General features: G+C 58.8%; 54 protein-coding genes (2 of these 54 only partly in view). 22 read left to right on the top strand and 32 right to left on the bottom strand.

The annotated features are described in order from the left end of the window. A protein-coding gene (locus DNK50_RS11835) for a hypothetical protein (protein ID WP_112194162.1) crosses the window boundary here: on the top strand, positions 1–768 show its 3' portion. The gene continues 594 nt to the left of window position 1, outside the view; 768 of the gene's 1362 nt are visible here — the last part of the coding sequence; its start codon lies off the left edge, out of view; its stop codon occupies positions 766–768. Positions 769–852: 84 nt separating this feature from the next. Here DNK50_RS11835 and DNK50_RS11830 read toward each other — a convergent pair whose 3' ends face one another. The 12 genes from DNK50_RS11830 to mtnA all read right to left on the bottom strand — a co-directional run bounded on the left by DNK50_RS11830 (position 853) and on the right by mtnA (position 16060). Beyond that, positions 853–2229, bottom strand: coding sequence for a Wzz/FepE/Etk N-terminal domain-containing protein (locus tag DNK50_RS11830; protein ID WP_112194160.1), 1377 nt, complete (start codon positions 2227–2229; stop codon positions 853–855). A gap of 419 nt (positions 2230–2648) precedes the next feature. After that, on the bottom strand, positions 2649–2867 hold the full coding sequence (locus DNK50_RS11825; protein WP_112194158.1) for a lipopolysaccharide assembly protein LapA domain-containing protein: 219 nt from the start codon (positions 2865–2867) through the stop codon (positions 2649–2651). Between the two features lie 21 nt (positions 2868–2888). After that, a complete protein-coding gene (gene ihfB, locus DNK50_RS11820; protein WP_003218804.1) occupies positions 2889–3185 on the bottom strand; it encodes an integration host factor subunit beta in 297 nt (98 codons plus the stop codon). Positions 3186–3317: 132 nt separating this feature from the next. Continuing rightward, on the bottom strand, positions 3318–3602 hold the full coding sequence (locus DNK50_RS11815; protein WP_112194156.1) for a hypothetical protein: 285 nt from the start codon (positions 3600–3602) through the stop codon (positions 3318–3320). 158 nt (positions 3603–3760) lie between these two features. Then, on the bottom strand, positions 3761–5446 hold the full coding sequence (rpsA, locus tag DNK50_RS11810) for a 30S ribosomal protein S1 (protein WP_027604177.1): 1686 nt from the start codon (positions 5444–5446) through the stop codon (positions 3761–3763). Between the two features lie 120 nt (positions 5447–5566). Beyond that, positions 5567–6256 (bottom strand): (d)CMP kinase, encoded by a 690-nt coding sequence (cmk, locus tag DNK50_RS11805; protein WP_099587334.1) that lies wholly within the window; start codon positions 6254–6256, stop codon positions 5567–5569. Beyond that, positions 6253–8463 (bottom strand): bifunctional prephenate dehydrogenase/3-phosphoshikimate 1-carboxyvinyltransferase, encoded by a 2211-nt coding sequence (locus DNK50_RS11800; protein WP_256595616.1) that lies wholly within the window; start codon positions 8461–8463, stop codon positions 6253–6255. Before DNK50_RS11800 ends, cmk begins: the two co-directional genes overlap by 4 nt. A 28-nt stretch (positions 8464–8491) precedes the next feature. Then, positions 8492–9604: a histidinol-phosphate transaminase gene (gene hisC / locus DNK50_RS11795; protein ID WP_112194152.1), complete on the bottom strand. Its 1113-nt coding sequence runs from the start codon at positions 9602–9604 to the stop codon at positions 8492–8494. 9 nt (positions 9605–9613) lie between these two features. Further along, complete coding sequence (pheA, locus tag DNK50_RS11790) at positions 9614–10708, bottom strand: prephenate dehydratase (RefSeq protein ID WP_003172650.1); 1095 nt, start codon at positions 10706–10708, stop codon at positions 9614–9616. After that, positions 10708–11793 (bottom strand): 3-phosphoserine/phosphohydroxythreonine transaminase, encoded by a 1086-nt coding sequence (gene serC / locus DNK50_RS11785; protein ID WP_099587337.1) that lies wholly within the window; start codon positions 11791–11793, stop codon positions 10708–10710. The genes pheA and serC overlap by 1 nt, the downstream gene beginning before the upstream one ends. Positions 11794–11904: 111 nt before the next feature. Beyond that, a complete protein-coding gene (gene gyrA, locus DNK50_RS11780; RefSeq protein WP_099587338.1) occupies positions 11905–14565 on the bottom strand; it encodes a DNA gyrase subunit A in 2661 nt (886 codons plus the stop codon). A 424-nt stretch (positions 14566–14989) separates the two neighbouring features. Beyond that, positions 14990–16060 carry an S-methyl-5-thioribose-1-phosphate isomerase gene (mtnA, locus tag DNK50_RS11775; protein WP_112194150.1) on the bottom strand — a complete coding sequence of 357 codons (1071 nt, stop codon included), beginning with the start codon at positions 16058–16060 and terminating at the stop codon, positions 14990–14992. 109 nt (positions 16061–16169) lie between these two features. On the opposite strand from mtnA, the gene DNK50_RS11770 reads away from it, so the two are divergent. The 4 genes from DNK50_RS11770 to DNK50_RS11755 all read left to right on the top strand — a co-directional run bounded on the left by DNK50_RS11770 (position 16170) and on the right by DNK50_RS11755 (position 19860). Further along, positions 16170–17501 (top strand): TRZ/ATZ family hydrolase, encoded by a 1332-nt coding sequence (locus tag DNK50_RS11770; protein ID WP_112194148.1) that lies wholly within the window; start codon positions 16170–16172, stop codon positions 17499–17501. Between the two features lie 64 nt (positions 17502–17565). Next, positions 17566–18264 carry a bifunctional 2-polyprenyl-6-hydroxyphenol methylase/3-demethylubiquinol 3-O-methyltransferase UbiG gene (gene ubiG, locus DNK50_RS11765; RefSeq protein WP_112194146.1) on the top strand — a complete coding sequence of 233 codons (699 nt, stop codon included), beginning with the start codon at positions 17566–17568 and terminating at the stop codon, positions 18262–18264. 4 nt (positions 18265–18268) lie between these two features. After that, on the top strand, positions 18269–18940 hold the full coding sequence (gene mupP / locus DNK50_RS11760; protein ID WP_112194144.1) for an N-acetylmuramic acid 6-phosphate phosphatase MupP: 672 nt from the start codon (positions 18269–18271) through the stop codon (positions 18938–18940). Between the two features lie 179 nt (positions 18941–19119). Next, a complete protein-coding gene (locus DNK50_RS11755) occupies positions 19120–19860 on the top strand; it encodes a YciK family oxidoreductase (RefSeq protein ID WP_112194142.1) in 741 nt (246 codons plus the stop codon). A gap of 71 nt (positions 19861–19931) precedes the next feature. Here the strand turns inward: DNK50_RS11755 and DNK50_RS11750 are convergent, their stop codons facing one another. Genes DNK50_RS11750 through DNK50_RS11725 form a run of 6 tightly spaced genes read right to left on the bottom strand, consistent with a single transcriptional unit; the run spans position 19932 to position 26095 of the window. Further along, positions 19932–21446, bottom strand: coding sequence for an ABC transporter substrate-binding protein (locus DNK50_RS11750; RefSeq protein ID WP_112194140.1), 1515 nt, complete (start codon positions 21444–21446; stop codon positions 19932–19934). 35 nt (positions 21447–21481) lie between these two features. Then, positions 21482–22453, bottom strand: a complete 972-nt coding sequence (locus tag DNK50_RS11745) for an ABC transporter ATP-binding protein (protein ID WP_112194138.1) — start codon at positions 22451–22453, stop codon at positions 21482–21484. Beyond that, a complete protein-coding gene (locus DNK50_RS11740; protein ID WP_112194136.1) occupies positions 22450–23406 on the bottom strand; it encodes an ABC transporter ATP-binding protein in 957 nt (318 codons plus the stop codon). Before DNK50_RS11740 ends, DNK50_RS11745 begins: the two co-directional genes overlap by 4 nt. Then, complete coding sequence (locus DNK50_RS11735) at positions 23403–24260, bottom strand: ABC transporter permease (RefSeq protein ID WP_099587347.1); 858 nt, start codon at positions 24258–24260, stop codon at positions 23403–23405. Before DNK50_RS11735 ends, DNK50_RS11740 begins: the two co-directional genes overlap by 4 nt. Beyond that, on the bottom strand, positions 24257–25204 hold the full coding sequence (locus tag DNK50_RS11730; RefSeq protein ID WP_032888892.1) for an ABC transporter permease: 948 nt from the start codon (positions 25202–25204) through the stop codon (positions 24257–24259). The genes DNK50_RS11735 and DNK50_RS11730 overlap by 4 nt, the downstream gene beginning before the upstream one ends. Positions 25205–25207: 3 nt before the next feature. After that, positions 25208–26095, bottom strand: coding sequence for a proline iminopeptidase-family hydrolase (locus DNK50_RS11725; RefSeq protein WP_099587349.1), 888 nt, complete (start codon positions 26093–26095; stop codon positions 25208–25210). A 183-nt stretch (positions 26096–26278) separates the two neighbouring features. On the opposite strand from DNK50_RS11725, the gene DNK50_RS11720 reads away from it, so the two are divergent. Next, the gene (locus tag DNK50_RS11720; protein WP_112194134.1) at positions 26279–27043 is read left to right on the top strand and encodes a LuxR family transcriptional regulator; all 765 of its coding nucleotides are present in this window, start codon (positions 26279–26281) and stop codon (positions 27041–27043) included. Positions 27044–27136: 93 nt separating this feature from the next. Beyond that, entirely contained in the window at positions 27137–28063 is a 927-nt protein-coding gene (locus DNK50_RS11715) for a proline iminopeptidase-family hydrolase (protein ID WP_112194132.1), read from the top strand. A gap of 185 nt (positions 28064–28248) precedes the next feature. Here DNK50_RS11715 and DNK50_RS11710 read toward each other — a convergent pair whose 3' ends face one another. Then, the gene (locus DNK50_RS11710; RefSeq protein WP_112194130.1) at positions 28249–29751 is read right to left on the bottom strand and encodes a nucleobase:cation symporter-2 family protein; all 1503 of its coding nucleotides are present in this window, start codon (positions 29749–29751) and stop codon (positions 28249–28251) included. 157 nt (positions 29752–29908) lie between these two features. Between DNK50_RS11710 and DNK50_RS11705 the strand changes: the two genes are divergently transcribed. Further along, positions 29909–30742 carry a nucleoside-binding protein gene (locus DNK50_RS11705; RefSeq protein WP_112194128.1) on the top strand — a complete coding sequence of 278 codons (834 nt, stop codon included), beginning with the start codon at positions 29909–29911 and terminating at the stop codon, positions 30740–30742. On the opposite strand, the gene punC is transcribed toward DNK50_RS11705, so the two are convergent. Next, positions 30739–31917, bottom strand: a complete 1179-nt coding sequence (gene punC, locus DNK50_RS11700) for a purine nucleoside transporter PunC (protein WP_112194126.1) — start codon at positions 31915–31917, stop codon at positions 30739–30741. The two genes, DNK50_RS11705 and punC, sit on opposite strands and share 4 nt — an antisense overlap. Positions 31918–32039: 122 nt before the next feature. Between punC and punR the strand changes: the two genes are divergently transcribed. Continuing rightward, entirely contained in the window at positions 32040–32963 is a 924-nt protein-coding gene (gene punR, locus DNK50_RS11695; RefSeq protein WP_112194124.1) for a DNA-binding transcriptional activator PunR, read from the top strand. Here punR and DNK50_RS11690 read toward each other — a convergent pair. Continuing rightward, positions 32935–34113, bottom strand: coding sequence for an acetylornithine transaminase (locus DNK50_RS11690; RefSeq protein WP_112194122.1), 1179 nt, complete (start codon positions 34111–34113; stop codon positions 32935–32937). The two genes, punR and DNK50_RS11690, sit on opposite strands and share 29 nt — an antisense overlap. Before the next feature lie 96 nt (positions 34114–34209). Between DNK50_RS11690 and DNK50_RS11685 the strand changes: the two genes are divergently transcribed. Next, on the top strand, positions 34210–35115 hold the full coding sequence (locus DNK50_RS11685) for a LysR family transcriptional regulator (protein ID WP_112194120.1): 906 nt from the start codon (positions 34210–34212) through the stop codon (positions 35113–35115). Here DNK50_RS11685 and DNK50_RS11680 read toward each other — a convergent pair. Then, on the bottom strand, positions 35112–35735 hold the full coding sequence (locus DNK50_RS11680) for an HAD family phosphatase (RefSeq protein ID WP_112194118.1): 624 nt from the start codon (positions 35733–35735) through the stop codon (positions 35112–35114). The genes DNK50_RS11685 and DNK50_RS11680 overlap by 4 nt on opposite strands. Positions 35736–35890: 155 nt before the next feature. Continuing rightward, on the bottom strand, positions 35891–37087 hold the full coding sequence (gene fabV, locus DNK50_RS11675) for an enoyl-ACP reductase FabV (protein ID WP_112196924.1): 1197 nt from the start codon (positions 37085–37087) through the stop codon (positions 35891–35893). 310 nt (positions 37088–37397) lie between these two features. Here fabV and DNK50_RS11670 point away from each other — a divergent pair, with 310 nt between their 5' ends. The 4 genes from DNK50_RS11670 to DNK50_RS11655 all read left to right on the top strand — a co-directional run bounded on the left by DNK50_RS11670 (position 37398) and on the right by DNK50_RS11655 (position 40573). Further along, positions 37398–38222: an aspartyl/asparaginyl beta-hydroxylase domain-containing protein gene (locus tag DNK50_RS11670; protein WP_099587359.1), complete on the top strand. Its 825-nt coding sequence runs from the start codon at positions 37398–37400 to the stop codon at positions 38220–38222. A 148-nt stretch (positions 38223–38370) separates the two neighbouring features. Then, positions 38371–39744: a nucleotide 5'-monophosphate nucleosidase PpnN gene (gene ppnN, locus DNK50_RS11665; RefSeq protein WP_099587360.1), complete on the top strand. Its 1374-nt coding sequence runs from the start codon at positions 38371–38373 to the stop codon at positions 39742–39744. 122 nt (positions 39745–39866) lie between these two features. Then, positions 39867–40181 carry an AbrB/MazE/SpoVT family DNA-binding domain-containing protein gene (locus tag DNK50_RS11660; RefSeq protein WP_177411514.1) on the top strand — a complete coding sequence of 105 codons (315 nt, stop codon included), beginning with the start codon at positions 39867–39869 and terminating at the stop codon, positions 40179–40181. Next, positions 40178–40573 carry a PIN domain-containing protein gene (locus DNK50_RS11655; RefSeq protein WP_112194116.1) on the top strand — a complete coding sequence of 132 codons (396 nt, stop codon included), beginning with the start codon at positions 40178–40180 and terminating at the stop codon, positions 40571–40573. The genes DNK50_RS11660 and DNK50_RS11655 overlap by 4 nt, the downstream gene beginning before the upstream one ends. A gap of 43 nt (positions 40574–40616) precedes the next feature. Here DNK50_RS11655 and DNK50_RS11650 read toward each other — a convergent pair whose 3' ends face one another. Together DNK50_RS11650 and mqo are read right to left on the bottom strand one after the other, a co-directional pair. Continuing rightward, the gene (locus DNK50_RS11650) at positions 40617–40946 is read right to left on the bottom strand and encodes a YXWGXW repeat-containing protein (RefSeq protein WP_099587362.1); all 330 of its coding nucleotides are present in this window, start codon (positions 40944–40946) and stop codon (positions 40617–40619) included. 442 nt (positions 40947–41388) lie between these two features. Then, complete coding sequence (mqo, locus tag DNK50_RS11645; protein WP_099587363.1) at positions 41389–43035, bottom strand: malate dehydrogenase (quinone); 1647 nt, start codon at positions 43033–43035, stop codon at positions 41389–41391. 481 nt (positions 43036–43516) lie between these two features. Between mqo and DNK50_RS11640 the strand changes: the two genes are divergently transcribed. After that, positions 43517–44704, top strand: a complete 1188-nt coding sequence (locus DNK50_RS11640) for an MFS transporter (protein WP_112194114.1) — start codon at positions 43517–43519, stop codon at positions 44702–44704. A 95-nt stretch (positions 44705–44799) separates the two neighbouring features. Here DNK50_RS11640 and DNK50_RS29130 read toward each other — a convergent pair whose 3' ends face one another. Further along, a complete protein-coding gene (locus DNK50_RS29130) occupies positions 44800–45018 on the bottom strand; it encodes a hypothetical protein (protein WP_112194112.1) in 219 nt (72 codons plus the stop codon). A gap of 198 nt (positions 45019–45216) precedes the next feature. Between DNK50_RS29130 and DNK50_RS11630 the strand changes: the two genes are divergently transcribed. Beyond that, on the top strand, positions 45217–45966 hold the full coding sequence (locus tag DNK50_RS11630) for a metallophosphoesterase (RefSeq protein ID WP_112194110.1): 750 nt from the start codon (positions 45217–45219) through the stop codon (positions 45964–45966). 233 nt (positions 45967–46199) lie between these two features. On the opposite strand, the gene DNK50_RS11625 is transcribed toward DNK50_RS11630, so the two are convergent. Continuing rightward, complete coding sequence (locus DNK50_RS11625) at positions 46200–46565, bottom strand: DUF6124 family protein (protein WP_112194108.1); 366 nt, start codon at positions 46563–46565, stop codon at positions 46200–46202. A gap of 467 nt (positions 46566–47032) precedes the next feature. On the opposite strand from DNK50_RS11625, the gene DNK50_RS11620 reads away from it, so the two are divergent. The 3 genes from DNK50_RS11620 to tal all read left to right on the top strand — a co-directional run bounded on the left by DNK50_RS11620 (position 47033) and on the right by tal (position 51146). Further along, complete coding sequence (locus tag DNK50_RS11620; protein WP_112194106.1) at positions 47033–48763, top strand: tetratricopeptide repeat protein; 1731 nt, start codon at positions 47033–47035, stop codon at positions 48761–48763. A 184-nt stretch (positions 48764–48947) separates the two neighbouring features. Continuing rightward, positions 48948–49934 (top strand): tRNA dihydrouridine(20/20a) synthase DusA, encoded by a 987-nt coding sequence (gene dusA / locus DNK50_RS11615; protein ID WP_112194104.1) that lies wholly within the window; start codon positions 48948–48950, stop codon positions 49932–49934. Positions 49935–50219: 285 nt separating this feature from the next. Then, complete coding sequence (gene tal / locus DNK50_RS11610; RefSeq protein ID WP_099587410.1) at positions 50220–51146, top strand: transaldolase; 927 nt, start codon at positions 50220–50222, stop codon at positions 51144–51146. A gap of 191 nt (positions 51147–51337) precedes the next feature. Here the strand turns inward: tal and rssC are convergent, their stop codons facing one another. Both rssC and rssB read right to left on the bottom strand, forming a co-directional pair. Continuing rightward, positions 51338–51820 (bottom strand): anti-sigma factor antagonist RssC, encoded by a 483-nt coding sequence (rssC, locus tag DNK50_RS11605; RefSeq protein ID WP_003172602.1) that lies wholly within the window; start codon positions 51818–51820, stop codon positions 51338–51340. Next, positions 51820–53001: a two-component system response regulator RssB gene (gene rssB, locus DNK50_RS11600; protein WP_099587411.1), complete on the bottom strand. Its 1182-nt coding sequence runs from the start codon at positions 52999–53001 to the stop codon at positions 51820–51822. The genes rssC and rssB overlap by 1 nt, the downstream gene beginning before the upstream one ends. 277 nt (positions 53002–53278) lie before the next feature. Between rssB and DNK50_RS11595 the strand changes: the two genes are divergently transcribed. Next, positions 53279–53575, top strand: coding sequence for a PilZ domain-containing protein (locus DNK50_RS11595; RefSeq protein ID WP_112194102.1), 297 nt, complete (start codon positions 53279–53281; stop codon positions 53573–53575). Between the two features lie 63 nt (positions 53576–53638). On the opposite strand, the gene DNK50_RS11590 is transcribed toward DNK50_RS11595, so the two are convergent. After that, positions 53639–54328, bottom strand: a complete 690-nt coding sequence (locus tag DNK50_RS11590; protein ID WP_099587413.1) for a VacJ family lipoprotein — start codon at positions 54326–54328, stop codon at positions 53639–53641. 195 nt (positions 54329–54523) lie between these two features. Here DNK50_RS11590 and DNK50_RS11585 point away from each other — a divergent pair, with 195 nt between their 5' ends. Together DNK50_RS11585 and DNK50_RS11580 are read left to right on the top strand one after the other, a co-directional pair. After that, entirely contained in the window at positions 54524–55132 is a 609-nt protein-coding gene (locus DNK50_RS11585) for a phosphatase (protein ID WP_099587414.1), read from the top strand. Positions 55133–55242: 110 nt separating this feature from the next. After that, complete coding sequence (locus tag DNK50_RS11580; protein WP_099587415.1) at positions 55243–55509, top strand: DUF4404 family protein; 267 nt, start codon at positions 55243–55245, stop codon at positions 55507–55509. Between the two features lie 59 nt (positions 55510–55568). Here the strand turns inward: DNK50_RS11580 and queF are convergent, their stop codons facing one another. Continuing rightward, positions 55569–56399, bottom strand: a complete 831-nt coding sequence (gene queF, locus DNK50_RS11575) for an NADPH-dependent 7-cyano-7-deazaguanine reductase QueF (protein ID WP_112194100.1) — start codon at positions 56397–56399, stop codon at positions 55569–55571. A gap of 125 nt (positions 56400–56524) precedes the next feature. After that, on the bottom strand, positions 56525–56920 hold the 3' portion of the coding sequence (locus DNK50_RS11570; protein WP_099587417.1) for a plastocyanin/azurin family copper-binding protein. Its footprint extends 117 nt past the window's final position; the window shows 396 of its 513 coding nt (coding positions 118–513); its start codon lies off the right edge, out of view; it ends in the stop codon at positions 56525–56527.

Raw genomic sequence — 56920 nt, 5'->3', positions numbered from 1 at the left:
GTATCCAAAAATGATTTGGTGACCCAAAAACCTATCGGGCGATTCGTGCCTAGATACTTTAAGTTGGCCTACGCACATTCCCGGCAAAAAAACAGCATTCACTATTGGTCATCAACACTTCAAAAAAACGAAAATACACTCTATCGCGCGATGAGGAGCACCATTGAAAACGGACTGAAATTTCCACCAAGCGTCATCGACGACGCGTTGGCACTAGTTGAATTGAGCGAATACTCGCCACACATAGAAACATTAATGATAGACAACCTATCAGACAATGTACTGCACGAATACCTGAGCAAACTCCAGCAAACACAAATATTATTCACTGGAGGCGGGATAGTACCAAAAAAACTTCTGGAAATTCCTACTCTGAAGTTTATTCACATTCATCCGGGCCACTTACCTGAAGTACGTGGCGCCGATTGCGTGTTATGGTCAAACCTTATGATGGGACGCACCTCAGCGACATGTTTTTACATGGCGCCGGGCATCGATGATGGCGATGTAATCCTGGCGAGCTATTTACCGCCCCTGACGCCTAGGTTGCACATAGCCCAACGAGACATTAAAACTCTTTACAGGGCTACTTATGCGTTCTTTGACCCTTGGGTGCGCGGATTTGTATTAAGACAAGCACTGATTGAGACGGACGGATTTACGCGCATTAGCGCCACACCACAAGTCGAAGCCACCAGCGTGACTTATCACTTTATGCATGCACAAATTCAACACGCCGTATTTTCAAAACTTTTCGCAGACATATAAACAAATACTCTGGAGAGCCCCGTTAACCTTAGGGATCCAGGAGACCTGGATGCAGAAATTGCGCATTCAGGCATCCTTCAGTCTTCAGTTGCTGAGGGACCGCCCAGCATGAGCAGTGTCGGACACAGCATCACCCTGCCCTCGAGGCTGCAACAGCGGCACTGAAGAGGCTGTTGCCCTAATCTTTGCGTGGGTACTGCCTGCACCAAAAATGAGTCTGCTGAGCGCAATGCAAATCCCCAGAACCAACCCCGCAAACAGGCCAAGCGCTATGACCAGTATACGATTGGGACTAACTGGCGCTAGCGGCTCAAGAGCTTGCTGGTCAACCGTCACCAACTTCAGCCCCGTCATATCAGTGTTCAAGTTACTCAAACGAGCTAGCTCTGCGCGCAATGGCTGAACGCCCGCGAGAAAAACATCCTCATTTTTCCGTGCATTCAGCACTTCAACTTCTCGATTGGAGGCTAGTAACTGGAGCTCCTTGGCAATCTGGCTGACGCGTGGATCAGTAAAGTCATCCGACCGACGCTGGTCCAATGCAACAAGCTCAGCCTTAAGTGCGTCTACCCCCATAAAATACAGAGGGACTTGTTGGTTAGTGACTTCGGTACGGATCACGCTGCCACCACCAGCATTAACCGATTCGCCAAAAGAAGATGGTGTTGTCGGCTTTTGTATACCCAACGACTTGGCAATTCCAATCGCTTCCTTCAACTGATCGATACGATCGTTGCGCAATGCTTTCAATTGAGTACGCAGAGCTTTTAACTCATCTTGCAATTGCGCGCGCTTCAATGAGTCAACTTCACGCAACGTAGCAATTTTGGCTTCTTTATCAACATTGTAGTTAAAACGAGCCGAGTCAAATTTACCTTTTATCTCATTGAGTCGGTTTTTAACAATAACATTCACATCTGCGGCTATTTGCTCTCGCTCATTACTTATAGCGTAATCAACAAAGCCATTCATAATAGCAACACCATCAATACCCTTTGGATAAGTCATGTGAAGCTTTACGTAAGCATTCAATGAAGTCTTTTTATCCGAGTCGGGCATAGTCAAATTAATTGAGTCGCGGTTGAACGCCTCAAAGCTCTGCTCAAGAGTCTGTCCAGGCCGTACAAATTTCTCGAATAAATTTTGATTGGCTCTAAAAAAGGCCAAGCGGGTATCGTATGATTCCAGCGAAGCGCCAACTTTGAGAAGCGCATCACCAGGTGACAGCTGGTAAACCTCAGATCGATTCAGCGCATCCAGTTCATTGATAGCCGCAGGGCGCAACACTGCACTAATCTCATACTTCGGAGTTGCCAGAAACGCGTAGGAGGCCGCAATAAGCCCACCTGCCAACGTTATTAGAAGCAGTAATTTTTTTTGAGGCCAAAGGGACTTAAAAAATACAACGAGATCTATTTCATCCGAAGATCGAATAGGTGGCGCCCGAAAGTTGCTACTCACAACAAAAACCTGCCTTTAAAGAGAAACTGCGGGCTCGCTATCCAGACAAAATTTTTTGTGTGTACGTTAAAAATGGATGCACGCCGAATCTAGCGCACCTGCCAAATCACACACATGAAATGCCCATACTCGAGAACAATTAGCATTTTGCCATTTATCTGGCATTTTACAAGCACCGACTGGTTTGCGCGCGGCATCAGAGCTACCTGACGACAACCCTCTCAAAATCGGCCCACTGATAAAGAAACGAAAAGCATCAGGAAAACAATATAGCGCCCAATGAAACCTCCAGGCCCACTACTGGTAGATCCGCAGCATCAAAAGATTGGGCGACCACTGGGTTGCTACTTGGAGGACAACATTTGAGAGATAGCAGCTGTGCTCACCTAACCACAGAGCCGCCAGGCCCCATAGTCAATCTACGACCGACGCAAACGAATCACAGCGCCAAGTACCGGCCCCACCAACATCCCCAGAATCAGCGCCACCACCAGGTATACCGATACCGGCAGTTGCTCAGTCGACAAACCTAGGAACGAAAGGGAAACACCTTGTTGATTTTCCAGCACAAACGCTAACACCACCAGCACAACCACTAGCGTTGAAAACACAGCAACAACACGCTTAATCCCACGCATACTCTTCTCCCCCAAAAAACGTCAGACGCCCTCTTCTTCGTCTTCGTTCACTCGATCCCGCAACTCCTTGCCTGGCTTGAAGTGAGGCACGAACTTACCATCAAGACTCACAGACTGCCCGGTCTTGGGATTTCGCCCAACCCGCGGCGCGCGATAGTGAAGGGAGAAGCTCCCAAACCCGCGAATCTCAATCCGATCGCCGGTAGCCAGACATTGGGACATTTGTTCAAGCATGGTCTTGATAGCCAGCTCCACATCCTTGGATGAAAGCAGCCCTTGATGGGTGACAATTCGTTCGATCAACTCCGACTTCGTCATATTTTTCCCTTCTTTTTCAAGCAGCTAGGAAAAGCGCTTCGAAGGTTTTAGCATGACTTGATGAATTTGAACAGCCCATGCATCAACTTATCTGCTGGCTGAATAAGCACTCGTGGCGAACACGTAACGCGCTTAATTGCAGATCACAAGCATCGTGCGAGTAACTGCCCCAGCCGGGTTCCAGCCGAACAGGTAGTCGCCCTCCTCATCCTTGGCCTCGCTTGACCTGGTGATGACCTTGTAGCCTTGCATCTTGCATTCGCGGGCGGCGCGCTGCTCGCATCTCTCCCAATGATTGCCAAGTCCCGAGCAGTCGACTTCAATCCCGCTGACGCCGCGCCTGGCGTGAGTTTTGGCGCTGGTGGCGGAGCAGCCTGCAAGCATTACCACTAAGAACACTACGATAAGCTTGTTCATTGGGAACCTTATTAAAACAGCAACAGGAGAGTGCTTTTATCAAGACTATAGTCAGCTCTGACACTGAGCTGTAGGCCTTGGTTCTCACTTGTTGATTCAACGAATTTCAGGCACAAAAAAGGGCGACCGAAGTCGCCCTTTTTACAGCTTTACAGAACTTAGTTCTGCTTAGCCATTGCTTCGCGCAGCAGGGAGGCCATGGTGGTCTCGCCAGTTGCAGCTTCCGGAGCGGATTTCAGGCTCTGGATAGCTTCTTTCTCTTCAACTTCATCTTTCGACTTGATGGAGAGTTGGATCACGCGGCTCTTGCGGTCAACGCTGATGATCTTGGCTTCTACTTCCTGGCCTTCCTTCAGAACGTTGCGCGCGTCTTCAACGCGGTCACGGCTGATTTCGGAGGCTTTCAGAGTCGCTTCGATATCGTCGGCCAGAACGATGATGGCGCCTTTGGCGTCAACTTCTTTCACAGTGCCTTTAACGATGGCGCCTTTGTCGTTCTCTTGAACGTACTCGGAGAACGGATCGCTTTCCAGTTGCTTGATACCCAGGGAGATGCGCTCGCGCTCTGGGTCAACCGACAGGATAACGGTGTCCAGCTCGTCGCCCTTCTTGAAACGACGAACAGCTTCTTCGCCAACTTCGTTCCAGGAGATGTCGGACAGGTGAACCAGGCCGTCGATGCCGCCGTCCAGACCAATGAAGATACCGAAATCGGTGATCGACTTGATGGTGCCGGAGATTTTATCGCCCTTGTTGAACTGGCCAGAGAAATCTTCCCATGGGTTAGATTTGCACTGCTTGATGCCCAGGGAGATACGACGACGCTCTTCGTCGATGTCCAGAACCATAACTTCCACTTCGTCGCCGACTTGTACGACTTTCGAAGGATGGATGTTCTTGTTGGTCCAGTCCATTTCGGAAACGTGCACCAGGCCTTCCACGCCTTCTTCCAGCTCAGCGAAGCAGCCGTAGTCGGTCAGGTTGGTAACACGAGCGGTTACGCGGGTGCTTTCTGGGTAACGAGCTTTGATAGCAACCCATGGATCTTCGCCCAGCTGCTTCAAGCCCAGGGAAACGCGGTTACGCTCACGATCGTACTTCAGAACCTTGACATCGATCTCATCGCCAACGTTGACGATTTCGGAAGGATGCTTGATACGCTTCCAAGCCATGTCGGTAATGTGCAGCAGGCCATCGACGCCACCCAGATCGACGAATGCGCCGTAATCGGTGAGGTTCTTGACGATACCTTTGACTTGTTGGCCTTCCTGCAGGGATTCCAGCAGAGCTTCACGCTCGGCGGAGTTCTCTGCTTCCAGGACGCTGCGACGGGAAACGACAACGTTGTTGCGCTTCTGGTCGAGTTTGATGACCTTGAATTCGAGTTCTTTGCCTTCCAGGTGCGTGGTGTCGCGCACAGGACGAACGTCGACCAAAGAACCTGGCAGGAACGCACGGATGCCGTTAACGTCGACAGTGAAGCCGCCTTTAACCTTACCGTTGATAACGCCCTTGACCACTTCTTCAGCTGCGAAGGCTGCTTCGAGAACAATCCAGCATTCAGCGCGCTTGGCTTTTTCACGGGACAGCTTGGTTTCACCGAAACCGTCTTCAACCGAGTCCAGAGCAACGTGAACTTCGTCACCGACATTGATTGTCAGATCGCCAGCATCGTTGTAGAACTGTTCCAGCGGGATCAGAGCTTCAGACTTCAGACCAGCGTGAACGGTTACCCAGCGAGCTTGGTAATCGATATCAACGATAACACCGGTGATGATGGAGCCTGCCTGAAGGTTCAGGGTTTTTAGGCTTTCTTCAAAGAGTTCCGCAAAGCTTTCGCTCATTTTAATTCCTGTTGATAAGGGCGAAGAATACGCCCATCTCCACACCCCAGACGGTGTGGGTCAGTTTCAGTTAAAAGAAGCCACCGCAGGACTATGACTGGTCCCCTGCGGCCTTCTTGATCACCCGGCGATATCGCGAATGGCGATTTCACTCATGATGCGTTCCAGCACCTGCTCGATGGACAACTCCGTGGAATCCAGCTGTATGGCATCAGCCGCCGGCTTTAGCGGGGCTACTGCGCGCTGGGTATCACGCTCATCGCGTGCACGGATCTCATCTAGCAGACTCGACAGACTAACACCATCGACTTTGCCCTTCAACTGCAAGTAGCGGCGGCGCGCCCGCTCCTCAGCGCTGGCGGTGAGGAAAATCTTCAGCGGCGCCTCGGGAAACACCACCGTGCCCATGTCACGACCATCTGCCACAAGGCCCGGTGGCTCCTGAAAAGCCCGCTGACGCTGCAGCAACGCGTCGCGCACCGCCGGCAGCGCGGCGATTTGGGAGGCCCAGGAACCCACTTGTTCGTTACGCAGATCATCGGTCACATCATCCCCTTCCAGGATAATGCGCTGAGGATGACCTTCCGTCGCCCCGACGAACTGCACATCAAGGTGCGCCGCCAGGAGTTTCAAGGATTCTTCGTTGGTCAGGTCCACGCCATGGTTGCGTGCGGCAAATGCCAGCAGGCGATACAGCGCGCCGGAATCCAGCAGGCACCAGCCCAGGCGCTTGGCCAGGATGCCGGCGATCGTGCCTTTGCCCGAGCCACTTGGCCCGTCGATGGTAATCACCGGTGATTTGATATTCACAATTGAGCCTCTTGGGCAACACGGATGCCGACTTGGGCACACAGTGTAAGAAAATTCGGAAAAGACGTAGCAACATTGGCGCAGTCACGGATACGAATCGGCGCAGTCGCCCTGAGGGACGCTACGCTGAACGCCATGGCAATCCGGTGATCACCCTGGGCATGAACTTCACCCCCGCCCATCAGGCCGCCGTCAATGATAATCCCATCGGAGGTGGCTTCACACTTCACGCCCAGCGCGAGCAGACCGTCGGCCATCACCTGGATACGGTCAGACTCCTTTACGCGCAGCTCCTCAGCCCCACGCAAAATGGTCCGACCCTCTGCGCAGGCCGCCGCAATAAACAACACTGGAAATTCATCGATGGCCAATGGCACAAGGGCTTCTGGAATCTCGATACCCTTCAGCGACGCAGCACGCACATGCAGGTCTGCGACAGGCTCACCACCGACTTCGCGCTGGTTTTCCAGGGTGATATCTGCGCCCATCAGCCGCAGGATATCGATTACCCCGGTGCGAGTAGGGTTGATGCCGACATGCTCCAGCAGCAACTCGGAACCCTCGGCAATCGACGCCGCCACCAGGAAAAACGCAGCAGAGGAAATATCCCCTGGCACTTCAATATGGGTAGCCGTCAGTGCATGTCCCGATTCAACCGACGCAGTAGCGCCCTCCACCAGCACCGGATAGCCAAAACCGCGCAACATGCGCTCGGTATGATCGCGGGTCGGTGCAGGCTCGGTCACTGCAGTTTTGCCGTCGGCATACAACCCGGCCAGCAACAAGCAGGATTTGACCTGGGCGCTGGCCATCGGCAACGCGTAGTCCAAGCCTTTAAGCGACTGCCCGCCACGAATGGTCAGCGGCGGACGCCCTTGCGGCGCGGTCTCGATCACTGCGCCCATTTCCCGCAGCGGCTTGGCCACCCGGCTCATCGGCCGCTTGGACAACGACGCATCGCCTGTCAGCACGCTGTCAAAGCGTTGCGCCGCCAGCAACCCGGACAACAGCCGCATGGACGTGCCCGAGTTCCCCAGATAAATCGGCCCCGGCGCTGGCTTCAAGCCATGCAAGCCCACGCCATGAATGATCACGCGCCCATGGTGCGGGCCCTCAATGACCACACCCATGTCGCGAAACGCCTGCAAGGTCGCCAGGGCATCTTCGCCCTCAAGAAAACCTTCAACCTCGGTCACGCCATCAGCCAATGAGCCCAACATGATCGACCGATGGGAGATCGACTTGTCACCCGGCACCCGGATACGCCCGCTCAAGCGGCCGCCCGGATTGGCGAGAAAGGCCAGCTCATCGACGTTCACAGCGGTTTCCATATAGGCACGCCGCGCCAGGATCTTGCTGAAATGCTCACGCGCCACCCGCGCACGGGTGAACACGCCCAACAACTGATGACCATCACCCGCATCGACCGCGTCGCGCAGCGCATCGAGATCACTGCGGAAGGTGTCCAGGGTGCGCAACACCGCTTCGCGGTTGGCGAGGAAGATGTCGTGCCACATCACCGGGTCGCTGCCGGCAATCCGCGTGAAATCGCGGAAGCCACCGGCGGCGTAGCGGAAAATGTCCAGGTTTTCGTTGCGCTTGGCCAGGGAATCCACCAGACCGAATGCCAGCAAATGCGGCAAATGGCTGGTCGCCGCCAGCACTTCGTCGTGGCGTTCGACTTGCATGTGTTCGACGTCCGCTCCCAGCGCGCGCCAGAGACGATCCACCACGGCCAACGCAGCCGGGTCGGTTTGTTCAAGCGGCGTCAGGATCACCTTATGCCGACGGAACAGCTGCGCATTGGACGCCTCCACCCCGCTCTGCTCGGAACCAGCAATCGGGTGGCCCGGCACGAAGCGCGCAGGCATACCGCCAAAAGCCAGTTGCGCCGCGCGCACCACATTGCCTTTGGCACTGCCGACGTCCGTAAGAATCGCCTGACCCAAGTCCATGCCAGCCAGCACTGCCAGCAACTTCTCCATCGCCAGGATCGGCACCGCGAGTTGGATCACATCAGCCCCCTGGCACGCGAGCGCCAGGTCTGCTTCACAGCGATCCACCACGCCCAGCTCAACCGCGAGCTTGCGCGACTGCGGGTCCAGGTCGACGCCGACCACTTCGCCACACAGCCCGCTTTCACGCAGGCCTTTGGCGAAAGAGCCGCCGATCAACCCCAGCCCGACCACCACCAGGCGACCGATCATAGGCACAGCAGGTTGCAATGCAGTGACATCAACCACGAGCCAGAACCTTGGCCAGCGCCTCCAGGAAACGATTGTTTTCAGCCGGCAAACCGATAGTGATACGCAGGTGGTTCGGCATGCCGTAGTTGGCCACCGGACGCACAATCACGCCTTCGCGCAACAGGCCCTGGAACACAGGCGCAGCCACTTGGCCGAGGTCGACGCAAATGAAGTTGCCCTTGGACGGAATCCAGCCCAGGCCCAACTCACGCAAGCCTGCCTGCAACTGCAGCATGCCGCTTTCGTTGATCCGGCGACCCTCTTCCAGGTACTCGGCATCCTTCACCGCCGCACAGGCCGCCGCCAGGGCCAGGCTGTTGACGTTGAACGGTTGGCGCACGCGGTTCAGCACATCAGCCACGACCGCCGTGGACAGGCCATAGCCAACCCGCAGCGAGGCCAGGCCGTAAGCCTTGGAGAAGGTGCGCGACACCAGCAGGTTCGGGTACGCCGCCAGGAAGTCCAGGCCATCCGGCAGGTCGCCGCCTTCGGCGTATTCGATGTAGGCCTCGTCCAACACCACCAGCACGTGCCCTGGCACATCCTGCAAAAACTCGTTCAGCGCCTGCTCATCGAACCAGGTGCCGGTCGGATTGTTCGGGTTGGCGATAAACACCACGCGGGTCTGGGCATCGATGGCCGCCAGCATCGCTGGCAGGTCATGGCCCCAATCCTTGGCAGGAATCACACGCGCGTCAGCACCGACGGCCTGAGTGACGATCGGGTAGACCGCAAACGCGTGCTCACTGAACACCGCATTCAGGCCCGGCGCCAGGTAGGCACGACCGACCAGCTCAAGGATGTCGTTGGAGCCGTTGCCCAGCGTCACCTGGCTCAGCTCGACCCGACATTTTTCCGCCAGCAACGACTTGAGGGCAAAGCCGTTGCCATCGGGATAACGGGTCAGCTCGGCCAGCTCTTCACGAATCGCCGCCAACACTTTGGGGCTCGGGCCCAGCGGGTTTTCGTTACTCGCAAGCTTGACGATTTTGGACGGGTCCAGGTTCAACTCACGCGCCAGCTCGTCCACAGGCTTGCCCGGGACGTAAGGCGACAGTTGTTGCACGCCCGGCTGAGCCAGGGCGAGGAAGTTGCCACTCATGTTAACGCCTCACAAAACCGCTTTCGGGTAAGAGCCCAGCACCTTGAGTGCCACGGCCTCTTGACTGATTTTCTCGAGCACACCTTTGACCAGCGGGTCGCGGTGATGGCCGATGAAGTCGATAAAGAACACGTAGGTCCATTTACCGCTGCGCGAAGGACGAGTCTCAATGCGCGTCAGGTCAATCCCGTTGTCATGGAACGGCACCAGCAGCTCATGCAGCGCGCCGGGCTTGTTGCTCATGGAGACGATGATCGAGGTCTTGTCGTCGCCGGTCGGCGGCACTTCCTGGCTGCCGATCATCAGGAAGCGCGTGGAGTTATCCGGGCGATCCTCGATTTTCTCGGCCAGGCGCGTCAGGCCGTACAGGCCTGCGGCCATATCGCCGGCAATCGCCGCCGAGTTCCACTCCCCCTTGACCCGCTTGGCCGCTTCGGCGTTGCTGGACACCGCCACGCGCTCGACATTCGGGTAATGGGCATCCAGCCACTTGCGGCACTGGGCCAGGGACTGGGCGTGGGAGTAGATGCGGCTGATGCTGTCGGTCTTGGTGTTCTCGCCCACCAGCAGGTGGTGGTGGATACGCAGCTCGACTTCGCCGCAGATCACCATGTCATGCTCAAGGAAGCTGTCCAGGGTGTGGTTGACCGCGCCCTCGGTGGAGTTTTCCACCGGCACCACGCCAAAGTTCACCGCACCGGCCGCGACTTCACGGAACACTTCGTCGATGGCCGCCATCGGCTTGCTGATCACCGCGTGGCCGAAGTGCTTCATGGCTGCCGCCTGGGTAAACGTACCTTCAGGACCGAGGTAAGCCACCTTCAGCGGCTGCTCCAGCGCGAGGCACGACGACATGATTTCACGGAACAACCGCGCCATCTCTTCGTTGCCCAGCGGCCCCTTGTTGCGCTCCATCACGCGCTTGAGCACCTGAGCCTCACGCTCGGGACGGTAGAACACCGGCACTTCGCCTTCAGCCAGGGACGCCATCTTCACCCGTGCCACTTCCTGGGCGCATCGCGCACGCTCACTGATCAGTTCCAGGACTTTCTCGTCCAGGCTGTCGATGCGTACACGCAGGGCCTTGAGCTCTTGTTCAGACATTAGCCGTGTTCCTTTTCGAACTCTGCCATGTAGGCCACCAGCGCGTTGATCGCGTGGATGTCGACAGCGTTATAGATGGAGGCGCGCATGCCGCCGACTGAACGATGGCCTTTGAGGTTCAGCAGGCCACGCTCGTCGGCACCGGCCAGGAATGGCTTGTCCAGACGGTCGTCAGCCAGGCGGAACGGCACGTTCATCCACGAGCGGTCGGTCAGGTTGATCGGGTTGCTGTACAGGCCGCTGGCGTCGATGAAGTCGTACAGGGTGCGCTTCTTCTCTTCGTTGAGCTTGCCCATGGCGGCGACACCGCCCTGCTCTTTCAGCCACTCGAACACGAGGCCGGACAGGTACCAGGAAAACGCCGGCGGGGTGTTGTACATCGAGCCATTGTCGGCCGCGACCTTGTAGTTGAGCATGGTCGGGCACAGCGAACGCGCACGCCCCAACAGGTCTTCGCGGACGATGTTGACCAGGATGCCACTTGGGCCGATGTTCTTCTGCGCACCGGCGTAGATCATGCCGTACTTGGACACGTCGATCGGGCGCGAAAGGATGTCCGAAGACATGTCGCACACCAATGGCACATCGCCAACTTCCGGCACCCAGTCAAATTCCAGGCCGCCGATGGTTTCGTTCTGCACGTAGTGCACGTAGGCGGCGTCCTTCGACAACTTCCATTCGTTCTGACCAGGAATGGCGAAGTAGTCGTAGGGCTTGGCGGTGCCGGCCACATTGACGTGACCGTAGCGCGAGGCCTCTTCAATAGCCTTCTGACCCCAGATGCCGGTGTCGATGTAGTCGGCCGTGCCGTCTTCCGGCAGCAGGTTCAGCGGGATCTGAGCGAACTGCTGGCTCGCGCCGCCTTGCAGGAACAGCACTTTGTAATGGGAGGGGATGTCCAGCAAGTCGCGCAGATCCTGCTCGGCCTTGGTCGCAATGGACACGAACTCATCACTGCGATGGCTCATTTCCATCACGGAGAGGCCTTTTCCATGCCAGTCGAGGAGTTCACCCTGCGCACGCTGCAGGACTGCTTCAGGAAGCGCCGCGGGACCGGCACAGAAGTTATAGGCTCTCTTGCTCACATCCAATCTCACTCTGATCTGGTGGGGTGGTGCAATAAACGGGTATTTCAATACTTTCATAAGGGACAAACAACAAGGGGGCGAATCTTCATCCGCCCCCTGTGTGTCCGCTTATTCCTGCGGTTCTTCTTCGTCTGCGGCAGCGTCGAGGGTTGGCTCGTCGACGATATCATCGCCGCTTGCCATTACCTCACGTGCGAACTCGGCATCGGCCTCGTCCAGCTCTTCACCTTCCACTTCCGATGGTTCCTGGACACGCTCCAGGCCAACCAGTGTCTCGTCGCTGGCCAGCTTGATCAGCGTCACGCCCTGGGTGTTACGGCCCAGGCTCGACACTTCAGCCACACGGGTACGCACCAGGGTGCCCTGGTCGGAAATCAGCATGATCTCCTCGCCGTCGAGCACCTGGACCGCGCCGACCAGACGGCCGTTGCGATCGTTGCTGACCATGGCGATAACGCCCTGACCGCCACGCTTGTACTCCGGGAACTCGCCGATGGCCGTACGCTTGCCATAGCCACGCGCCGAAGCGGTCAGGATCTGGCTGCCTTCTTCCGGGATCAGCATCGAAATCAGCTTCTGCCCTTCCGGCAGACGCATGCCGCGCACACCGCGGGCGGTACGGCCCATGGCACGCACGTCGGATTCCTTGAAGCGCGTGACCTTGCCGCCGTCGGAGAACAGCATGACTTCACGCTCGCCGTCGGTGATGGCGGCGGAGATCAGCACGTCGCCTTCGTCCAGCTCCAGGGCGATCAGGCCCACGCTGCGCTGGCGGCTGAAGGATTCCAGCGGGGTCTTCTTCACGGTGCCTTTGGCAGTCGCCATGAAGATGAAGTGACCTTCGGTGTATTCATCTACCGGCAGCATGGTGGTGATGTATTCATCACTGTCCAGCGGCAGCAGGTTGACCAGCGGACGACCACGGGCGGCGCGGGAGGCTTCCGGGATTTCGTAGGTTTTGAGCCAGTACACCTTGCCTTTGCTGGAGAACAGCAGCAGCGTGGTATGGCTGTTGGCGACCAGCAGGTGAGCGATGTAGTCCTCATCCTTCACGCCAGTAGCCGATTTACCTTTACCGCCACGACGCTGGGCCTGGTACGCAGCCAATGGCTGGGTCTTGGCATAGCCGCCGTGGGAGATGGTCACCACGCGCTCTTCTTCCGGGATCATGTCGCCCAGGGTCAGGTCGAGGCGGGCATCGAGAATTTCGGTGCGACGCACATCGCCGTATTCGGCGCGGATCACTTCCAGCTCTTCGCGGATCACTTCCATCAGGCGCACGGCGCTGTTGAGGATGCGGATCAGCTCGCCGATCTGGTTGAGGATCTCCTGGTACTCGGCCAGAAGTTTCTCGTGTTCCAGGCCGGTCAGACGGTGCAGACGCAGTTCCAGAATGGCCTGGGCCTGTTCCGGCGACAGGAAATACTTGCCTTCGCGCAGACCGTATTGCGGGTCCAGCGTCTCCGGACGGCACGAGTCGGCACCGGCACGTTCAACCATGGCCACTACGGCGCTGGATTCCCACGGCATCTTGATCAGTGCTTCTTTTGCTTCCGACGGGGTCGGGGAAGCTTTGATCAGGGCGATAACCGGGTCGATGTTCGACAGTGCAACCGCCTGGCCTTCCAGGATGTGGCCGCGTTCGCGGGCCTTGCGCAGTTCGAACACGGTACGGCGGGTGACCACTTCGCGGCGGTGACGCACGAAGGCTTCCAGCAGGTCCTTGAGGTTCAGGATGCGCGGGCGGCCATCGATCAGGGCAACTACGTTGATACCAAACACACTTTGCAGCTGGGTCTGGGCATAGAGGTTGTTGAGGATCACCTCAGGCACTTCACCACGACGCAGCTCGATCACCACGCGCATACCGTCTTTGTCGGACTCGTCGCGCAGTTCGGTGATGCCTTCCAGCTTCTTCTCTTTGACCAGCTCGGCGATCTTCTCGATCAGGCGCGCCTTGTTGAGCTGGTACGGGAGTTCGGTGATGACGATCTGCTGGCGGCCACCGACCTTGTCGATGTCTTCGATCATCGAGCGGGCACGCATGTAAATGCGGCCACGGCCGGTGCGGTAGGCTTCGATGATGCCGGCGCGACCGTTGATGATCGCGGCAGTCGGGAAATCCGGACCCGGGATGTACTGCATCAGCTCATCGACGGTCAGCTCGGGGTTGTCGATGAGGGCCAGGCAACCGTCGATGACTTCACCGAGGTTGTGCGGCGGGATGTTGGTCGCCATGCCCACGGCGATACCGCTGGAACCGTTGACCAGCAGGTTGGGAATACGGGTCGGCATGACAGCCGGGATCATTTCGGTGCCGTCGTAGTTCGGCACCCAGTCCACGGTTTCTTTATGCAGGTCGGCCAGCAGCTCGTGCGCCAGCTTGGTCATGCGCACTTCGGTGTATCGCATGGCCGCGGCGTTGTCGCCGTCGACGGAACCGAAGTTACCCTGGCCGTCTACCAGCAGGTAGCGCAGGGAAAACGGCTGGGCCATCCGAACGATGGTGTCGTACACCGCAGTGTCGCCGTGAGGGTGATACTTACCGATCACGTCACCGACAACACGGGCAGATTTCTTGTACGGCTTGTTCCAGTCGTTACCCAGCTCGCTCATCGCGAACAGCACACGCCGGTGCACGGGCTTCAAGCCATCGCGCGCATCAGGCAGTGCCCGACCGACAATTACGCTCATCGCGTAGTCGAGGTAGGACTGTTTCAGCTCGTCTTCGATATTGACCGGGAGGATTTCTTTGGCCAGTTCGCCCATGAGAAGCCTGATTCCTTTTTCGGGTGAAACCTCGTCACATCCATATGGGACGAACGAAGCTCGCCGCTGCCGGCAGAGTGCCTGACAACGACTTACGACAAATCAACGAGTTATGACACGGATCTGCACGTTATAGGCAACCCCTCGGGGCGGCCCTGGAAACCGCCGGATGTTATCACAATCGCCGCCACGCACCTATCCCCCTGATGCGCATGGAGACTAGTAATTTGACGGATGACAGGCGTGAGGGAGACGAGAGGGGCTCAGAGGCGCGGTGGTGCCATTTTTTGAGATCGGATCCGAGGGTTTTGTTGACTTTATAGACCCATCGGGGGCAAGCCCCCTCCCACATTTTGACTGTGCTCACAATCCAAGTGTGGGAGGGGGCTTGCCCCCGATAGCATTTTCACAGACGCCAAGACCCTCAATGCAACCGCTTACGGCACATCAGCTTGGCCAGTTTGGCTGTATCCGGCCGCTCGACAACCCCCTTCTCGGTCACGATCACATCAATAAGATCAGCCGGGGTCACATCAAATACCGGATTAAAAGCAGCCACTTCCAGGCGCTGACCCTTCACGTCCAGCAACTCGCCGGGATCACGTTCTTCCAACGCAACATCATCGCCAGTGGCCATCATCAGATCCAGAGTCGAACTCGGCGCCACCACCATAAAGCGCACGCCGTGATGCATGGCGCACACCGCCAACTGGTACGTGCCGATCGGGCCGATCACATCGCCATTGGCCGCAATGCAGTCAGCCCCGACGATTACCCAGGTCACGCCTTTGGTCTTGAGGATATGTGCGCCCGCAGAATCAGCATTCACCGAAACCGGGATGCCCTCGCCCGCCAACTCCCAGGCCGTCAGCCGCGAACCTTGCAGCCAGGGCCGGGTTTCATTGGCATAGACGTGCTCGACCAACCCCTCAAGAAAGGCGGCACGCACCACCCCGAGGGCCGTGCCGACACCCCCCGTCGCCAATGCGCCGGCGTTGCCATGGGTCAGGATCGCCTGGGCGTTGCCTTGGTGCTTGCGAATCCGCTCGACGCCCAGTTGGGCCATCACCAGATTGGCTTCGCGATCACTTTCATGGATTGCAATGGCCTCTGCTTCCAGGACAGCCAGCGGGTCAGCGTGTGTCTTGACGCGATCCAGGCGGTCACGCATGCGTTTGAGGGCCCAGAACAGGTTCGCCGCAGTGGGACGCGTATCGGCCAACAGCGCGTAGTCTTCCTCCCACGCGGCCTGCCAGTCACCGCCCTCGGCAACGCGATCACGGGCGGCCAGCACCAGGCCATAGGCCGCACTGATACCGATGGCCGGCGCACCGCGCACGACCATGGCGCGAATGGCGGCAGCGACGTCATCGACGGTGGAGCAGGCCACCCAGGTTTCCTGGGAGGGCAAGGCACGTTGATCGAGCAGGTACAGCGTGCCATCACGCCAATCGATGGCCTTCACTTTCTCCGCTGCCAACAGTCGATCGCGCATCCCTTACTCCGCACTCATGAACAAAAGCCGCCGATTATAGCGATCCGCCAGCCAGGACGCTCGGGTATACTTCGCGCTTCTTTTATAGCTGCCCGGGAAGAAGCCTGCGATGACCTCCACTGCCGCCCCGCTCGACTTACTGCTACTGCCAACCTGGCTGGTACCTGTCGAACCTGCTGGCGTGGTGCTCAAGGAACATGGCGTGGGCATCCGCGATGGGCGCATTGCCTTTATCGGGCCACGGGCCGCGGCGTTGAAGCTGGCGGCCAGCGAAGTGCGCGAACTGCCGGGCATGCTGCTCAGCCCCGGCTTGATCAACGCCCACGGCCACGCGGCGATGAGCCTGTTTCGCGGCCTCGCCGATGACCTGCCCCTGATGACCTGGCTGGAAAAACACATCTGGCCCGCCGAGGCCAAGTGGGTCGATGAAGCCTTCGTTCGTGATGGCACCGACCTGGCCATCGCCGAACAGCTGAAGGGCGGCATCACCTGCTTCTCTGACATGTACTTCTACCCCAAAGTCGCCAGCGATTGCGTGCACAACAGCGGCATACGTGCACAGATCGCAATTCCGATCCTCGACTTCCCGATTCCCGGCGCCAGCAGCGCCGATGAGGCGATCCGTCAGGGCATCGAGCTGTTCGGCGACCTCAAGCACCACCCGCGCATCAAGATCACGTTCGGCCCCCACGCGCCCTATACCGTGTGCGATGCCAACCTTGAAAAGGTCCGGGTAATTGCCGAAGAGCTGGACGCCGCAATCCATATGCATGTGCACGAGACCGCCTTCGAGGTGCAGCAAGCCGTCGAACAGACCGGCGAACGCCCGCTGGCACGCCTGGGCCGCCTCGGGCTGCTCGGTCCGCGCTTCCAGGCCGTTCATATGACCCAAATAAGCGAGGACGACCTGGCTTTACTGGTAGAAAGCAACACCAGCGTCATCCATTGCCCGGAATCCAACCTTAAACTGGCCAGCGGCTTTTGCCCGGTGGAGCGTCTGTGGCAGGCTGGGGTCAATGTGGCCATCGGCACCGATGGCGCCGCCAGCAATAATGACCTGGATTTGTTGGGTGAAACCCGCACCGCTGCGATGCTGGCCAAGGCGGTCGCCGGCTCGGCGACTGCCCTGGACGCGCACCGTGCACTGCGCATGGCTACGCTCAACGGTGCGCGAGCCATGGGCCTGGAAAGCGAGATTGGCTCACTGGAAGTGGGCAAGGCAGCGGATATCGTCGCGTTCGACCTGTCAGGACTGGCGCAACAACCGATCTACGATCCGGTCTCGCAGCTTATATATGCCACCGGACGCGATTGCGTGAAACACGTTTGGGTCGCCGGCAAGCAGTTGCTCGACGACCGGCAATTGACCCGCATGGATGAACACCAGTTGACCGCCACGGCCATTGCCTGGGGCAAACGCATCAGCGGGCACACCGAATAACGCCGGCCCTGGACCCGCGTGTCCAGGACCGACAAACCGATTTATCAGATTTAGAGGATGCACCATGAGCAACGTCGACCACGCCGAAATCGCCAAGTTTGAAGCCCTGGCCCACCGCTGGTGGGACCGCGAAAGCGAGTTCAAGCCCCTGCACGACATCAACCCGCTGCGGGTCAACTGGATTGACGAACGCATCAACCTGGCCGGCAAGAAGGTGCTGGACGTCGGCTGCGGCGGCGGCATTCTCAGCGAAGCCATGGCCCAGCGCGGCGCCACAGTAATGGGCATCGACATGGGTGAAGCGCCGCTGGCCGTGGCCCAGTTGCACCAGTTGGAGTCCGGCGTGAGCGTGGAATACCGCCAGATCACCGCCGAAGACCTGGCTGAAGAGATGCCCGAGCAGTTCGACGTGGTCACCTGCCTTGAGATGCTTGAGCACGTGCCGGACCCGTCCTCGGTGATCCGCGCCTGTTTCCGCATGGTCAAGCCCGGCGGCCAGGTGTTCTTCTCCACCATCAACCGCAACCCCAAGGCTTACCTGTTCGCGATCATCGGCGCCGAATACATCATGAAGCTGCTGCCGCGCGGCACCCATGACTTCAAGAAATTCATCCGCCCGTCCGAGCTGGGCGCGTGGAGCCGCCAGGCCGGCCTGACCGTCAAGGACATCATCGGCCTGACCTACAACCCGCTGACCAAGCACTACAAGCTGGCCAACGACGTTGACGTCAACTACATGATCCAGACCCTGCGCGAGGAGTAAGCCTGTGAAGTTGCGAGCGGTTCTCTTCGACATGGACGGTACCCTGCTGGACACCGCGCCGGACTTTATCGCCATCTGCCAGGCCATGCGCGCCGACCGTGGCCTGCCACCGATCAACGACCAGCACATCCGCGATGAAATCTCCGGCGGTGCGCGGGCGATGGTCGCCGTGACCTTCTCGATGGACCCGGAGTCGCCGGGTTTTGAGGAACTGCGCCAGGAATTCCTGGAGCGCTACCTGAAGGACTGCGCGGTGCACAGCAAGCTGTTCGACGGCATGGCCGAGCTGCTGGCAGACATCGAGAAGGCCAAGCTGGTCTGGGGCGTAGTCACCAACAAGCCACTGCGCTTCGCCGAACCGATCATGCAGCAGTTGGGCCTGGCCGAGCGCTCGGCCTTGCTGATCTGTCCGGACCACGTGACAAACAGCAAGCCGGACCCGGAGCCGATGATCCTGGCGTGCAAGATGCTCGGCCTGGACCCGGCCAGCGTGTTGTTCGTGGGCGATGACCTGCGTGACATCGAGTCCGGCCGCGATGCCGGCACACGCACGGCGGCGGTGACCTATGGCTACATCCACCCGGACGACAACCCGCGCCATTGGGGAGCGGATGTGGTGGTGGATCACCCGCTGGAACTGCGCAAGGTGCTGGATAACGCGCTGTGCAGTTGCTGACTATTCAACGCCCCCTATGAAGATGCAATGTGGGAGGGGGCTTGCCCCCGATAGCGGTGTGCCAGCCCGCACCTCTATTACTGACAGGCCCTCATCGGGGGCAAGCCCCCTCCCACAGGGGATCTTCAGTGTTTTCAGATTTGGGGTTCATAAGCTGCTGAATTCTGTCGAGGCTATTTATGTTTGATTACTCCGCACACCCAGAACTGCTCAAAGGCCGGGTGATCCTGGTGACCGGCGCCGGTCGCGGAATCGGCGCGGCGGCGGCGAAAACCTACGCCGCCCATGGCGCCACCGTGCTGTTGCTGGGCAAGACCGAAGCCAACCTGGCCCAGGTGTACGACGAGATCGAAGCCGCCGGCCAGCCGCAGCCAGTGGTGATCCCATTCAACCTGGAGACCGCCCTGCCCCATCAGTACGATGAGCTGGCAGCGATGATCGAAAAGGAGTTCGGCCACCTCGACGGCCTGTTGCACAACGCCTCGATCATTGGCCCACGCACGCCCATCGAGCAGTTGTCCGGTGAGAACTTCATGCGGGTGATGCACATCAACGTCAACGCGATGTTCATGCTCACCAGCACCTTGTTGCCGCTGCTCAAGCTGTCCCAGGATGCGTCGGTGGTGTTCACCTCCAGCAGCGTCGGGCGCAAGGGCCGGGCGTACTGGGGCGCTTACGGGGTGTCGAAGTTTGCCACTGAAGGCTTGATGCAGACCTTGGCGGATGAGCTTGAAGATGTGGCGGCGGTGCGGGCCAACAGCATCAACCCCGGCGGCACACGTACCAGCATGCGGGCCCAGGCGTATCCGGGGGAGAACCCGATGGAAAGGCCGGCGCCGGAAGAGATCATGCCGGTGTACCTGTACCTGATGGGGCCGGACAGTACCGGCATCAACGGGCAGGCGTTTGACGCGCAGTAACATCTGACACGCCCTGGATTTGAATGTGGGAGGGGGCCCCCTCCCACATTGGTATTGCAGTTCTCTAGAACTTAGTTCTTCACCACTTCTTCAAGCGTGAAACGCCCCAGCGGGTTCTGCAGGAAGTTGCTCACGTTCTTGCGAGAGATGTTGATGTAGGGGCTGTAGTACAGGTCGATCCAGTTCACATCCTGTTTCGCCAGTTTCTGCAGCTCAACATACATCTGCTCACGCTTGGCCGGGTCGGCCTCGATACGCGCTGCGGCCACGAGGTCCTTGACCTTGTCGTTCTTGTAGCGGGTCATGTAGTTCTGGTTGGTGTCGTGGCCCAGCACGAAGGTGGTTTTCTGGTCCGGGTCGAGAATGTCGTTGGTCCAGTACATCACCGAAATATCGTACTCACCGTCCACCAGCATCTGCCAGCTTTGGGTCGGGTCGACCTTCTGCAGGTTGGCCGTCACACCCACCTTGGCCAGTTGGTCCTTGATGATCACCGCAATCTGCTCGTCAGCCTCATTGCCCGCGTTGACCACGTAGTTCAGCTTCAAATCCTTGGCACCGGCAGCGGCCAGCAGTTTCTTGGCTTCGGTCGGGTCGTACGGGCGTTGCAGATTGTTGGCGTAGTGGTACAGCGAGCCTTTTGGAATGTAGGAATAAGCCACGGTGCCCTGACCGTAGGTGGCGGTCTTGACCAGCGATTGTTTGTCGATGGCCATGTCCAGCGCCTGACGCACTTCGGGCTTGGCCAGCAGGCCGTGGGCGTGGTTGATCAACAGGTGATCTTCACGGGTGGACGGGTCGGCGTGGATCACCACGTTCTGGTCTTTCTTGAGCTCTTCAACACGGGAGAACGGCACGAAGATCGCCGTGTCCAGTTCGTTGTTCTGCACCATGCGCATGCGCGTGTTGTCGTCGGTCACCGAGACCCATTCCACACCATCCAGGCTGACGTTCTTGGCCTGCCAGAAGTTCGGGTTCTTCTTCAGAATCACCCGATCACCCTTGCGCCACTCTTCCACGGTAAACGCGCCGGACGTCACCGGGTTTTCCGAGTAGGCGTCTTCGCCCATTTTGGTCATGGCTTTTTCCGACAGGACCGAGACCGTCGGCGAAGCCAGTTGCGAGAGGAAAGCCACGGCCGGCGTCTTCAGGGTGACGACCAGGGTTTTCGCGTCGGCGGCCTTGGCCGTGTTGATCAGGTTGAACGGATCGGCCCACAACGAGGCTTTGTTATCGCGGATGCGCAACAGGCTGAACGCCGCGTCTTCAGCGGTGATCGCCGAGCCATCGGAGAATTTCGCATCGCGCAGTTTGAAGGTGTAAGTCAGGCCATCCTTGGAGATGTCCCAGCTTTCGGCGAGGCCCGGTTCCATTTTGGTGCCCAGGTTATCCACGCGCACCAGGGTGTCGTAGACGTTGGCGAACACCCAGGTGTCGCGGTTTTGTGCACTTTTGATCGGGTCGAAGGTGGTGCTGTCTTCACGGCAGCCGATGGTGAGCACGCCAGCGGCCTGAGCCAAACCAGCGGTCAGTGACCAAGCCGTAAGCGTAGCGGCGGCGAGCAACTTCAAGTGACGGGATTGCATGTCATAACTCCTTGTTCATGAATGGCAGGGAAAGGTCAAAGCAAAGGTGCTTCAAGCACGCAACTGTATCGATGCTCGTGCAGGAAATGAGTAGGCGGCAACACCACGGAACACATCGCGCGCGCATACCGGCAACGTGGGTGAAAGGCACAGCCGGTGGGTAAACTCAGTGGGCTCGGCGGCTCACCGGGCAAAGGTTCTGCAGGCAACGGTCGATGGGGATCGATCTCCGGGATCGCCTGGATCAACGCCGCGGTGTACGGATGGCGCGGTGCGCTGAACACCGCCTCCACCGGCCCTTCCTCGACGATCTTGCCCAGGTACATCACCGCCACGCGGTCGCACAGGCGCCGCACGATGGCCAGGTCATGGGCGATAAACAGGATGGCCAGGTTCATGCGCTGTTGCAGTTCCAGCAGCAGGTTGATGATCTGCCCCTGGATCGACACATCCAGCGCCGCCACACACTCATCGGCGATGATCAACCGCGGCTCTACCGCCAGGGCGCGAGCAATGCCCACCCGCTGGCATTGGCCGCCGCTGAGGGAACCGGGCTTGCGATTGGCCAGTTCGGGGCGCAAGCCGACCAGATCAAGCAGTTCGTTGACACGCGCCGGGATGCGCTCGGCGGGAACCTTGCGCTGTACCCGCAGCACTTCAGCGATGGTTTCGCCGATAGTGTGGCGCGGGTTCAACGCCGCATAGGGGTCCTGGAAGATCATCGCCGTTTCATGGCGCAGGCGGGCGATGTCGATGGCACTGCCATGGGCCATGTCGACGCCATCGAACAACACCTGCCCGGCGCTGATCGGGTTGAGGTGCAGGATCGCCCGGCCGAGGGTGCTTTTACCGCTGCCGGACTCGCCCACCAACCCCAGGGTTTCGCCCGCCGCCAGGTTCAGCGATACACCGTTCACCGCCCTCACCCACTGCTTGTTCAGGCCAAACAAACCGCTGCCGGACGCCGCGAAGCGCACCTCCAGATCCTTGATCTGCAACAGGCTCATGGACGCTCTCCCAGCGGATAGTGACAGGCTACGCGCGCGCCTTCGGGCAGCAACTCGGTACATAAGGCGCCGACCTGCGGACAGCGCGGGTTGAACCGGCAGCCATCGGGCAACGCATCCAGCAACGGCGGCTGGCCGGGGATGGTGCGCAACAAGGCGTGGCCGCTGCTGTGGGCCGGCTGGCAGTCGATCAGGCCAGCGGTGTAGGGATGTTGCGGATGGGCCAGCAGGTCGTACTTGCTGCCGTGCTCGCACAGGCGCCCGGCGTACATCACCGCGATGGAATCACAGGTTTGCGCCACCACGCCCAGGTCGTGGGTGATCATGATGATCGACAGGCCACGCTGGTCGCGCAGGTCCAGCAGCAGGCGCAGGATTTGCGCCTGCACGGTCACATCCAGGGCGGTAGTCGGCTCGTCGGCGATCAGCACCTTGGGGTTGCAGCCCAAGGCCACGGCGATCATGGCGCGCTGGCGCATGCCGCCGGAAAACTCGTGAGGATAATTGTCGACCCGCGCCAAGGGATCGGGAATGCCCACTTGGCGCAGCACGTCGATGGCCAGTCGCCGGGCGTCTTTTTTCGACGCGCCCTGATGCAGGCGAATACCCTCGGCGATCTGCTCGCCGATGCGCATCAACGGGTCGAGGTGGCTGCTGGGGTTCTGGAAAATCATGCCCAGTTGCCCGCCGCGTATGGCACGCATGCCCGCGTCATCCAGTTGCAACAGATCCTGGCCGGCAAGGCGCACCGCACCGCCCTGCACCCGCAGGCTGGGCGACGGCAGCAAGCGCATCAGGCCGCGACAGGCCATGGTTTTGCCAGAGCCGCTTTCGCCCACCAGACCCAGGATTTCGCCTTCGGCGAGGTCGAAAGACACACGATCGACCAGTGTCACATCACGCCCGGCATTGTTGGCGATAACACTGAGGTCGCGCACTTGCAGCAGACTCATGCGCGATCCCCCAGCACTTGGGCAACGCCATCGGCCAGCAGGCTGAAGCCCATGGCCAGGGTCACGATGGCCAGCCCAGGAAAGGTGCAGATCCACCAGGCCGTGGTGATAAAGGCCTGGCCCTCGGCGACCATCGTGCCCCACTCCGCCGTCGGCGGCTGCACGCCCAGGCCCAGGTAGCTCACGGCGGCGCCGTTAAGCAGCACCAGCACCGCATCGGACATGGAAAACACAATCGAGCCAAACATCGCGTTGGGCAGCAAATGCCGGAACAGAATGCGCCCGTGACCAAAGCCCAGGCTCTTGCCCGCCAGGGCGAAGTCGCTTTCCTTGAGTACCAGGATCTGCGAACGGATCAGCCGCGCATACGAAACCCACCCCACCAGCGCCATGGCGATATAAAAGCTCTTCAAGCCAGGGCCGAGGATGGCCATGATCGCCAGCATCAGCACCAGGAAGGGGAACGCGAGGATCACATCAATCACTCGCATGCAAACACTGTCGAAACGCCCGCCGATATAACCCGAGACTGCGCCCACAAAGGTGCCAATCATGAACGGGAAAATCACCCCGATGATCGCCAGTTGCAGGTCGATGCGTGCGCCCCAAATCACCCTCGAAAGAATGTCACGACCGTAGTTATCAGTGCCAAATGGATGGGCCAGGCTGGGACCGATCAAGCTGATATCGGTGTTCTGCGCAATCGGATCAAACGGCGCGATCCACGGCGCGAACAGCGCCAGGGCCAACCATATCAACAGGATCAACAGCCCCCACGCGGCCGTCAGCCGGCCATTGCGAAAACCAAAACGCAGGCGCAAGCGCCATGGGGCGATCATCGGGCGGCTGCTCATTGCATCTTCACCCGTGGGTCGAGGGCCACTGTCGCCACATCCGCGATGAAGTTGACCACCACCGTGGCGCAGGCCAACACCATAGCCACGCCCTGCACCACCATGTAATCGCGGGTAAAGATGCCGCGCACCAACAACTGGCCGATACCGGGAATGGCGAACAGGCTTTCGATCACCACCGTGCCGCTGATCAGCCAGCCGATGTTCACCGCCAGCAGATTGACCGCCGGCACCAGGGAGTTGGGCAGCACATGGCGGCGAAACACCGCGGCTTCCGACAGCCCGCGCGCACGGGCGGCGGTGACGTGGTCCGCCTGCAACTCCATCAACATGCTCGCCCGCAGGTTGCGCACCAGCACCGCCGACAGCGCCAGCGCGATGGTCAGGCACGGCAGGACCATATGGTGCGCCTTGTCCAGCCAGGTGCGACCGTAGCCGGACACGGGGAACAGGCCCCATTTCACACTCAGCAGCAGGATCAGCATCAAGCCCAGCCAAAACGCCGGCATGCCCAGGCCCACCGTGGTGAACACGCGAATCAGGTTGTCCGCCCAACCGCCTTTATTGCGCGCCGCCCAGGTCGCCAGCGGCACCGCGATCAGCAGCGCCAGCACCACGCTGCCGAGTACCAGCACCAAGGTCGGCTCGATACGGGTGACGATCAGCTTCAGCGCGTCGACTTTGTACAGCAGCGATTGCCCGAGGTCGCCCTTGAGCAGGTTCTTGAGAAAGTAGAAATATTGCAGCCACAACGGCTGATCAAGGCCGTACTGGGCGCGGATCTTCAGCAACGCGTCCGGTGTGCTGCGCGAGCCGAGCAAGGCTCGCGCGGGGTCGCCGGGAATGGAGCGCACCAGCACAAAGGTAATCAGGCTGATGCCAAACAGCACCGGCAGCAATTGCAGCGGCCGGGACAGCACAAAACGGTAGCGCGCCAGGTTCATCCGTCAGCCTCGGTGGCGAGCGAGAAAGTCCAGCAGCACCGGGAAATATGCCTGGGGTTCTTCGTAGAACGGCATATGGCTGCTGTTGGGGAATACGTGCAGTTCGGCGTGCTTGGCCGCCATCTTCATGCGCATGGCGCAGGCCGGGGTGAGCTCATCGTGCTGGCCGGTGGTGATCAGGATCGGCATCGTGAAATCGGCCATCTCGGGGATGCGGTTCCAGTCCTTGAGGTTGCCGACGTAGAGGAATTCGTTGGGGCCTTGCATGGTTTCGTAGGGGCCCATGTTCCAGTCGCCGAGGGAACGTTTGACCGGCTCCGGCCATTCGTCCAGGCGGCACACATGGCGATAGTTGAGCAACGTGATCGCGGCCTGGTACTGCGGGTGGTCGAGGGTGCCCATGGCTTCATGGCGTTGCATCATGGCCACGGTTTCGCTGCCAAGGGCACCGCGCAGGCGCTCCAGTTCCTGGGACAGGTGCGGAATGTCGCCGACGGTGTTTTCCAGGATCAGGCTTTTCAGCGCGTCGGGGTAATGGATGGCGTATTCAATGCCCAGCCAGCCGCCCCAGGAATGCCCGAGCAAATGCACGCGGCCCAGGCCCAGTGCCTGGCGCACGGTTTCGACTTCTTCGACATAACGGCGGATTTCCCACAGCCCAACATCGGTCGGTCTGGCTGATGCGCCCGTACCAAGCTGGTCGAATGCAACCACTCGCAGGTTATGCGCCTTGAGCCAGCCATGGGCGTCGCGCAAGTAGTCACACGGCAGGCCCGGCCCGCCGTTGAGGCACAACAGCACCTCATCGCCTTCGCCAAAGCTGTAGACCACGAGGTTATAGCCGTCGACTTGCACGTTGTACTGCTGGTCGGGGGCAATTTCACGCCACATGCATACATTCCTTGTGTTGTATCGGCCTGGCGGGTAGCGGCCGTTTGCCAGGCCAACACTACCGAGGATGCCGCGCGTCCATAACCTAGTAGTTCTTATAGGTTTGGCCTGGCAGTCCTTCGCCGGGGCGTGGCATTCTACTTGCAGCAAGTCGAGATTCAAATGAATTCAGGAGCAGAACGGATGCTGGCCAAGCTGACTGCCTTCAACAAACGTCTGATGCCGGGCAGGAGCCTGGACGAGCAGATGGACAACGCCTTTATCCTCGCTCAACAGCTGGGTTTCGATGCGCTGGTCTACGACTACTCGCCCGTGCCGATCGACCAGGACGGCGCCTTGATCACCCCCTCGGTGCTGGAACTGCGCAATACCCCGCCCGACTGGCACGCGTTATGGTGCAGCAAAGGGTTTTACCAGATCGATCCGGTGCAACATCTGGCCCTGAGCACGGTGTCGCCGTTCGTGTGGTCCTACGAAGCCAAGACCGATACCCCGCTGCAAAAAATCATCGATCCGTGCCACGCCCCGGTTTCATCCTACCTGCATGACCAGCAACTGACCTGCGGCGTCAGCGTACCGATCCACCTGCCCCGTGGCGGTTTTGCTTCGCTGACCGGCCTGCGCATCGGTAGCGCCGGCACCGTGCTGCAGGAGGCACAGCAGACCCTGTCGGACTTCAGTGTGATTTCCCATGCATTGCAGGAAGCGGCCTACCCGCTGTTCAGCAAGGAACTGCGCACCTACCCCCATATCCACCTGACCAAACGCGAGCGCGAGTGCCTGAAATGGGCCGCCGACGGCCTGACGGCGGCCGAGATCGCCACTCAGTTGAGCCGCTCGCTGGCGGTGGTCACCCTGCATCTGGCCTCGGCAATGCATAAGCTGGGGGCAAAGAACCGCGTCCAGGCGGTGGTTCGTGCCACCCATTACCGCCTGCTGGAAGATTGATCCATCGGCAAAACCTAGCTGTTTTGCTAGTTACCTAAATTTCATGTGCAGACTATCGTGTCCCTGATCCTTTTTTTCAGAGCAGGGTACGAAATGGAATTCATCGAACAAATCCGCGAAGGGTATGCCGCGTTTGGCGACTACCAGACCTGGTACCGCGTAACGGGCGACCTGGCCAGTGGCCGTACACCGCTGGTCGTCATCCACGGCGGCCCCGGCTGCACCCATGATTATGTTGACGCCTTCAAGGACGTCGCGGCCAGCGGCCACGCCGTCATCCACTACGACCAACTGGGCAACGGCCGCTCCACGCATTTGCCTGAAAAAGACCCGTCCTTCTGGACTGTCGATCTGTTCCTCAAAGAACTGGATAACCTGCTGGACCACCTGCAGATCAGCGACAACTACGCGATCCTCGGCCAATCCTGGGGCGGCATGCTCGGCAGTGAACATGCGATCCTGCAACCCAAGGGCCTGCGCGCGTTTATCCCGGCCAACTCACCGACCTGCATGCGCACCTGGGTCAGCGAAGCCAATCGCCTGCGCCAATTGCTGCCGCAAGGCGTGCACGAAACCCTGCTCAAGCACGAAGCCGCCGGCACCTATCAGGATCCGGAATACCTCGCCGCGTCGCGGGTGTTCTATGACCAGCACGTGTGCCGCGTGAACCCTTGGCCGGAAGAAGTGGCGCGCACCTTCGCCCAGGTCGACTCAGACCCCACGGTGTATCACGCCATGAGCGGCCCGACCGAGTTCCATGTGATCGGCAGTTTGAAGGACTGGAAATCCATTGGCCGCCTGTCCGCGATCAACGTGCCGACCCTGGTAATCTCCGGCCGACATGACGAGGCGACGCCACTGGCGGTCAAGCCGTTTCTGGATGAGATCGCGGATGTGCGCTGGGCGCTGTTCGAAGACTCCAGCCACATGCCCCATGTGGAAGAACGCCAGGCGTGCATGGGGACGGTGGTGAAGTTTCTGGATGAGGCGTGTTCGAATAAAGTGCTTAAAATTGCGTAGATACCGTCTTGACGCTCACCGGGCAAGCGCCCGTTTCGCCCGGTAGCAGCTGTCGAGCGCAAGCGAGGCTGCGTTGGGCGCCCCGCAGATCGCGGAGTGTCAATACGCCCGCTACGCAGCCTCGCCAAGGCTCGGCAGCTGCTACGGATGCCAAGGACTCCCGTCGTCGCGTAGCAGCTACCGGGTCAGGCCTGGCTGACCTCAGTTTTTACCGCTTTCTTCGGCACCTGCGCCACTAATGGAATCTCCTTGCCCTCGGCATCAAACAACTTGCCGCCCCTGAAGTAATCCCCGTCCCGCAGGCCTGCAACGTCGTGGAAACACAAACTGCGCTCAGTCCCTGCCACGAACACCGACTGCTGGTCCGAGTTACCCGCCGTGAAGTGGTTGAACGCCAGATTCAGCAGGATCGCCATGATCGCCGACGAGCTGATGCCCGAGTGAAATATAGTCGCGAACCAGCTGGGGAATTGATCGTAGAAACTCGGCGCCGCGATGGGGATCATGCCAAAACCGATGGAGGTGGCGACGATGATCAGGTTCATGTTGTTGCGGTAATCCACCTTCGACAACGTGCGAATACCACTGGCCGCCACCGTGCCGAACAGCACAATCCCGGCACCGCCGAGCACCGAGGTCGGCACCGCCGCGATGACCCGGCCCATAAACGGCAGCAGGCCGAGGATCACCAGGAACAGGCCACCGGTGGCCACCACGAAGCGACTCTTCACCCCGGTCACCGCCACCAGGCCGACGTTCTGGGCGAATGCACTCTGAGTGAATGAACCGAAGATCGGCGCGAACATGCTCGACAGCATGTCGGCGCGCAGGCCGTTACCCAGGCGTTTGGAGTCAACTTTGGTGTCGATGATTTCGCCCACGGCCAGGATGTCCGCCGAGGTTTCCACCAGGGTCACCATCACCACGATGCACATGGAAATGATCGCCGCGATGTGGAAGGTCGGCATGCCGAAATGGAAGGGCGTCGGGAAACCAAACATCGGGCCCTGGGTTACGCCGGAAAAGTCCGCCATGCCAAGGAACACCGCGATCACCGTGCCGATCACCATCGCCAGCAGGATCGACAGGCGCGAGATGGTCGCGCTGCCAATCTTGCTCAATAGCAGCACCAGCACCAGGGTCAACGCCGCCAGGCCGATATTGGACATGCTGCCGAAATCCGCCGCACGGCTGTTACCGCCCATGGCCCAGCGCGCTGCCACGGGCATCAAGGTCAGGCCGATGGTGGTGATCACAATGCCGGTCACCAAGGGTGGGAAGAACTTGGTGATCCGCGAGAACACCGGCGTGATCAGCAGCCCGATAAACGACGCGGCCATCACCGCCCCGAGAATCGCCGGCACCCCGCCAGCACCGTCGCTGCCGACAATCGCCACCATGGTGGCCACACCGGCAAACGACACGCCTTGCACCAGCGGCAACTGACAACCAAAAAACGGCAGGCCAAGGGTTTGCAACAGGGTCGCCAGGCCACCGGCAAACAGCGAGGCGGCGATCAACAGACCAATATCGGCAGGTGACAACCCGGCCGCCTGGCCGACGATCAAGGGTACCGCGACGATGCCGCCGTACATGGTGAGCACATGCTGCAGGCCGTAAGCCATGTTGGCGGCGACGCCGAGATTCTCATCTTCTGGCCGCTGCGGTGACGCCTTCGGGATAGTCATGGTGAGGGGTTCTCTGTTTTTGTTGTGCGGCCACTGTATGCAATGTTAGGACTAGATGTCCATAGAGTTGTATACAATCAATCGAACAAGATACCCTCCTTCGGCGTTACAAAAACAATCCGGCCGTGATGAGCCAGAACGCCAAAGGACCACAACCATGAAAAAGGTATTACAAGGCGCCACCGTTGCACTCACCCTCCTCGGCGGCGGGGAGGCTGTCGCGGTGGAATGGATGAACAACAGCCTAGGCTTTCGCTATGGCCAGCAGTTCACCAACCCGAACAATCCCGACGACTTCAGCAAACGCATCTACAGCTTCACCCACGCCAGCGGCTACCAATACGGCAGCAATTTCCTGAATCTGGATGTGTTCCTGTCCGACAGCAGCGACCCACGCAAGGGCACCGATCACGGTGGCAGCGAGGTGTATGCCGTATACCGGCATCAGTTGTACGCCTCACGTGTATTGGATGTGCCGCTGGGCACCGGGCTGATCAAGGATTACGCGCTGACCCTGGGCTTTGATGCCAACCGCAACAACAACTTTGCCTCGGCGAAAAAACGCGCGCTGGTGATTGGCCCGACCTTGAAGTTCAACACCGTGGGCGTACTGGACCTGAGCCTGATGTACTACAAGGAAAAGAACCACACCGGCATCCCCGGCGCGCAGGAATCGAACCACACCTTCGACGACACCTACCTGCTTAACCTGACCTGGATGCGTCCATTCGAGATCGCCAGCCACGCGGCGAAATTCCAGGGGTTTATCAATTACGTCGGGGAAAAAGGTGAGGACTACCATGGCCGCGACACGGCGCCGGAGGCCTTGATGCGCACAGCGTTGATGGTGGCGGTACGGCCGGGTAAAAGCGTGAAGCCGAACCTGTACCTCGGGGTGGGTTACGAGTACTGGCATAACAAGTTCGGTGTAGACGGCGGCCGGGGCAGCCGCACGTCGACGCCGACGGTGAATATGGAAATAACGTTCTAGGCAGCGGCCAACTCGGAGTCGTCCGCCTTCGGCCGCGCCAGCCAGTAGCCCAACACCGCCAGTGGCGCAGTCGCCAGCATCACGATCACGGTAATCAGCAGCGGTTGCTCGATCATCGACGACACCAGCAGGCTGCTGAGGAAACACAGGCCCAGTTGCAAGGTGTTTTGCAGCGCCGCCGCCTTGCCGGAGTTTTCCGCAAACGGCATCAGCGCATTCGCTACCACAATCGGATAACTCGCACCGTTGACCAACGCCATCAGGCAGAACGGAATCAGCAACGTGGTGAGGGTCGGCACGCTCAAGGTCGCAACCAGGTACAGCGCCAGCATGCTGATGCAATAGGCCACCAACAACCAGGGCAGCAGCGTCTTGCCCTGGAAACGCTGCAGGGCACTGCGGCAACTGTAGCCACCCACCAGAAACGCCAGTGTCGGCAGTACGTAGCTCAGGCCGATGTCATTCGGGCTGTAGCCCATGTCGCCAAGGATGAAGGGCGAAGCGGTCAGCCAGGCAAAGAAACTGGCGGAGCAGGCAGCGAAGATCATTACGTTGCCGGTGAACACCCGAGACGTCAGCAACTGCATATAACCCAGGCGCGATGGTGCTTCAGTCCGCAGCTTCGGCACGTTGCGCAGGAACAACGTCGGCAGCAGCAACAGCAGCGAAACGCCCAGCAGCACCCCGAAGATCGCCTGCCAGCCAAAGTGATTCAGCACCATCGCGCCCAGCAGCGGCGCCAGGGCCGGCGACAGCGACATCAACGGCATGATGCTGGCGAACACCCGGTGAGCCTTGTCGGCCGGATAGCGATCAATCACCAGCGCCTGCCAGCTCACGGCAGCCGAGCACACGCCAATCGCCTGCATAAAACGCAAGGCCAGCAGTTGCGGTGCTGTCTCGACCCAGAACATCCCGGCGCAGCCCAGCACAAACAGGTTCAAGCCTGCGAGCAGAATGGGCTTGCGGCCCAGGCGGTCGGACAACGGCCCCCACAACAACTGTCCCAGGGCAAAGCCGGCGAGGAAAATGCTCAAGCTGGCACCCACCGCGCCCGCGCCAATCTGCAACTGTTCGCCCATGGCGCCGAACGCCGGCAAGTACATGTCCATGGCCAGATAACCGAGCATGCTCAGCCCCGCCAGATACCAAGTGAAACCAAAAGAATTTTTCATTGAAGCCTTGTCGATCCTGCCATCAAACTATTTGCTGACTGGCGCCCATTATGAAGCTGACAGATTGCCTGTGAAGCGATAATAATTGGACGCTCCTATCAATAATTTTGAAGACAAGCATTATGTGGTCTGAATACTCCCTGGATGTCGTCGATGCAGTGGCACGCCACGGCAGCTTCAGCGCCGCCGCTCAAGAATTGCACCGCGTCCCATCGGCTATCAGCTACACGGTGCGCCAGCTTGAAGAATGGCTGGCGGTGCCGCTGTTTGTGCGGCGCCATCGCGACGTCGAGCTGACCCCCGCAGGCCGTCTGTTTATAGACGAAGCCCGAGGCGTGATGAAAAAAATGCTCGGCACGCGGCGATTGTGCCAGCAGGTGGCGAACGGTTGGAGCGGCCAGTTGAAGGTGGCCGTGGACTCCATCGTCAAACCTCAGCGCTGCCGGCAATTGGTGCTGGATTTCTATCGACAGTTTCCCGAGGTGGAATTGTTGCTGGAGTACGAGGTGTACAACGGCGTGTGGGATGCCCTGGCCGATGAGCGCACCGACATTGTGATCGGCGCCACCAGCGCGGTGCCGGTGGCCAGTCACTTCACTTTCCGCGACATGGGCTTGTTGAACTGGCTGTGCGTGGTCAGCGCCAGGCATCCATTGGCGGCCGTGCAAGGCCTGCTCAGTGATGACCAACTGCGCCCGTTCGCCTCGCTGTGCATGACCGACACCTCACGTAACCTGCCCAAGCGTGATACCTGGACGCTGGATAACCAACGGCGGCTGGTGGTGCCGAACTGGGCATCCGCCATCGATTGCCTGCGCGATGGCCTGTGCGTCGGCATGGCGCCGGCGCATCAGGTGTTGCCATGGATCGAACGCGGTGAACTGGTGGCGCTGCAATTGACCCGGCCCTTCCCTGCCAGCCCATCGTGCGTGGCCTGGGCACAGAACAAACTGTCCCCGGCCATGGCGTGGTTGCTCGAATACCTGGGCGATAAAGAAACCATGAACCAGGAATGGCTCAATGGACCTGATCCAATAACCGGGTGATGGCCCGCACGATCATCTCGACCTCTTTGGCATCCAGGGTCAGCGGCGGCAACAGGCGAATGACCTTGCCCCGCGTCACGTTGATCAATAGCCCATGTTCCTGGGCGGCGCGCTGGGCAAGGTCGCGGCAGGGGCTGGCCAATTCGATACCGATCATCAAGCCCTGGCCGCGAATTGCCAGCACCTGCGGGTGCTCGTCCAATTCCATGCGTAACCGCGCCAGCAAGCGTTCGCCTTGTTGCGCAGCGTTCTGCAACAGGCCCTGCTCGTCGATGATGTCCAGCACGGTGCAGCCCACCCGACACGCCAGCGGGTTGCCGCCGAAGGTGCTGCCATGGCTGCCCGGCGTGAACAACTGAGCGACCGCCGACCGGGCCAGGCAGGCGCCAATGGGCACGCCGTTGCCGAGGCCTTTGGCCAGGGTCATGACGTCCGGCACGATGCCTTCGTGCTGGAACGCAAACCACGCGCCGGTACGGCCGATGCCCGTCTGGATTTCATCGAGCATCATCAACCAGCCGTGACGCGTGCAGTGGTCGCGCAAGGCTTGCAGGTAACCCGGTGGGGCTGGCAACACGCCACTTTCGCCCTGGATCGGCTCCAGCAAGACCGCCGCGATCCGCGTACCAAGGGTTTTGGTGAGCGCTTCGATGGCCGCCAGATCACCAAACCGGACTTTGAGAAAATCTCCAGGCAAGCGCTGAAAACCAAGACGCACCGATGGCCCATCACTCGCGGCCATGGTACCGAGCGTGCGGCCGTGGAAGGCGTTTTCCATCACCACCACCAACGGTTCTTCGATGCCTTTTTTCCAGCCGTGCAATCGCGCCAGTTTCAGTGCGGTCTCGTTGGCTTCGGCGCCGGAGTTGTTGAAGAAGGCACGGTCCAGGCCGGACAGTTGTGTCAGGCGCTGAGCCAGCCGCTGCTGCCAGTCGATGCTGTAGAGGTTGGAGGTGTGCAGCAACAGGCCGGCTTGCTCGCTGATGGCTGTCACCAGTTTCGGGTGGGAGTGACCGACGTTGGTTACTGCCACGCCCGCTACCGCGTCCAGGTACTCTCGGCCCTGCTGGTCCCATAGGCGTGTGCCCAGGCCACGGGTAAAACTCAAGGCCAAAGGTTGGTAGGTGGTCATCAGGCAGGCGGCGGTCATGGTGGCAGGCTCCGGTTGGGGTGGTTGAAGTATCGTTAGCCACCTCAGCTGGATAAACTGTACTTTCCTGCAATGACTTTAAATCAGGGATTGATAATGGATCTGTTCCAAGCGATGTCGGTTTACGTGAAAGTGGTGGAGACCGGCAGCATGACCGCCGCCGCCCACGCGTGCGGGATGTCGACCACCATGGTCGGCAACCACCTGCGCGCCTTGGAGCAACGCCTGGGCGTCAGCCTGCTCAAGCGCACCACGCGCAAACAGAGCCTGACGGAGTTCGGTGGCCAGTATTACCAGCGTTGTCTGGAAGTGCTGGGGCTGGTGGCCGATTCCGAGCAATGGGCTGAACAAGCCCACAGTGAAGTTCCCAAAGGCACCCTGCGCATCACCGCCCCACCTGCCTTCGGCACCGAACGCCTGGCGCCCGCCTTGAGCGAATTCTCCCAACGCTACCCGTTGATCAAACTGTACGTGGTGCTCAGCAATCAGCGCATGGACATGGTCGACAGCGGCTTTGACGTCGCGATCCGCCTGGGGGAACTGGAGGCGTCGAGCCTGATCGCGCGGCCGATGCAGGACTACACCATCACTCTCTGCGCCTCACCGCACTACCTGGCACGGCGCGGCACGCCACAGACGCCCGAGGACCTGCAACACCACGACTGCCTGGCCTTCGCCTACCCGTCCACCGACGACTGGCGCAATGCAGACAAGCTCTGGCGCATGACCGGCGCAGAGGGCGAAGTGGAAATCCCGGTGTCCGGCTCGCTGACCATCAACAGCTCCCAGGCCCTGCGCCAGGCGGCGGTGCAAGGCATGGGCATCGTCATGCTGCCCGACGCCCTGGTACAACCCGACCTGCAGACCGGCAAGCTGGTGGCATTGCTGACCACCTACCAACTGCCCAGCCGCCCCATGCACTTGTTGTACGGCCAGGACCGTTATCGCCTGCCAAAGCTGCGCGCCTTTGTCGATTTCGCCCTGGAGAAGTGGGCGCGCTAGAACCCCACGCCCAACTCACGCAGCCGAGCCGCCGTGTGTTCAGCCGACACATGGTGAATGCCTCGCCAGCCGAGCGCGACGGCAGCGTCGACATTGTCGGCAACATCGTCGATAAACACGACTTCCCCTGGCTGGATATCGGGCAAATAGGCACGAACCTGACTGAGGCTGGCGTCGTAGATGGCCGGATTGGGCTTGATCAGCTTCAATTCGCCAGACACCACTATGTCGCGAAAACAGTTTAGGAATGGATAGTGGGCACGGGCATAGGGAAAGGTTTCGGCCGACCAGTTGGTGAGCCCGAACAACGGCATGTTCGCCGCGTACAGCGCCTTGAGAATCGCCACACCGTCAGGCAACGGACCACGCAGCATCTCGTGCCAACGGTCGTAGTACGCGGTGATCAAGGCTTTATGGTGCGGGAATTGATCGACCAGCACTTGCGTGGCTTCGGCCAACGGCCGACCGGCATCCTGCTCGGTGTTCCAGGCCTGGGTGCAGATGGTATCGAGGAACCATTGCCGCTCGTGTTCGTCGACAATCAGCTTGCGGTACAGGTGTTGCGGGTTCCAATCGAACAAAACACCGCCGAAATCAAAAACTACTGCACGAATCGTCATCAGATCCTCCGTTAGCGTGGCTTGATAGCGGGGGAAGTCTGGCAGATTGAGGCGGGAATGGGAGCGCAACGGCGTGTAGGAATGTTCCCATAAGGAAGCATCTACACCAATCAAATGTGGGAGAGGATTGCTCCCTCCCACAGTTTCAACCGTGTTTAGGCCTGGACCAGACCGTTGATCTTGACGGTCGGGTTCACATCAGCCTCGTAATCCACGCCGTCGATTTCAAAGCCGAACAAGCGCAGGAACTCTGCCTTGTAGCCGGCAAAATCGCTGATCTCGTTGACGTTTTCGTCGGTAACCTGATTCCACAGTGCCGCAACGGCGTCCTGGACCTTTGGCTCCAACTCAGCCAGGTCGGCACGCAAACGACCGTCGGCGTCGAGTTTCGGCTCGCTGCCGTACAGGCTGTCTTTGAACAGGCCGTAGACTTGCTCGATGCAGCCTTCGTGAGTGCCCTGCTCTTTCATCACGCGGAACAGCAACGACAGGTACAACGGCATGATCGGGATCGCCGAGCTTGCCTGGGTAACCACCGCCTTGAGTACCGACACACGGGCGTCGCCTTTCAGTGCGGCCAGGTTGTCGCGCAGGGTCAGGACTTTCTTGTCGAGGTCTTTCTTGGCTTCGCCGATGGAGCCGTTCCAGTAGATGTCCTGGGTCAGCTTCTCGCCGAGGTAGGTGAACGCCGTGGTCTTGGCGCCTTCGGCCAGGACGTCGGCGTCACGCAGGGCGTCGATCCACAATTGCCAGTCAGCGCCACCCATGACATTCACGGTGCCGTCGATTTCTTCCTGGGTCGCAGGCTCAAGGGTGGTGTCGACCACAACGCCTTTGTCGGTATTGATACCGCGCAGGGTCACGGCTTTGCCGATCGGCTTGAGGGTGGAGTTATAGACTTCACCGGTTTTAGGATCGGTACGGCGTGGCGCGGCCAGGCTGTAGACCACCAGGTCGATCTTGCCCAAGTCTTTCTTGATGGTTTCGATGGTCAGGCGCTTGATGTCGTCGGAGAACGCGTCGCCGTTGATGCTCTTGGCGTACAGGCCTTTTTCGACGGCAAACTTCTCGAACGCAGCACTGTTGTACCAGCCGGCGGAGCTGAGCTTGCCTTCTTCGCCTTCTTTCTCAAAAAACACGCCCAGGGTATCGGCGCCGCAGCCAAACGCAGCACTGATGCGCGCGGCCAGGCCGTAGCCGGTGGAAGCGCCGAGGACCAGCACCTTCTTGGGGCCGCCTTCGATGACGCCGTTTTCAGTTACGTAGTTGATCTGCTCTTTGACGTTCGCTTCACAGCCAACAGGGTGAGCGGTCACACAGATAAAGCCACGAACCCGCGGTTTGATGATCATAAAAATTTCTGCCTCTTCCAAGGTGCCGAAGGCCAATGGTGGCCATTCAACTTCAATCGTACCGGTCTATGACGCCCGAAAAACCGAAGCGTCACGATAGACGTAAATCTTCCGTTTACAAAATCCAATCCACACAGGGCTGGCAAGGCTTGAAAACGGTGCAAAGCCTTCACAATTTCGCACTATTTAATACGCCCTTGCGGCGCAGAACGTCTTATCATGACGCAGTTGTTTCAATATGTTTCAAAAACCCCACCACTCGCGGCCACGGATCCGACTGTCGAATGGCGTCCTCCTGGAGCTGAGATGCATGAACAAGCCTGCTTTACGTAAAAAAGCGGTATCGGTCGCCTGGGTACTCGGCGTGCTGCTGATTATCGATGTATTCCCCGAAACCACACTGGTGTTCCTCTGCCTGGTACTGGTGTGCGGTATTTACGACTTCCTGCGTAACGGCCTGTATGACAAGAGCACCATCAAGAAATACTTTATTGGCAGTGGCCGCAACACCTGGCTGTTGGCGCCGTTCAACACGCTGTTCGACCTGCTGAGTTCGCGTAACCGCCACGTTTACACGATGCATGACCTGCCACTCGCCTGGCGACAGGACCTGCAACAGGTGATCGACGACGCTATGGCGCACAAGGATGAAATCATCGGGTACCTGGACGAACGCATGGCCGAGAAGAAGCGCGGCATGTTGTTTTTCCAATGGTACGGCCGGCCGATCGAGACCACCCTGGACATCCCGAAACTGCGGGAGAAACTGCCGTTCGTGAAGACCATCGGGGTGTCGGTCTTCAACGAAAACCGCTCGACCTCCTTTCACTTCGGCCCGCTGCGCATGATGTTCCGCGTGCTCTACAACATGGCACCGGCGCCCCACCACGAGGGTGTCTACATCCAGGTGGGCAAGCACAAGCATTACTGGCATGACGACCCACTGTTTATCTTCGATGACACGCTGATGCACGCGTCCTTCAACAAAAATGACGCCAAACGTTACTGTCTGTTTATCGATATCGTACGGCCGACGCCGTTGCCGTCCGTGCTCAACGCCGTGATCGCTGGGTTTTCGGGGATGGTCTTTACCCTGCGTCGGGTTTTCTACAAAAACTGGAAGCTGATTCAGTAAGTTCTGCGGCATGATGGGGGTGGACGGTATTTGCGCTGGGCCCTGCGCCTGAGGTAAATATCCGGCTCGTGCGACCGTTTACGGCGCCCACCATTCTCAAGCCATCGCGCCTCCACGGCTGCGGTGGCTGTGCTTTCAAGGAATCAGAATGCTCCAACGCCAAGTCATCAATGCCTCCGTCAGCCCCAAGGGCAGCCTCGAAACCCTGTCCCAACGTGAAGTCCAGCAACTGAGCGAAGCCGGTACCGGCAGCATCTATACCCTGTTCCGCCAGTGCGCCCTGGCGATCCTCAACACCGGCGCGCACATCGACAACGCCAAGACCATCCTCGACGCCTACAAAGACTTTGAAGTGCGCATCCATCAGCAGGATCGGGGCGTGCGCCTGGAACTGCTGAACGCCCCAGCCGACGCGTTTGTCGATGGTGAAATGATCGCCAGTACCCGTGAGATGTTGTTCAGCGCCCTGCGCGACATCGTCTACACCGAGAACGAACTCGACAGCCAGCGCATCGACCTGAGCAACTCCCAGGGCATCACCGACTACGTGTTCCACCTGCTGCGCAACGCCCGCACGCTGCGTCCGGGCGTGGAGCCGAAGATCGTGGTGTGCTGGGGCGGGCACTCGATCAATACCGAAGAATACAAATACACCAAGAAAGTCGGCCACGAACTGGGGCTGCGCAGCCTTGACGTGTGCACCGGTTGCGGCCCCGGCGTGATGAAAGGCCCGATGAAGGGCGCAACCATTTCCCACGCCAAGCAACGCATCACCGGCGGGCGCTACCTGGGCCTGACCGAGCCGGGCATCATCGCCGCCGAAGCGCCGAACCCGATCGTCAACGAACTGGTGATTCTGCCGGACATCGAAAAACGCCTGGAAGCCTTTGTGCGTGTCGGTCACGGCATCATCATCTTCCCGGGCGGTGCCGGCACGGCTGAAGAGTTCCTGTACCTGCTCGGCATCCTGATGCACCCGGACAACCGCGACGTGCCCTTCCCGGTCATTCTCACCGGGCCGAAACAGGCCGCGCCGTACCTGCAACAGCTGCACGCCTTCGTCGGCGCCACCCTCGGCGAAGCGGCGCAGGCGCACTACCAGATCATCATCGACGACCCGGCCGAAGTGGCCCGCCAGATGACCGCCGGCCTCAAGGCGGTGAAACAGTTCCGCCGCGAGCGCAACGATGCGTTCCATTTCAACTGGCTGCTGAAAATCGACGAAGGCTTCCAGCGCCCCTTCGACCCGACGCACGAGAACATGGCCAGCCTGCAACTGAGCCACACGCTGCCACCCCACGAACTGGCGGCCAACCTGCGCCGGGCCTTCTCGGGGATCGTGGCGGGCAACGTGAAGGACAAGGGCATCCGCCTGATCGAAGAGCATGGCCCGTACGAGATCCATGGCGACCCGGCCATCATGAAGCCGCTGGATGAGCTGCTGCAGGCGTTTGTTGCCCAGCACCGCATGAAGTTACCGGGCGGCGCGGCGTATGTGCCTTGTTATCGCGTGGTGCAATAAGGCAACAGGGCTGGCGGTAGGTCATAGTTTGTATCGCTTTGGCCCATGGCCAAGGGTGTGAGTACGGGGAATCCGGACTAGGGTTTGACTATTGCGACTCACTCACACCTGCGAGCCACCCTATGGACCAACGGATATTGTCCTCCATCATTCCTTACCCTAAGGTAAGGAGCATCATGTTGGAGATACTCACTATGGCCACCGCCACACTCACCTCGAAAGGGCAAATCACCATCCCCGTACAAGTCAGGACCGCACTCGGCCTCGAAACAGGAGACCGCGTCGAGTTTGTCGAAATGGAAGACGGCAGGTTTTCGATCATTGCAGCGAGCAAGACGGTGCAGGACCTCAAGGGGCTGATCCGCAAGCCTGCAGAAGCGGTGTCCATTGACGATATGAACCGCGCCATCGCTGCACGGGGAGCGAATGGCGGATGATCGGGTTGGATACCAACGTACTGGTGCGCTACGTCACCCAGGATGATCCGGTGCAGTCCCCCAAGGCATCCGCCCTGATCGAATCCCTCACCACCCTTGCGCCAGGCTTTGTCAGCCTGGTGTCCGTGGTGGAGTTGGTCTGGGTGTTACAAAGCTGTTACCCGTGCACGAAGACTGACGTGGTCACCGTTCTGGAAACGTTGCTGCGCACCCGTGAGCTGACCATCGAACACGCCGAAGTCATCTGGCAGGCGCTTCGGCGATTCGCGGCGAACAACGCTGATTTTGCCGACTGCCTGATAGAACGCTGCGCCCATGCAGCCGGGTGTGAATACACCGCCACCTTTGATCTCAAGGCCGCCAAGGCGGCGGCTATGAAACGACTGACCTGAGTCACGGCGTTGCGGCACCGGGCAGGTTTTGTTGATACGAGGCTCAGCGAACCCAACCCCCTACCTGCCAGTGATACCCGTCATTGCGCGGCACCCAGTGCGGATGCACATAGCGATAGCCTTCGCGCACCGGCTCCCAGTGGCCGTGTACCGCCACGTATCGCCCGCCTTCCCAGCGCCAGTAACCGCGCGACCATATGTAACCTTCGCGCACAGGTGGCTCGACTTCAATCACCTGCACCGGCGGCGGTTGCGGCGCAACCACCTCGACATATTCACGCTGCGGCGGCCGGCGCTCATGCACCACACGCTCTTGCACACACCCGGATGCCGCGACGACCACCGCCGCCAATGCCGCATAACGTAGCAACATAGAAAACCCTCGGGCGCTGACGCCCAACACCTGCACCAGTAAAAAATCCTCCTGTGTTACAGCCGCGCTCCTGCGTGGCATGGGTACTTTTTTAACAGGCAGTATCTGTCAGGTTGCTGAACCCAAGGGCATCAAGAGGCACATGCGACAGTCGGTCGTTTCGACCGTACCAGCACCAGGCCTGCGATCACTACGGCAATACCGACAGCGCAAACCATTTGGCGCTGCATCTGCATGAGCAACTGAAAAAAGGCTTCAATATTTGAATACTGATCTTCAAGAACCGCTGAACGTTAGCGGTTAAACGTGCAGACCAAATTCCCAGGCTGGCTTGAATGAAGCGCTTGCGTACTTAACACGCACAAAAAAACCCGCTGACCGTTATCGGTTCAGCGGGCTTTTTGTTACCGGTAGGGTCCTGATTCAGCCCCCCACGAGCGATTTACAGCGCCAGGTCAGACGCCGGCTTGCTCGGCTCAGCCGCAGGCTTGGCAGCCTCGGTCGCCTTGGGAGCAGCCTTCGCCGGGATTACCGGCGGTGTAGGCAGTTGCAGGATATTGGCGGTGTAAGCCCATTCCTTCGCAACAGCTTCAGGGCTGTCATTCAGCTTGGTGCCGTAGCTTGGCACGATCTGGTGCAGTTTTTCCTGCCAGGCCGGGGTAGCGACCTTGTCCTTAAACACTTTCTGCAGCACGGTCAGCATGATCGGAGCCGCGGTGGACGCGCCTGGCGATGCACCCAACAGGCCTGCAATGGTGTTGTCGGCGGAGCTGACCACTTCGGTACCGAGTTTCAGGACGCCGCCCTGCTCTTCGTCACGCTTGATGATCTGCACGCGCTGACCGGCTTGCCACAGGCGCCAGTCGGATTGCTTGGCGTTCGGGAAGTACTCTTGCAGCGCCTTGAAGCGGTCGTCATCGGACAGCATCAGTTGACCGGCGAGGTACTCGACCAGTGGGTATTCACGAATACCAACCTTGGTCATCGGCCAGATGTTGTGGGTAGTGGTGCTGGTCAGCAGGTCCAGGTACGAGCCTTCTTTCAGGAACTTGGTCGAGAAGGTCGCGAATGGGCCAAACAGGATCACGCGCTTGCCATCCAGCACGCGGGTGTCGAGGTGCGGAACCGACATCGGTGGCGCGCCAACCGAAGCCTTACCGTAGGCCTTGGCCAAGTGCTGCTCGGCCACGGTCGGGTTATCGGTCACCAGGAACGAACCACCCACTGGGAAGCCAGCGTATTCCTTGGCTTCAGGAATACCCGACTTTTGCAGCAGGTGCAGTGCACCGCCGCCCGCGCCGATGAACACGAACTTGGCGTCGGTTTCAGTCTTGGTGCCGTCTTTCAGGTTTTTGTAGCTGACACGCCACGAACCGTCGGCGTTCTTGGTGATGTCCTGCACTTCGCTCGACAGCTTCAGGTCGAACTTAGGCGTGGTTTGCAGGTGAGCAACGAACTGACGGGTGATCTCGCCGAAGTTCATGTCGGTACCCAGCGGGCTCCAGGTGGCCGCGATTTTCTGGTTCGGGTCACGCCCTTCCATCATCAGCGGAACCCACTTGGCGATCTGCGCCGGGTCTTCGGAGTACTGCATGCCGGCGAACAACGGGCTCGCTTGCAGGGCTTCGTAGCGTTTCTTGAGGAACTTGATGTTGTCATCGCCCCACACAAAGCTCATGTGCGGAGTGGTGTTGATGAACGAACGCGGGTTCTTCAGCACGCCCTGCTGGACCTGCCAGGACCAGAACTGACGGGAGATCTGGAACGCCTCGTTGATCTCGACCGCTTTCGGGATCTCAACGTTGCCGTTCTTGTCTTCCGGGGTGTAGTTCAGCTCAGCCAAGGCCGAGTGACCGGTACCGGCGTTGTTCCAGCCGTTGGAGCTTTCTTCGGCCACGCCATCGAGGCGCTCGACCATTTCCATCGACCATTCCGGTTCCAGCTCGTTAAGCCAGACACCCAGGGTCGCACTCATGATGCCGCCGCCGATCAGCAGCACATCGACTTTCTTTGCCTCTTCCGCGTGAACGGACGTGATCCCCATCGACAAAGCCAGCCCCAGCAGGGCAGTGTTTACTTTCTTAAACATCAGTAGCACCTATGATAAAACGCCATCCGCCCCGCTACCCCAGAGAACGGGCAACCCTCGATCACGCTACGCCAGGCAACGTACCGCGGGGTTTGCACATTCACACGAGGGCCGCAGGGTGGGCACACAAGGCCGACGTATCGACCTCACTTTTATGTCCCTTCTGCGCTGACTTCTTATCATTATTGGCTTCAGCTACCTGGGCGACAGCCAATCGCTGGGACGTATACGGGTGTACGCACCAGGGAAAGACTAGCCCAGGACGGCGCGCAGAATATCACGCTAAACAGCGTTTATGCGCCGTTTGGCCAATTGACAGCTCTAAATCGCGGCTTTTATCGGGCCGGTGTCAAGTATGGTAGGCGCGACGTGGGGTCACAGGCACGGAACTCTGCCTGAATCAGCGGTTCTAGACACCTTCGCCGCAGCTTGCGTAGCATCGGCGGCTCTCCTTTATGCACTCCTTCCAAACAGGCGATCCATGTCTATCCACCAAACACCCGGGCACGTGCTGCCCGCGCGCAGTGCCGCCAAAATGGAAGCGGCCATGGCTGTGGGCGCTTTCGCAATCGGCACCGGCGAATTCGCCATCATGGGCCTGATGCCCGACATCGCCCAGAACCTGGGTTTAAGCGAACCCCAGGTCGGCCACGCCATCAGCGCCTACGCGCTGGGTGTGATGGTCGGCGCGCCCCTGCTGGCCATCCTCGGCGCCAAGCTGCTGCGCAAACACATGCTGTTGTTGTTGATGGGCCTGTATGCCCTGGGCAACTTCGCCACAGCCTTCACCCCGACCTTCGGCTCGCTGGTGGCGTTCCGCTTTATCAGCGGCCTGCCCCATGGCGCCTACTTCGGCATCGCCGCCGTGGTCGCCTCCAGCATGGTGCCCAACGACAAACGTGCCGGCGCCGTCGCCCGGGTAATGCTCGGCCTGACGCTGGCCATGTTGCTGGGCAACCCCATCGCCACCTTCCTCGGCCAACACCTGGGCTGGCGCTCGGCGTTTGCGCTGGTCAGCGTCATCGCCCTGTGCACCATCGTGCTCGTCTGGCAATTCGTACCCCACCGCCACGACGAACAACGCAGCGACCCGCGCAAGGAACTACGCGCCTTCACCAAGCCCCAGGTGTGGATGGCCCTGTCCATCGGCGCGATAGGCTTTGCCGGCATGTTCTGCGTGTTCAGCTACCTGGCGCCGACCATGCTCGAAGTGACCAAAGTGTCACCGCAGTGGATCCCCTTAGGCCTCGCCGCGTTTGGCGTCGGCGGCATCATTGGCAACATCGCCGGCGGCAAGCTGTTTGACCGCATGCAATTTCGCGCGGTGGGTTGGATTCTGGTGTGGTCGATGGCCGTGCTGGTGTTCTTCCACTTTGCAGCGAGTTCGCTATGGGGCGTGCTAGTGGGCATCGCATTGGTCGGCACCATGATCGCCCTGGCCGCACCGTTGCAAATCCGTCTGATGGACATCGCCCATGAAGCACCGAGCCTCGCGGCGGCATCCAACCACGCGGCCTTCAACCTGGCGAACGCGCTGGGACCGTGGTTTGGCGGAATGGCGATTACGGCGGGGTTAGGCTGGACCAGTACCGGCTATATAGGTGCCGCTACGGCGCTGGTCGGGCTGGGCATTTACCTGATAGCGCGGCGCATGAAAGGCGGCCACTGACATTTCCCGCCCCAATCTCAGTTCCAATGTGGGAGGGGGCTTGCCCCCGATAGCAATGGGTCAGTCACCACCCCAGTGACTGCCCCACCACTCCATCAATCATCATGCAACAACCCCGACCCATACTCTCCATAACTACTCCCCAACCCACTGCCACCAGCATTCATCTTGGTGGCTTTGTTGGGACTGTGGTCGCCAAATGCCTGGCATCCACCTGAAAAGCACGGGTCACTGCTCACGGCTGGGGAAGATGAACAAGCGCTCAACAACAACGTGCCGGTGATCATTGTGATTTTGACGAGGTTTGAAATCATGGTTTCAGTTCCCTGTGGGCTGGAGGCGCTGGGGTCCTCTATTGCAGGGAATCGTAGACCTCAACGGCCCAGGGAATTATGAAGCTTTGCTGGGCGACAGGTAGGGTTCAGGTTGCCTGATTTGGGGATGACGCCAGGTTTTCGCAGGCATTGGCAATGATATAGTCCATTAATGTCCACCCCATCGAAGCCTTGAACATGTCCAGCATCAAAGTATTTGAATCCAACCCAAAGGGCCGCGACTTTGTGGTGGGTGATATTCACGGGCATTTCAAGCTACTCGCGTCACTCCTGGAAAAAGTAGACTTCAACACCCAACAGGATCGTTTGTTTTGTGTGGGCGATCTTATTGATAGAGGCCCTGACTCTATTGACGTGTTGAAGTGGCTCAGCGAACCATGGTTTTACGGCGTACGTGGCAACCACGAGCAGATGCTTATTGATTGCCTATCCGGTCGCGGCGACATCAACAGGCACACCCGAAACGGCGGAGCGTGGCTTTACGCGCTGTCGCCCAGCGTCCAGAACGAGATCTACAACCTACTGCAAACGCTCCCAGTCATGATTGAGGTCAACTTATCGGATGGTCGAAAAATCGGCATTGTCCATGCTGAAGCCTTTCTTTCATGTGCTACCCAAAGTTGGCAAGACGCCAAAGACGCTATCAGCGGCATGCGCGGAGAATCCGCCCAACAACAAGCGTTGAAAACCGCACTCTATGCCAGGGAAAGAATAGAACAGCAAAACCAGGCACCGATCATAGGTCTGGATAAGTTATATGTGGGCCACTCGACAGTCCCCCATGTGCATACATTGGGCAATGTCGTTTATACCGATACTGGTTGCTCTTTTTCAGACGGTACATTGAGCGTGATAGATATTGTTACTGGAGAGGTTAGCCATGTAAGCATGCGTTTATTGCATGACTCTCTTGGCGCCGGGTTGTGATAACTGACTCTGCTTTATGCCGACTACCCTAGGTGAAGGGCTTGGGTTCTACCCGCGTCACCGTGCGTGGCGGATTGCGTTTCAGGAGTGGTTTTCGCCCTGGCAGAATCGGCACATTCCACCCTTGCGCCACGCCATGGCGACGCAGTTGAAGACGGTTTCCGAGGGTTGGAGGCGCAGGGTTACTTGACCAGTTCAAGTTGCCGCCTTGGGGTAAGGCGGCAGGTTGCGTGTCAGGCTGTGGTCGTACTTGACGTCGCGTCGACTTGCTCTAGAGCTCGGTCGATAAGCAGAGAGCTCAACTCGATCAGTTGCTGAATGCCCAAGGCGATGGAGCGCTGGGAGTCGTCGAGATCGAAAGCCAGGGTTGCGGCCATTTGGTTCGCGGATGCGAGGTTTTCGGCGGCGTTGGCTAGCAGCGTTTCGGTGTCGATGTTGGGGCTGACGAGGAATAGATTGCCACTGGGTTGGTTGATCGGTGCATTTTCATCAGACGGTGGAAAGTAATGATGAATCGCACGCCCAGCCGCTGCGTACAGCTTGGCGTCGGGGGTTGCTGCATTTGAGGCATGAGGCGGATTAGGTGTGACCTTGTGCATGGCGAAGCTCCTTTAGCGTTTCAGGAACTGCCTATCTCACTTCCACATGAGGGGTGGCAGCTGTACGCAGGTGTGGAAGACCAGGGCTAAAGGACCCGGCGCACCGAAGTGCCCCGCGCACAGCCGCCATAAGCAATCATACAGACGTAAAAAAACGCCGGTAGGTGTTTATGGGCGATTGAGCGCCTTCAGCTTGGTCGGACTTCCACATCCGGCCGCTGGATTGGCAGCGGCTTGAGAAGACTAGCTAGGGGAGGTCTGAGCTGCAAGCCCGTGAAAGCGTGGGAAATATCTTCAGCGATTTTACGCTCCCGTGCGGCCATGTCTTGGTTCATATCTACCATCCCCTAGGGCTAGCCATGTGCCACCATTCCACATACGATGTGTACAACCGGCACGACCAAGTAGTACCTAGACTCATCGAATAAACAACTGGCAAATGAATCAAGATAATAAGGGAATATGAAATGGCGGGGATGGAAATTACTGAGTGGACTCTAGAAGGCGTTCTGGACGAGATGGAGGTGATCCATGGCGCAATGAAGGACAGGCAGTTCGCATTTATTCTAGGCGCAGGTGCATCCTTCACCTCCGGCATTCCCACAGGTCAAGGCTTGGCACAAAAGTGGCTTAAAGATCTTCACTTGCGCGAATGCTCAGATGGTCGCTCATTAGAACAATGGATCGCAGAGTGTGGTATCGGGAACGGCGAACTAACATTCCAGACGGCAGCAGAGCATTACCCACAAATCTTCGAGCGAAGATTTGATGGCGATAGAGAGGCCGGATATGCAGAGCTGGAGTCCGCCATGGAGGGTAAGTCACCTAGCCTAGGTTACTCATTGCTTGCTGAAATTATTCAGCACACCCGTCACAAGGTAGTAGTAACTACAAACTTTGACAATCTTGTGGCAGATGCATTAGCGATGCATGCTCATCAATCTCCATTAGTCGTTGCTCACGAATCGCTTGCTGGATTTGTACGCCCCCAGATGCGGCGCCCCTTAGTAGCCAAAATTCATCGCGACTTGTATTTACACCCTATCAACGATTTAGATGGGGTCTCAACCATGGAGCAGGGTTGGAAGGTTGCGCTAAAGAAACTCTTCCAATATTTTACCCCCATAGTTGTAGGATATGGCGGCAACGATGGCAGTTTAATGGACATGCTAATGGAGTTAGATGAGGACGATATAGCCGGGCGTATGATCTGGTGTTATCGCGAAGGCTCGCCGCCACCAGAAAAAGCGCGCAGCGTATTACGCAAACATAAAGGAATTTTAGTTAAAATCCCAAGCTTCGACGGTTTCATGCTCCAGCTAGCCGATAAGTTGGTAACTAATTTCGATGTAGCAGCTATTGCAGAGCGAACCGCTAAATTAGGCATGGACAGAGCAGATCGATATCGGGAGCAAGCTAACAGGCTAACCGAGTCTTCCTTGCATGGGTCTCCGGCAGAGCAACGCACAGGTGAAATTCTCACACAATCTGTACGTTCAAGCCAAAGTTGGTGGGCATGGGAAATCAAAGCAAAAGCTGAGCCGGACGAAGTGAAGCGCGATAAAATTTATCAAGAAGGAATCAAACAGTTCCCTTCCAGTGCTGAGCTTATCGGTTATTACGCGGCGTTTCTAGAGTTACCTCGAAGAAACTACGACCTAGCTGAATCAATGTTTATTAAGGCACTTGAACTAGACCCTAACAACGCGCGAAATATTGGAAACTACGCATCTTTTCTAGAGGATCGACGTGAAGATTACGAACAAGCAGAATCGCTGTACAAAAAGGCAATCGAGCTAGAACCAAATTTTGTAGGCAACCTGAGCAATTATGCAAACTTTCTAGCAGAGCACAAAAAAGATTTTGATGCCGCCGAACTCCTTTACAAAAAATCCTTAGCGCTAGAACCAAAAAACAGCTGGAGCAACTGCAACTATGCAAACTTCCTAGTAGAACGAAGAAAAGACTTCGACGCAGCAGAAGCTTTATATGAAAAATCAATAAAACTAGACCCTGAAAGTGCTTGGAATATTGGAAATTACGCTAACTTCATAACCAATCATCGAAAAAACTATGAAAAGGCTGAAGCTTTGTACAAGCGAGCCCTTGTACTCAAACCCCAAAGCCCTTGGCATATTGGAAACTACGAAAGATTCAAAGCAAAACGTGCCAAAAAAAAAGTAACATATAAGTCTTAAAGCTATCCGTCCAGCACTCATTCGGGAAGGATATTGAGGCCTGGCCACAATATCCGACGAATTGATTACCCAGATATCCTCAGTATCTTCCGAACGGTAAAAACTGGTGACCGCTACAGATCACGCACCGCCCAATTATCCCTGATAAACTGCGCCCCACTCGCCCCGCAAACTCAGATCCCCCATGCCCCTACAAACTGCCCCACTCTCCCGCCGCTTCTCCGTCGCCCCAATGATGGACTGGACGGACCGCCACTGCCGGTTCTTCCTGCGCCTGCTCTCCAAGCACGCCCTGCTCTACACCGAAATGGTCACCACCGGCGCAATCCTCCACGGCGACCATGACCGCTTCCTGCGCCACAACGAAGCGGAGCACCCGCTGGCCCTCCAGTTGGGCGGCAGTGTCCCGGCCGATCTGGCCGCCTGCGCCCGCATGGCCGAAGCCGCCGGTTACGACGAAGTGAACCTGAACGTCGGCTGCCCCAGCGACCGCGTTCAGAACAACATGATCGGCGCGATCCTAATGGCTCACCCTGCTCTGGTGGCCGATTGTGTGAAGGCGATGCGTGACGCGGTGTCGATTCCGGTGACGGTGAAGCACCGTATCGGGATCAACGGGCGGGACAGTTATGCCGAATTGTGTGATTTCGTCGGGACGGTTAAGGACGCGGGTTGCACCAGTTTCACCGTGCATGCGCGGATTGCGATTCTGCAAGGGTTGTCGCCGAAGGAGAATCGGGACATTCCGCCGTTGCGCTATGACGTGGCGGCGCAGTTGAAGCAGGACTTCCCGGAGTTGGAGATTGTGCTCAACGGGGGCATCAAGACGTTGGAGCAGTGCCATGAGCATTTGCAGACGTTTGATGGGGTGATGCTGGGCCGGGAGGCTTATCACAATCCGTATCTGCTGGCGGAGGTGGATCAGCAGTTGTTTGGCAGTGAGGCGCCGGTGATCAGCCGGGCTGAGGCGTTGGCGCAACTGCGGCCTTATATTGCTGAGCATTTGGCCGGTGGCGGGACGATGCATCATATTACGCGGCATGTGCTGGGGCTCGGTACCGGGTTCCCTGGGGCGCGCAAGTTCAGGCAGTTGTTGTCGGTGGATATTCATAAGGCTGCGGATCCGTTGGCATTGCTGGATCAGGCTGGGGCTTTGTTGGAAGGGCGTTGATTGGTTGGCTTGCAGCGGGTCAGTGGGTATGGACCGACTGATACAGTGCTATCGGGGCAAACCCCCTTCCACATTTTTAACAGTGTGCATCACGGGACCGCGTTGCCCACATGGCAGTTGGGTTGAACCTGCGGTCAGTTTTGCCCTCCTATTGAGCAGTATGGCCGAGCGTTCAACCGGCTGTTTTCAGGTTGTTGCCCTCGCAAACGATCGAACGCATTTGCGCCCTTGAGCACCTGTCGGCGCTCGGGTAATGTCATCAGACCCATAGGACAGAGCACGCCCATGACTTCCAAGCTGGAACAACTCAAGCAATTCACCACTGTCGTAGCCGATACCGGCGATTTTTCTACCCTCGCCAAGCTCAAGCCGCAGGATGCGACTACCAACCCTTCCCTTCTGCTCAAGGCCGCGTCGATTCCGGGCTATGCCAAGCTGCTCGATGAGTGCGTGCAAGATTGCAACGGTGATGTGGGCCTGGCCAGTGACCGTTTCGCAGTGGCGGTAGGTCAAGAGATTTTGAAAGTGGTTCCGGGCCGTATTTCCACTGAGGTGGATGCGCGCTTGTCCTTCGACGAAGGCGCGATTCTCAAGCGTGCGCACCGTCTGATCGACCTGTACGACAAAGCCGGCGTTGGCCGTGACCGCGTGCTGATCAAGATCGCTTCCACCTGGGAAGGCATCCGCGCGGCGGAGAAGCTGGAAAAAGAAGGCATCCAGACCAACCTGACGCTGCTGTTCTCCTTTGCCCAGGCCGTGGCGTGTGCCGAGGCTGGGGTCTTCCTGATTTCGCCGTTCGTGGGCCGTATTTACGATTGGTACAAGAAGGCCAATGGCAACGACTACACCGGTTCCGATGATCCGGGCGTGCAGTCGGTGACGCGCATCTACAACTACTACAAGGCCAATGGCTACAAGACCGTGGTGATGGGTGCGAGCTTCCGTAATCTGAGCCAGATTGAAGAGCTGGCCGGGTGTGACCGCCTGACCATCAGCCCGGACCTGCTGGAAAAGCTGGCGGCGGATGAAGGCAAGCTGGAACGCAAGTTGTCGCCAGGGCATGCCGGTGAAGCGCGGGTGCATATGACTGAAGCGCAGTTCCGCTGGGAATCCAACGAGGATGCGATGGCGACTGAGAAGCTGGCGGAGGGGATTCGTCAGTTCGCGCGGGACCAGGAGAAGCTGGAGGCGTTGTTGTCGGCCAAGCTGTAAAGGCGGATAGCGGCAAAAAGGGCGGTACCTTTGGGGTACCGCCCTTTTTTTGTGCGCCAGTCTCAAGCCAGTCGCAAACTAAATGTGGGAGGGGGCTCGCGATAGCAGGGGGTCAGTCAACTTATTTGTAACTGACACTCCGCCATCGGGGGCAAGCCCCCTCCCACTGTTTGATAGCGTTTGAATTGGGATCAGTGACGTTCCAGGGCATTCACAAGGTCGTGGAACGCTTCGCGATTGGACTCGTTGAGGCCCATCAGGATTTTGTGCGCTTCCAGCACCTTCACCCGCACGACTTCCTCGGACTGGTCCTGGGAAGGCAGGTCGGTCAGGCATTCCGGGCACGGGATCGGGCGATCAACGATGTTGAACACCTGGTCGAAGCCCATGGATTGCAGCAGCCGGGTGATGTCTTCGTGGGTGGTGACGACTGTCGGCAAGAGGCCGACCTTCTGCCGAGACAGAATGGACAACTTGGCCAGCAGGCCAAGGGTGGTGCTGTCGATGCTGCGGGTTTCGGTCAGATCGATCACGATCGCCGAGAAGTTCAGCGCAGTGAAGATCCGCTCAATCGTCGCATCCAGCGCCGAACACAAGGTCAGGCGCACTTCACCGACAAATTTCAGGACGAAGGTCCCGTCTTGCTCAGCGAATTGGATTCTTCCGGTACTCATCAAAGATTCCTGCTCAACACCAATAGGGCGATATCATCCGGCATCTCCCCTAGCGTGGCCAATCCAAAAACCTGCCGCAGGCCATCCAGGCTGCCGCCCGCTGCCTTGACCCGTTGGGGCAAGGCGGCTTCTTTCTCTTTGAGTGTAGGCTCTGGAAGAAGGTCCAGAATGCCGTCGGACATCAGCGTCAGGCTGAAGGTCGGCGGCAGTTCCAGGATGTGGTCTTCGTAGGTGGCTTCATTGAACAAGCCGACGGGCAGACCACGCCCTTCCAGGTAACGCACACTGTCGGGAGTGTATAAAACAGGCATCGGCAGGTGACCGCCAATACTGTAGGTCAAAAGACCGGTTTCTTCATCGATAACGCCGCCGACCATCGTCACGTGCTTGCCCAGCTTGCAGCTGATCAGGCCTCGGTTGATGTGGCCCAGCACCTCGGACGGGGTGAACTCCGGCAAGGTGCCATTGCGCTTGGATTCAAACAACAGCCGCGTGGTCATGAACTTCAACAACACGGTGACAAAAGCAGAAGACGCGCCGTGGCCCGAAACGTCGGCCAGGTAAAACGCCACACGTCGCTCATCCACACGGAAATAGTCGACAAAATCACCCGACAGGTACAGCGAGGGGATGATCTGGTGCGCAAACTTGAACTCGTCGATAGTCCAGGGGCTGACCGGCAGCATGTTCATCTGCACCTGGCGACCGGCGTTCTGGTCTTCCTGGAGCAGGTTGAGGCTGGCTTCGAGTTCGCGGTTGGCGGTTTCAAGCTTTTCGCGGTAACGCTGGTTCTCGACCAGCAAACGTGCACGATCCAAGGCGCGGCGCACCGAGTGCTCCAGCACCGCCAGGTCTTCCAGGGGTTTGATCAGGTAGTCGGCCGCCCCCAGGCGCAAAGCCTCGACAGCATCGTTCATCACGCCAGCGCCGGACACGACAATCACCGGCGTCTGAGGGGCAATCTCGGTCACCTGGCGAATCAGCTCCAAGCCGCCCATCTGGGGCATGCGCAGATCGCAGATCACGAGGTCGGGCTGGTCGCGCTCGAATACCTGGAGACCCTGTTGGCCATTGCTGGCCTGCAGGACGCTGAAGCCACTGTCTTCCAAATAGGCCGCGAGGCTCGCGCGCACTACTTCGTCGTCATCGATTATCAGCAGCGTGGCACTGGTTTTTTGCATGTGGGCAAACGGCGCCAGAATTAGGTTGGCGTAGGCGACTCGGCAATGGCCGGGCTCACACTACTGGATTCGCTTTCTAGCCTCTCTGTCCTACAAAGCATAGGCGTATTGCCCACGCACAACTGTAAAGCAGAGGTGCCCTTCTAAGGCGCAGACGGTACTCCCATCCGCCAGGTGTTTCAAGCTCATGCCGATGGTCGCCGGGCGTCTTTACATCGCAAATCACCGGGAGTTATAAGAACAGCCACGACCACAACACAAAGTAAGGATGGAACCCATGAGCGAACACGAGCGCGACTACGCCGAAAAACGCGATTTCATCCGCATGCGAGTGGATGCCGAGGTGTCTTTGATCCACGCCGGCCAGGAGATTGCCGGGGTTTGTGTGGACCTTTCCAGCTCTGGGATGCAGGTGCAGGCACCCCGCCAGTTCATCGTGGGAGGTAAACTGACCGTACGCATCGATTCGGAGCATGCAGCCCTTGCCGGCCTGGAAGCAGATACCCAAGTGGTATGGGCCAAGAACGAGGGCGAAAACCAGCACCTAGGCCTCAAGATCCTGAAAATGCGCTGAAACCCGCGCATAAAAAAGGCGACCGCCAAAGGTCGCCTTTTTTTCATTTCAAAACATCACGGCTTAGAAGTCGTCGACGACCTTGCCATCCTTGACCTTGAACTCACGGTTCTGCAGGTAGGCGTTACGAATGAAGGTGTACTTGTCGCCGGTGATCAGCTTCTCACTGTCGAGCAAGCTGGCACGGGTATCGACAATGTTCAGGCCCATGGTGCTGTTGCGCCAGCCAATATCGTTCATGTAGCGATACGGTTGAGTGTAGCTGTCGACGTATTTGGACGGTGCATCACGCAGTGTGCTCGGGCCCAGCAAAGGCAGCATCACGTAGGGACCGCTGCCCACGCCCCAGTAACCCAGGGTCTGACCGAAGTCTTCATCGCTGCGTTGCAGCCCCATTTTGGTGCCGACATCAATGAAGCCCAGCACGCCGAAGGTGGTGTTGACCAGCAAACGCGCCGTATCAACGCCTGCGTTATGCGGCTTGAGTTGCAGCACATTGTTGGCCAGGTTGCCGACATCGCCGATATTGCGGAAGAAGTTGTGGATACCGTCTTCGACAAATTGCGGCGTGATCCACTCATACCCTTGGGCCAAAGGCTTGAGGGCATAGGTATCAACGGTGTCGTTGAAGGTAAAGATCGGGCGGTTGACGCTTTCCCATGGATCATCTTCCGTCGCAGCCTGGGCAGCGAACGGGGCCAGCATGACGGTGGCACACACCGACAGCTGAGCGAAGTAATGGCTCCAGCGCATAGCTTTTGCTCCTTGAATGGTCTGTCATGGGCGCTATGCCCTGAATGAGGCCGTCAGTATATGACGGAAGCGTCCATTTAGGCAGTCGTCAGGAAACGACACACAGAAAATGGACAAAATTCCTACAATTAACCTCCCTGTCATCGGCTTGTCATCCGACCCCGATAGCGTCACAGCTATTTCAGGGATGTCGACATGCCTCACGCCGAGATAGCCATCGCCAGCGCACCCGCCTTGACTGCTGTTCTGTTTGGCCTGAGTGGTTGCCTGGTGGACTTTGGTTCCCAGGCGCGTACCGATTCACCCTCCCAGGACTCCCAAGCCACGCCCGGCGCCCTGAAAATCCTGCGCAGCCTCAAGGAACAAGGTGTCCCCTGCGCCTGGCTGGATGAGCTGCCGCCTTCGGTGACCACACCATTGGCCGCCGTATTACCTGGTTGGCTCAAGGCCGCCTCTCCCTCTTCCATCCGCTGGCCCGCGCCCCATGCCTGTTGGGAAGCCTTGATGGAACTGAACATTCAACGCCTTGAAGGCTGCGTACTGGTCAGTGGCGAACCGCGATTGCTGCAATCGGGGCTCAACGCCGGGCTGTGGACCATCGGCCTCGCCTCCTGCGGCTCGCTATGCGGACTGCCACCCGCGCAATGGCAAGCGCTGAGCGACAAGGAACGGGAACACAAGCGTGGTAAAGCCACCGTGGCGCTGTATGGGCTGGGCGTACATTCGGTGATCGACCACCTCGGCGAACTCGGCACCTGCCTGGCGGACATCAGCCTGCGCCAGCTCAAAGGCGAAAAGCCCTGATCGAGATCATGCACAGTCGGCGCCGGTGGATTAATCTGCAGGTCAGCCCGTAGACCTTTCTCGGCGTGCCGCGGTCTATGCCAGTGCCTATCGATAAAAGGAAGAACGTCATGCCTGATCGCGAGAAATTACAACAGCAGGCCGATATTGTGCGTGAGCAACTGGAGAACCATCCCGAGTTGCCCCCCGAGAAACGTCAAGCATTGGAAGAGCTGATCGCCAAGTTCAACGTACAGCTGGAGATGGAACCTGCCACTCAAACACCCAGCATTTCCGACGATGTGAATAAAGCGGCCATAGAGTTCGATGAGGAGCACCCGGTGATTTCCGGGACGCTGCGCAATATCATGATCACCTTGGGCAATATGGGCATCTAACCCGAACCCAAGCCAAGGACAACACTAAAATGTGGGAGGGGGCACCCTCCCACATTTACTTACTGACGAGCCAGGCGCACATTCTGGAACGGCACATCCTCCGTACTGCGATACGGGTTGATATCCAACCCGCCGCGTCGCACATACCGCGCATACACCGTCAACTTCTCCGGCTTCAGCAGACGCTGCAAGTCCAGGAAGATGCGCTCCACACACTGCTCATGGAAGTCCGAGTGCTGGCGAAAACTCACGATGTACTCCAGCAGGCTCGCATGATCCAGCGCGTGACCACGGTACTCCACCACCACGCTACCCCAGTCCGGCTGGCTGGTGACCGGGCAGTTGGACTTGAGCAGATGACTGTGCACGCTCTCCTCGACGATCCGCGAGTCATCGCAACGCAGCAGTTCCGGCCGCGGGTGCTCGTAGTTGCTGACACTGATGTCGAGGTCGTCAATGCACACACCCGGCAACGCCATCACCCCTTCGGCCTCGATCTCGGCCAGACGGCGGATGCGCACGGTCACCGGCTTGCCGGCGGCGGCGCTCAGGTCGGCGCGCAGTGTGGCTTCCAGGCTTTGGGTATCGGCAAAGGCCGTCTGGTTCAGCGAGTTGAGGTACAGCTTGAAGGACTTGGATTCGATGATATTCGGCGAGTCTGCCGGGATACTGAATTCACCGATGGCCACCACCGGCTTGCCCGACGGCAATAACCAGGACAGTTCGAAGCAGTTCCAGAAGTCCACGCCCTTGTAAGGCAGGGTCGCGGCACTCAGGCCCAGCTCGGCCCACTTGGCGGCGCGCGGAATCGGGAACAGCAATGAAGGCGTGTAGGTGCTGATGTATTCACTGGACTTGCCCAGCGGCGAATGTTCGGCTGCGGGATGCATGGCGGAAACCTGGCTAAATAAACCGCGCCAGTCTACCAGCCTTTGCGCTGCCTCAAAAACCGCACCACTACCCACACCCTCCGTAGATACCGCCTTGAAGCTCGCAGGGCAACTGCGCGTTGCGGTCATTCGACGTTAAGCTTTCCGACCATGCCAGCCTGGTAATGCCCGGGCAGGTTGCAGGCGAACTCCAGGCCGGTGGCCTTGCTGAACGTCCAGGTCAGCTCAGCGGTTTTACCGGGCTCCACCAACACGCTGTTCGGGTCATCGTGCTTCATCGCACCATGGCCCATGGCGCTGTGGTCCATCTTGCCCATGCCGGTGGACGTGAGCATGCCGCTAGCCTGCATCTGCAACATTTCTTTCTGATGCGCCGCATGCATCGCCGCGTCGCCGAGGTTGAATTCATGGAGCAACTGGCCTTTGTTGACCAATACGAAGCGCACCGTCTCACCGGCTTTTACATCCAGGGACTTGGGCGCAAAGGCAATGTCCTGCAGCGTCACTTCCACGGTGCGCGT

The organism is Pseudomonas sp. LG1E9 (assembly GCF_003290225.1).
GTDB classification, from domain to species: Bacteria; Pseudomonadota; Gammaproteobacteria; order Pseudomonadales; family Pseudomonadaceae; genus Aquipseudomonas; species Aquipseudomonas cyclaminis.
The sequence above is the reverse complement of the archived record's forward strand: the minus strand, read 5'-3'. Positions and strand labels throughout refer to the sequence as shown.

Coding starts and splice junctions, on each gene's coding strand:
- DNK50_RS11730 (WP_032888892.1), bottom strand. CDS start 25,204: ATGAACCTGGCGCGCTACCGTTTTGTGCTGTCCCGGCCGCTGCAATTG.
- DNK50_RS11825 (WP_112194158.1), bottom strand. CDS start 2,867: ATGCGTGGGATTAAGCGTGTTGTTGCTGTGTTTTCAACGCTAGTGGTT.
- ubiG (WP_112194146.1), top strand. CDS start 17,566: ATGAGCAACGTCGACCACGCCGAAATCGCCAAGTTTGAAGCCCTGGCC.
- pheA (WP_003172650.1), bottom strand. CDS start 10,708: ATGTCTGAACAAGAGCTCAAGGCCCTGCGTGTACGCATCGACAGCCTG.
- DNK50_RS11585 (WP_099587414.1), top strand. CDS start 54,524: ATGCCTCACGCCGAGATAGCCATCGCCAGCGCACCCGCCTTGACTGCT.
- DNK50_RS11725 (WP_099587349.1), bottom strand. CDS start 26,095: ATGTGGCGTGAAATTGCCCCCGACCAGCAGTACAACGTGCAAGTCGAC.
- ppnN (WP_099587360.1), top strand. CDS start 38,371: ATGCTCCAACGCCAAGTCATCAATGCCTCCGTCAGCCCCAAGGGCAGC.
- queF (WP_112194100.1), bottom strand. CDS start 56,399: ATGCATCCCGCAGCCGAACATTCGCCGCTGGGCAAGTCCAGTGAATAC.
- DNK50_RS11595 (WP_112194102.1), top strand. CDS start 53,279: ATGAGCGAACACGAGCGCGACTACGCCGAAAAACGCGATTTCATCCGC.
- DNK50_RS11580 (WP_099587415.1), top strand. CDS start 55,243: ATGCCTGATCGCGAGAAATTACAACAGCAGGCCGATATTGTGCGTGAG.
- fabV (WP_112196924.1), bottom strand. CDS start 37,087: ATGATCATCAAACCGCGGGTTCGTGGCTTTATCTGTGTGACCGCTCAC.
- DNK50_RS11705 (WP_112194128.1), top strand. CDS start 29,909: ATGAAAAAGGTATTACAAGGCGCCACCGTTGCACTCACCCTCCTCGGC.
- rssC (WP_003172602.1), bottom strand. CDS start 51,820: ATGAGTACCGGAAGAATCCAATTCGCTGAGCAAGACGGGACCTTCGTC.
- DNK50_RS11625 (WP_112194108.1), bottom strand. CDS start 46,565: ATGCACAAGGTCACACCTAATCCGCCTCATGCCTCAAATGCAGCAACC.
- DNK50_RS11800 (WP_256595616.1), bottom strand. CDS start 8,463: ATGATCGGTCGCCTGGTGGTGGTCGGGCTGGGGTTGATCGGCGGCTCT.
- DNK50_RS11690 (WP_112194122.1), bottom strand. CDS start 34,113: ATGACCGCCGCCTGCCTGATGACCACCTACCAACCTTTGGCCTTGAGT.
- ihfB (WP_003218804.1), bottom strand. CDS start 3,185: ATGACGAAGTCGGAGTTGATCGAACGAATTGTCACCCATCAAGGGCTG.
- DNK50_RS11745 (WP_112194138.1), bottom strand. CDS start 22,453: ATGAGCCTGTTGCAGATCAAGGATCTGGAGGTGCGCTTCGCGGCGTCC.
- dusA (WP_112194104.1), top strand. CDS start 48,948: ATGCCCCTACAAACTGCCCCACTCTCCCGCCGCTTCTCCGTCGCCCCA.
- mqo (WP_099587363.1), bottom strand. CDS start 43,035: ATGTTTAAGAAAGTAAACACTGCCCTGCTGGGGCTGGCTTTGTCGATG.
- DNK50_RS11660 (WP_177411514.1), top strand. CDS start 39,867: ATGGACCAACGGATATTGTCCTCCATCATTCCTTACCCTAAGGTAAGG.
- DNK50_RS11770 (WP_112194148.1), top strand. CDS start 16,170: ATGACCTCCACTGCCGCCCCGCTCGACTTACTGCTACTGCCAACCTGG.
- DNK50_RS11740 (WP_112194136.1), bottom strand. CDS start 23,406: ATGAGTCTGCTGCAAGTGCGCGACCTCAGTGTTATCGCCAACAATGCC.
- punC (WP_112194126.1), bottom strand. CDS start 31,917: ATGAAAAATTCTTTTGGTTTCACTTGGTATCTGGCGGGGCTGAGCATG.
- DNK50_RS11735 (WP_099587347.1), bottom strand. CDS start 24,260: ATGAGCAGCCGCCCGATGATCGCCCCATGGCGCTTGCGCCTGCGTTTT.
- DNK50_RS11655 (WP_112194116.1), top strand. CDS start 40,178: ATGATCGGGTTGGATACCAACGTACTGGTGCGCTACGTCACCCAGGAT.
- gyrA (WP_099587338.1), bottom strand. CDS start 14,565: ATGGGCGAACTGGCCAAAGAAATCCTCCCGGTCAATATCGAAGACGAG.
- DNK50_RS11715 (WP_112194132.1), top strand. CDS start 27,137: ATGGAATTCATCGAACAAATCCGCGAAGGGTATGCCGCGTTTGGCGAC.
- DNK50_RS11650 (WP_099587362.1), bottom strand. CDS start 40,946: ATGTTGCTACGTTATGCGGCATTGGCGGCGGTGGTCGTCGCGGCATCC.
- DNK50_RS29130 (WP_112194112.1), bottom strand. CDS start 45,018: ATGATTTCAAACCTCGTCAAAATCACAATGATCACCGGCACGTTGTTG.
- DNK50_RS11670 (WP_099587359.1), top strand. CDS start 37,398: ATGAACAAGCCTGCTTTACGTAAAAAAGCGGTATCGGTCGCCTGGGTA.
- rssB (WP_099587411.1), bottom strand. CDS start 53,001: ATGCAAAAAACCAGTGCCACGCTGCTGATAATCGATGACGACGAAGTA.
- DNK50_RS11720 (WP_112194134.1), top strand. CDS start 26,279: ATGCTGGCCAAGCTGACTGCCTTCAACAAACGTCTGATGCCGGGCAGG.
- DNK50_RS11590 (WP_099587413.1), bottom strand. CDS start 54,328: ATGCGCTGGAGCCATTACTTCGCTCAGCTGTCGGTGTGTGCCACCGTC.
- mtnA (WP_112194150.1), bottom strand. CDS start 16,060: ATGCGCGATCGACTGTTGGCAGCGGAGAAAGTGAAGGCCATCGATTGG.
- DNK50_RS11685 (WP_112194120.1), top strand. CDS start 34,210: ATGGATCTGTTCCAAGCGATGTCGGTTTACGTGAAAGTGGTGGAGACC.
- DNK50_RS11680 (WP_112194118.1), bottom strand. CDS start 35,735: ATGACGATTCGTGCAGTAGTTTTTGATTTCGGCGGTGTTTTGTTCGAT.
- DNK50_RS11815 (WP_112194156.1), bottom strand. CDS start 3,602: ATGAACAAGCTTATCGTAGTGTTCTTAGTGGTAATGCTTGCAGGCTGC.
- DNK50_RS11630 (WP_112194110.1), top strand. CDS start 45,217: ATGTCCAGCATCAAAGTATTTGAATCCAACCCAAAGGGCCGCGACTTT.
- hisC (WP_112194152.1), bottom strand. CDS start 9,604: ATGAGTGGCAACTTCCTCGCCCTGGCTCAGCCGGGCGTGCAACAACTG.
- DNK50_RS11640 (WP_112194114.1), top strand. CDS start 43,517: ATGTCTATCCACCAAACACCCGGGCACGTGCTGCCCGCGCGCAGTGCC.
- rpsA (WP_027604177.1), bottom strand. CDS start 5,446: ATGAGCGAAAGCTTTGCGGAACTCTTTGAAGAAAGCCTAAAAACCCTG.
- punR (WP_112194124.1), top strand. CDS start 32,040: ATGTGGTCTGAATACTCCCTGGATGTCGTCGATGCAGTGGCACGCCAC.
- DNK50_RS11755 (WP_112194142.1), top strand. CDS start 19,120: ATGTTTGATTACTCCGCACACCCAGAACTGCTCAAAGGCCGGGTGATC.
- DNK50_RS11750 (WP_112194140.1), bottom strand. CDS start 21,446: ATGCAATCCCGTCACTTGAAGTTGCTCGCCGCCGCTACGCTTACGGCT.
- DNK50_RS11710 (WP_112194130.1), bottom strand. CDS start 29,751: ATGACTATCCCGAAGGCGTCACCGCAGCGGCCAGAAGATGAGAATCTC.
- DNK50_RS11620 (WP_112194106.1), top strand. CDS start 47,033: ATGGCGGGGATGGAAATTACTGAGTGGACTCTAGAAGGCGTTCTGGAC.
- tal (WP_099587410.1), top strand. CDS start 50,220: ATGACTTCCAAGCTGGAACAACTCAAGCAATTCACCACTGTCGTAGCC.